At 66.1% G+C, this 54870-nt stretch carries 59 protein-coding genes (2 of these 59 only partly in view); 19 read left to right on the top strand and 40 right to left on the bottom strand.

Features of this window, described 5'->3' with window-relative positions; all coding sequences use genetic code 11:
• The 4 genes from ACODS4_RS15855 to ACODS4_RS15840 form a co-directional block, all read left to right on the top strand.
• Window positions 1–203: the end of an ABC transporter ATP-binding protein gene (locus ACODS4_RS15855; RefSeq protein WP_488865279.1), read on the top strand. Its footprint begins 592 nt before the window's first position; 203 of the gene's 795 nt are visible here — the last part of the coding sequence; its start codon lies beyond the left edge, outside the window; it ends in the stop codon at window positions 201–203.
• Window positions 200–970, top strand: coding sequence for an ABC transporter permease (locus ACODS4_RS15850; RefSeq protein ID WP_488865277.1), 771 nt, complete (start codon window positions 200–202; stop codon window positions 968–970). The genes ACODS4_RS15855 and ACODS4_RS15850 overlap by 4 nt, the downstream gene beginning before the upstream one ends.
• A gap of 23 nt (window positions 971–993) precedes the next feature.
• Complete coding sequence (locus ACODS4_RS15845) at window positions 994–1935, top strand: ABC transporter substrate-binding protein (RefSeq protein WP_488865275.1); 942 nt, start codon at window positions 994–996, stop codon at window positions 1933–1935.
• 191 nt (window positions 1936–2126) lie between these two features.
• Complete coding sequence (locus ACODS4_RS15840) at window positions 2127–2951, top strand: universal stress protein (protein WP_488865273.1); 825 nt, start codon at window positions 2127–2129, stop codon at window positions 2949–2951.
• A gap of 23 nt (window positions 2952–2974) precedes the next feature.
• On the opposite strand, the gene ACODS4_RS15835 is transcribed toward ACODS4_RS15840, so the two are convergent.
• Window positions 2975–3802, bottom strand: coding sequence for an inositol monophosphatase family protein (locus ACODS4_RS15835; protein ID WP_488865271.1), 828 nt, complete (start codon window positions 3800–3802; stop codon window positions 2975–2977).
• A gap of 182 nt (window positions 3803–3984) precedes the next feature.
• Here ACODS4_RS15835 and ACODS4_RS15830 point away from each other — a divergent pair, with 182 nt between their 5' ends.
• A complete protein-coding gene (locus tag ACODS4_RS15830; RefSeq protein WP_488865269.1) occupies window positions 3985–4632 on the top strand; it encodes an aspartyl/asparaginyl beta-hydroxylase domain-containing protein in 648 nt (215 codons plus the stop codon).
• A 13-nt stretch (window positions 4633–4645) separates the two neighbouring features.
• Here the strand turns inward: ACODS4_RS15830 and ACODS4_RS15825 are convergent, their stop codons facing one another.
• The 4 genes from ACODS4_RS15825 to ACODS4_RS15810 form a co-directional block, all read right to left on the bottom strand.
• Window positions 4646–5233, bottom strand: a complete 588-nt coding sequence (locus ACODS4_RS15825; protein ID WP_488865268.1) for a hypothetical protein — start codon at window positions 5231–5233, stop codon at window positions 4646–4648.
• Window positions 5234–5384: 151 nt separating this feature from the next.
• The gene (hflX, locus tag ACODS4_RS15820) at window positions 5385–6701 is read right to left on the bottom strand and encodes a GTPase HflX (protein WP_488865266.1); all 1317 of its coding nucleotides are present in this window, start codon (window positions 6699–6701) and stop codon (window positions 5385–5387) included.
• 4 nt (window positions 6702–6705) lie between these two features.
• Window positions 6706–6954, bottom strand: coding sequence for an RNA chaperone Hfq (gene hfq, locus ACODS4_RS15815; RefSeq protein ID WP_012974114.1), 249 nt, complete (start codon window positions 6952–6954; stop codon window positions 6706–6708).
• Window positions 6955–7050: 96 nt separating this feature from the next.
• Entirely contained in the window at window positions 7051–7725 is a 675-nt protein-coding gene (locus ACODS4_RS15810) for an HAD family hydrolase (protein ID WP_488865263.1), read from the bottom strand.
• 322 nt (window positions 7726–8047) lie between these two features.
• Between ACODS4_RS15810 and ACODS4_RS15805 the strand changes: the two genes are divergently transcribed.
• Window positions 8048–8671 carry a hypothetical protein gene (locus tag ACODS4_RS15805; RefSeq protein ID WP_488865261.1) on the top strand — a complete coding sequence of 208 codons (624 nt, stop codon included), beginning with the start codon at window positions 8048–8050 and terminating at the stop codon, window positions 8669–8671.
• 238 nt (window positions 8672–8909) lie between these two features.
• Here the strand turns inward: ACODS4_RS15805 and ntrX are convergent, their stop codons facing one another.
• The 6 genes from ntrX to ACODS4_RS15775 form a co-directional block, all read right to left on the bottom strand.
• A complete protein-coding gene (gene ntrX, locus ACODS4_RS15800; RefSeq protein WP_488865259.1) occupies window positions 8910–10307 on the bottom strand; it encodes a nitrogen assimilation response regulator NtrX in 1398 nt (465 codons plus the stop codon).
• Window positions 10297–12603 (bottom strand): sensor histidine kinase NtrY-like, encoded by a 2307-nt coding sequence (locus tag ACODS4_RS15795; RefSeq protein WP_488865257.1) that lies wholly within the window; start codon window positions 12601–12603, stop codon window positions 10297–10299. Before ACODS4_RS15795 ends, ntrX begins: the two co-directional genes overlap by 11 nt.
• Window positions 12604–12772: 169 nt before the next feature.
• A complete protein-coding gene (gene ntrC / locus ACODS4_RS15790; RefSeq protein ID WP_488865255.1) occupies window positions 12773–14218 on the bottom strand; it encodes a nitrogen regulation protein NR(I) in 1446 nt (481 codons plus the stop codon).
• A complete protein-coding gene (locus tag ACODS4_RS15785) occupies window positions 14218–15402 on the bottom strand; it encodes a two-component system sensor histidine kinase NtrB (protein ID WP_488865253.1) in 1185 nt (394 codons plus the stop codon). Before ACODS4_RS15785 ends, ntrC begins: the two co-directional genes overlap by 1 nt.
• Window positions 15402–16388, bottom strand: a complete 987-nt coding sequence (gene dusB, locus ACODS4_RS15780) for a tRNA dihydrouridine synthase DusB (protein WP_488865251.1) — start codon at window positions 16386–16388, stop codon at window positions 15402–15404. Before dusB ends, ACODS4_RS15785 begins: the two co-directional genes overlap by 1 nt.
• A 119-nt stretch (window positions 16389–16507) precedes the next feature.
• Window positions 16508–17338, bottom strand: a complete 831-nt coding sequence (locus tag ACODS4_RS15775) for a cytochrome C assembly family protein (protein ID WP_488865249.1) — start codon at window positions 17336–17338, stop codon at window positions 16508–16510.
• 154 nt (window positions 17339–17492) lie between these two features.
• Between ACODS4_RS15775 and ACODS4_RS15770 the strand changes: the two genes are divergently transcribed.
• Entirely contained in the window at window positions 17493–18668 is a 1176-nt protein-coding gene (locus ACODS4_RS15770) for a bifunctional 2-C-methyl-D-erythritol 4-phosphate cytidylyltransferase/2-C-methyl-D-erythritol 2,4-cyclodiphosphate synthase (protein WP_488865247.1), read from the top strand.
• 276 nt (window positions 18669–18944) lie between these two features.
• The gene (locus ACODS4_RS15765; RefSeq protein WP_488865245.1) at window positions 18945–19448 is read left to right on the top strand and encodes a CinA family protein; all 504 of its coding nucleotides are present in this window, start codon (window positions 18945–18947) and stop codon (window positions 19446–19448) included.
• Window positions 19449–19454: 6 nt separating this feature from the next.
• Here ACODS4_RS15765 and ACODS4_RS15760 read toward each other — a convergent pair whose 3' ends face one another.
• The 12 genes from ACODS4_RS15760 to modA all read right to left on the bottom strand — a co-directional run bounded on the left by ACODS4_RS15760 (window position 19455) and on the right by modA (window position 30405).
• Window positions 19455–19901, bottom strand: a complete 447-nt coding sequence (locus tag ACODS4_RS15760; protein WP_488865243.1) for a type II toxin-antitoxin system RatA family toxin — start codon at window positions 19899–19901, stop codon at window positions 19455–19457.
• Between the two features lie 21 nt (window positions 19902–19922).
• Window positions 19923–20879 carry a lipoyl synthase gene (gene lipA, locus ACODS4_RS15755; protein ID WP_488865241.1) on the bottom strand — a complete coding sequence of 319 codons (957 nt, stop codon included), beginning with the start codon at window positions 20877–20879 and terminating at the stop codon, window positions 19923–19925.
• Window positions 20880–20941: 62 nt separating this feature from the next.
• A complete protein-coding gene (locus ACODS4_RS15750; RefSeq protein ID WP_488865239.1) occupies window positions 20942–21427 on the bottom strand; it encodes a DUF29 domain-containing protein in 486 nt (161 codons plus the stop codon).
• A 44-nt stretch (window positions 21428–21471) separates the two neighbouring features.
• A complete protein-coding gene (gene lpdA / locus ACODS4_RS15745; RefSeq protein ID WP_488865237.1) occupies window positions 21472–22869 on the bottom strand; it encodes a dihydrolipoyl dehydrogenase in 1398 nt (465 codons plus the stop codon).
• A gap of 15 nt (window positions 22870–22884) precedes the next feature.
• Window positions 22885–23187 carry a chorismate mutase gene (locus ACODS4_RS15740; protein ID WP_119829502.1) on the bottom strand — a complete coding sequence of 101 codons (303 nt, stop codon included), beginning with the start codon at window positions 23185–23187 and terminating at the stop codon, window positions 22885–22887.
• Between the two features lie 21 nt (window positions 23188–23208).
• Window positions 23209–24525, bottom strand: coding sequence for a pyruvate dehydrogenase complex dihydrolipoamide acetyltransferase (locus ACODS4_RS15735; protein WP_488865235.1), 1317 nt, complete (start codon window positions 24523–24525; stop codon window positions 23209–23211).
• Between the two features lie 16 nt (window positions 24526–24541).
• Window positions 24542–25921, bottom strand: a complete 1380-nt coding sequence (locus ACODS4_RS15730; RefSeq protein WP_488865233.1) for a pyruvate dehydrogenase complex E1 component subunit beta — start codon at window positions 25919–25921, stop codon at window positions 24542–24544.
• 79 nt (window positions 25922–26000) lie between these two features.
• Entirely contained in the window at window positions 26001–27011 is a 1011-nt protein-coding gene (gene pdhA, locus ACODS4_RS15725; protein ID WP_488865231.1) for a pyruvate dehydrogenase (acetyl-transferring) E1 component subunit alpha, read from the bottom strand.
• A 174-nt stretch (window positions 27012–27185) separates the two neighbouring features.
• Entirely contained in the window at window positions 27186–27575 is a 390-nt protein-coding gene (locus ACODS4_RS15720) for an FtsB family cell division protein (protein ID WP_488865229.1), read from the bottom strand.
• A gap of 179 nt (window positions 27576–27754) precedes the next feature.
• Complete coding sequence (gene modC, locus ACODS4_RS15715; RefSeq protein ID WP_488865227.1) at window positions 27755–28867, bottom strand: molybdenum ABC transporter ATP-binding protein; 1113 nt, start codon at window positions 28865–28867, stop codon at window positions 27755–27757.
• Window positions 28868–28901: 34 nt separating this feature from the next.
• Window positions 28902–29597 (bottom strand): molybdate ABC transporter permease subunit, encoded by a 696-nt coding sequence (gene modB / locus ACODS4_RS15710; protein ID WP_488865225.1) that lies wholly within the window; start codon window positions 29595–29597, stop codon window positions 28902–28904.
• Window positions 29598–29607: 10 nt separating this feature from the next.
• The gene (modA, locus tag ACODS4_RS15705; protein ID WP_488865223.1) at window positions 29608–30405 is read right to left on the bottom strand and encodes a molybdate ABC transporter substrate-binding protein; all 798 of its coding nucleotides are present in this window, start codon (window positions 30403–30405) and stop codon (window positions 29608–29610) included.
• 179 nt (window positions 30406–30584) lie between these two features.
• On the opposite strand from modA, the gene rpe reads away from it, so the two are divergent.
• Window positions 30585–31238 carry a ribulose-phosphate 3-epimerase gene (rpe, locus tag ACODS4_RS15700; RefSeq protein WP_488865221.1) on the top strand — a complete coding sequence of 218 codons (654 nt, stop codon included), beginning with the start codon at window positions 30585–30587 and terminating at the stop codon, window positions 31236–31238.
• A 132-nt stretch (window positions 31239–31370) separates the two neighbouring features.
• On the opposite strand, the gene ACODS4_RS15695 is transcribed toward rpe, so the two are convergent.
• Both ACODS4_RS15695 and ACODS4_RS15690 read right to left on the bottom strand, forming a co-directional pair.
• Window positions 31371–31940 carry a thermonuclease family protein gene (locus ACODS4_RS15695; protein WP_488865219.1) on the bottom strand — a complete coding sequence of 190 codons (570 nt, stop codon included), beginning with the start codon at window positions 31938–31940 and terminating at the stop codon, window positions 31371–31373.
• Window positions 31918–32628 (bottom strand): SOS response-associated peptidase, encoded by a 711-nt coding sequence (locus ACODS4_RS15690; protein WP_488865217.1) that lies wholly within the window; start codon window positions 32626–32628, stop codon window positions 31918–31920. Before ACODS4_RS15690 ends, ACODS4_RS15695 begins: the two co-directional genes overlap by 23 nt.
• A 170-nt stretch (window positions 32629–32798) precedes the next feature.
• Between ACODS4_RS15690 and ACODS4_RS15685 the strand changes: the two genes are divergently transcribed.
• Both ACODS4_RS15685 and ACODS4_RS15680 read left to right on the top strand, forming a co-directional pair.
• The gene (locus tag ACODS4_RS15685) at window positions 32799–35120 is read left to right on the top strand and encodes a xanthine dehydrogenase family protein molybdopterin-binding subunit (RefSeq protein WP_488865216.1); all 2322 of its coding nucleotides are present in this window, start codon (window positions 32799–32801) and stop codon (window positions 35118–35120) included.
• A gap of 424 nt (window positions 35121–35544) precedes the next feature.
• Window positions 35545–36300, top strand: coding sequence for an EAL domain-containing protein (locus ACODS4_RS15680; RefSeq protein ID WP_488865214.1), 756 nt, complete (start codon window positions 35545–35547; stop codon window positions 36298–36300).
• Between the two features lie 22 nt (window positions 36301–36322).
• Here ACODS4_RS15680 and ACODS4_RS15675 read toward each other — a convergent pair whose 3' ends face one another.
• A complete protein-coding gene (locus ACODS4_RS15675; RefSeq protein WP_488865212.1) occupies window positions 36323–36829 on the bottom strand; it encodes a GNAT family N-acetyltransferase in 507 nt (168 codons plus the stop codon).
• Window positions 36830–36922: 93 nt separating this feature from the next.
• Here ACODS4_RS15675 and cysQ point away from each other — a divergent pair, with 93 nt between their 5' ends.
• From cysQ to rnhA, 4 genes are read left to right on the top strand one after another with little or no spacing between them, the layout of a single operon-like run.
• On the top strand, window positions 36923–37696 hold the full coding sequence (gene cysQ, locus ACODS4_RS15670; RefSeq protein ID WP_488865210.1) for a 3'(2'),5'-bisphosphate nucleotidase CysQ: 774 nt from the start codon (window positions 36923–36925) through the stop codon (window positions 37694–37696).
• Window positions 37690–38550: a ferritin-like domain-containing protein gene (locus ACODS4_RS15665; protein WP_488865208.1), complete on the top strand. Its 861-nt coding sequence runs from the start codon at window positions 37690–37692 to the stop codon at window positions 38548–38550. The genes cysQ and ACODS4_RS15665 overlap by 7 nt, the downstream gene beginning before the upstream one ends.
• Before the next feature lie 13 nt (window positions 38551–38563).
• The gene (locus tag ACODS4_RS15660; RefSeq protein ID WP_488865206.1) at window positions 38564–39559 is read left to right on the top strand and encodes a homoserine kinase; all 996 of its coding nucleotides are present in this window, start codon (window positions 38564–38566) and stop codon (window positions 39557–39559) included.
• Complete coding sequence (gene rnhA, locus ACODS4_RS15655) at window positions 39556–40023, top strand: ribonuclease HI (protein ID WP_488865204.1); 468 nt, start codon at window positions 39556–39558, stop codon at window positions 40021–40023. Before ACODS4_RS15660 ends, rnhA begins: the two co-directional genes overlap by 4 nt.
• Here rnhA and ACODS4_RS15650 read toward each other — a convergent pair whose 3' ends face one another.
• The 3 genes from ACODS4_RS15650 to ACODS4_RS15640 all read right to left on the bottom strand — a co-directional run bounded on the left by ACODS4_RS15650 (window position 40024) and on the right by ACODS4_RS15640 (window position 43376).
• Window positions 40024–40542 carry a hypothetical protein gene (locus ACODS4_RS15650; RefSeq protein ID WP_488865202.1) on the bottom strand — a complete coding sequence of 173 codons (519 nt, stop codon included), beginning with the start codon at window positions 40540–40542 and terminating at the stop codon, window positions 40024–40026. It lies immediately after the preceding gene.
• A 161-nt stretch (window positions 40543–40703) separates the two neighbouring features.
• A complete protein-coding gene (locus ACODS4_RS15645) occupies window positions 40704–41186 on the bottom strand; it encodes a peroxiredoxin (RefSeq protein ID WP_488865200.1) in 483 nt (160 codons plus the stop codon).
• Window positions 41187–41297: 111 nt separating this feature from the next.
• Entirely contained in the window at window positions 41298–43376 is a 2079-nt protein-coding gene (locus tag ACODS4_RS15640; protein ID WP_488865198.1) for a protein-disulfide reductase DsbD family protein, read from the bottom strand.
• A gap of 230 nt (window positions 43377–43606) precedes the next feature.
• Between ACODS4_RS15640 and ACODS4_RS15635 the strand changes: the two genes are divergently transcribed.
• Window positions 43607–44182: a YqgE/AlgH family protein gene (locus ACODS4_RS15635; RefSeq protein WP_488865196.1), complete on the top strand. Its 576-nt coding sequence runs from the start codon at window positions 43607–43609 to the stop codon at window positions 44180–44182.
• A gap of 12 nt (window positions 44183–44194) precedes the next feature.
• Here ACODS4_RS15635 and moaE read toward each other — a convergent pair whose 3' ends face one another.
• From moaE to ACODS4_RS15590, 9 genes are all read right to left on the bottom strand, one after another.
• Window positions 44195–44647 (bottom strand): molybdopterin synthase catalytic subunit MoaE, encoded by a 453-nt coding sequence (moaE, locus tag ACODS4_RS15630; RefSeq protein WP_488865194.1) that lies wholly within the window; start codon window positions 44645–44647, stop codon window positions 44195–44197.
• Between the two features lie 4 nt (window positions 44648–44651).
• The gene (gene moaD, locus ACODS4_RS15625) at window positions 44652–44903 is read right to left on the bottom strand and encodes a molybdopterin converting factor subunit 1 (protein WP_119830781.1); all 252 of its coding nucleotides are present in this window, start codon (window positions 44901–44903) and stop codon (window positions 44652–44654) included.
• 14 nt (window positions 44904–44917) lie between these two features.
• On the bottom strand, window positions 44918–46171 hold the full coding sequence (moeA, locus tag ACODS4_RS15620) for a molybdopterin molybdotransferase MoeA (RefSeq protein WP_488865192.1): 1254 nt from the start codon (window positions 46169–46171) through the stop codon (window positions 44918–44920).
• A 121-nt stretch (window positions 46172–46292) separates the two neighbouring features.
• Entirely contained in the window at window positions 46293–46622 is a 330-nt protein-coding gene (locus ACODS4_RS15615) for a hypothetical protein (RefSeq protein ID WP_488865190.1), read from the bottom strand.
• Window positions 46623–46629: 7 nt separating this feature from the next.
• A complete protein-coding gene (locus ACODS4_RS15610) occupies window positions 46630–46845 on the bottom strand; it encodes a hypothetical protein (protein ID WP_488865188.1) in 216 nt (71 codons plus the stop codon).
• Window positions 46846–46984: 139 nt separating this feature from the next.
• A complete protein-coding gene (mobB, locus tag ACODS4_RS15605; RefSeq protein WP_488865186.1) occupies window positions 46985–47488 on the bottom strand; it encodes a molybdopterin-guanine dinucleotide biosynthesis protein B in 504 nt (167 codons plus the stop codon).
• Window positions 47489–47498: 10 nt separating this feature from the next.
• Window positions 47499–48095 (bottom strand): CDP-diacylglycerol--glycerol-3-phosphate 3-phosphatidyltransferase, encoded by a 597-nt coding sequence (pgsA, locus tag ACODS4_RS15600; RefSeq protein WP_488865184.1) that lies wholly within the window; start codon window positions 48093–48095, stop codon window positions 47499–47501.
• A gap of 51 nt (window positions 48096–48146) precedes the next feature.
• On the bottom strand, window positions 48147–50120 hold the full coding sequence (uvrC, locus tag ACODS4_RS15595) for an excinuclease ABC subunit UvrC (RefSeq protein ID WP_488865182.1): 1974 nt from the start codon (window positions 50118–50120) through the stop codon (window positions 48147–48149).
• Between the two features lie 404 nt (window positions 50121–50524).
• Window positions 50525–51295: an SDR family oxidoreductase gene (locus ACODS4_RS15590; RefSeq protein WP_488865180.1), complete on the bottom strand. Its 771-nt coding sequence runs from the start codon at window positions 51293–51295 to the stop codon at window positions 50525–50527.
• 58 nt (window positions 51296–51353) lie between these two features.
• Between ACODS4_RS15590 and ACODS4_RS15585 the strand changes: the two genes are divergently transcribed.
• From ACODS4_RS15585 to ACODS4_RS15575, 3 genes are all read left to right on the top strand, one after another.
• Window positions 51354–52205, top strand: coding sequence for a hypothetical protein (locus ACODS4_RS15585; RefSeq protein WP_488865178.1), 852 nt, complete (start codon window positions 51354–51356; stop codon window positions 52203–52205).
• 142 nt (window positions 52206–52347) lie between these two features.
• Window positions 52348–52542 carry an RSP_7527 family protein gene (locus ACODS4_RS15580; protein ID WP_488865176.1) on the top strand — a complete coding sequence of 65 codons (195 nt, stop codon included), beginning with the start codon at window positions 52348–52350 and terminating at the stop codon, window positions 52540–52542.
• A 105-nt stretch (window positions 52543–52647) separates the two neighbouring features.
• Window positions 52648–52836, top strand: a complete 189-nt coding sequence (locus ACODS4_RS15575) for a hypothetical protein (RefSeq protein ID WP_298372431.1) — start codon at window positions 52648–52650, stop codon at window positions 52834–52836.
• Window positions 52837–52938: 102 nt separating this feature from the next.
• Here the strand turns inward: ACODS4_RS15575 and ACODS4_RS15570 are convergent, their stop codons facing one another.
• On the bottom strand, window positions 52939–53646 hold the full coding sequence (locus tag ACODS4_RS15570; RefSeq protein WP_488865174.1) for an SDR family NAD(P)-dependent oxidoreductase: 708 nt from the start codon (window positions 53644–53646) through the stop codon (window positions 52939–52941).
• Between the two features lie 72 nt (window positions 53647–53718).
• Window positions 53719–54870 carry the 3' portion of an amidophosphoribosyltransferase gene (gene purF / locus ACODS4_RS15565; RefSeq protein WP_488865172.1) on the bottom strand. Its footprint extends 297 nt past the window's final position, so only the last 1152 of its 1449 coding nucleotides appear in the window; its start codon lies beyond the right edge, outside the window — the gene reads right to left on this strand; its stop codon occupies window positions 53719–53721.

Below are 54870 nucleotides of genomic sequence, written 5' to 3'. Positions count from 1 at the left end.
AAACCCTGGTTGGCCGCACCGTGTTGATGGTGACGCACGACCCGTTGGAGGCGTTGCGCATCGGCGACCGGCTGCATGTGATGACCGGGCGCCCGGCCAGCGTCGGCCCGGCGCTGACCCCGCCCGGAATCGCGCCCCGGCGGGTCGATGACCCGGCGTTGCTGGCGCTCCAGGCTGAGCTGTTGCGGAGATTGGCCGGATGATGATCGCCCCGCTGGCGCGCCTCGCCGTCACGCTCGCGGTTCTTCTGGGCGGCTGGCAGACGTTGGTCTGGCTCACCGGCCTGCCGCGCTATCTGTTGCCCAGCCCGCTGGCGGTGGCCGAGGCGATGCAACGGCAGGCCCCCTTGCTGCTCCAGCATGGTTTGACCACGCTGACCGAAATCATTCTTGGCCTGCTGGGCGGTGTCGCTTTGGGCGGCCTCAGCGCCCTGACCTTGGCGCGTTTCCGCACGGCGCGGCGCTGGCTGATGCCGCTGCTGGTGGTCAGCCAAGCGATTCCGGTCTTCGCGCTGGCCCCCCTGCTGGTGCTGTGGCTGGGGTACGGCATGGCGTCCAAGATCGCCATGGCGGTTCTCGTCATCTATTTCCCGGTGACGACGGCCCTGTTCGACGGGCTGCGCCGGACGGAGCCGGGCTGGCTGGACCTCGCCCGCACCATGGGGGCGACGCCCGCCGCCACGTTGTGGGTGATCCGCCTGCCCGCCGCCCAGCCCGCCTTCTGGTCAGGGGTGCGGGTCGCCGCCGCCGTCGCGCCGATTGGCGCGGTGATCGGCGAGTGGGTCGGCTCCTCGTCGGGTCTTGGCTATCTGATGCTGCACGCCAACGCCCGGATGCAAATCGACCTGCTGTTCGCCGCCGTGCTGGTTCTGGGCCTGTTCGCCGTGGCGCTTTACGCCGCCGTGGACGCGCTGGCCCGCCGCGCCCTGCCCTGGCAGCCCGACACCCAACCCGCTGACGATTCAGCCTAACCCCGCCATAAGGATTGTTCAGGATGAAGCGCCTGTTCACCGTGACCACCATCCTCGCCGGTCTGCTGGCCGCCGCGCCCGCGACCGCGCAGGACAAGCTGTCGGTGATGCTCGACTGGTTCGTTAACCCCGACCACGCCCCGTTGATCGTCGCCCAGGAAAAGGGCTTTTTCAAAGACGTCGGGCTGGACGTGACGCTGACCGCCCCCGCCGACCCCAACGACCCGCCCAAGCTGGTGGCGGCGGGCGGGGCCGATCTGGCCATTTCCTACCAGCCGCAACAGATCATCCAGGTGGCGGAAGGGTTGCCGCTGGTCCGCGTCGGCACGCTGATCTCCACCCCGCTCAACGCCGTGGTCGCTCTGCGCGACGGCCCGATCAAGAGCCTGAAGGATCTGAAGGGCCGCAAGGTCGGCTTCTCCATCGCCGGGTTTGAAGACGCGCTGCTGGGCGCCATGCTGGAAAAGCAGGGCCTGAGCCTGAACGACGTCACGCTGGTGAATGTGAATTTCTCGCTGTCGCCGTCGCTGCTGTCGGGGCAGGTGGACGCGGTGATTGGGGCCTTCCGCAATTTTGAACTCAACCAGATGGACATTGAAAAGCATCCGGGCCGCGCCTTTTATCCCGAAGAGGAGGGCGTCCCCCCCTATGACGAGCTGATCGTCGTCGCCCACAAGGACAAGACCGGCGATCCCCGCGTCAAGCGCTTCCTCGACGCGGTGGAACGCGCGACGCTTTACATCCTGAACCACCCGGAAGAGGCGCAGGCCGCCTTCGTCAAGGGCCGCCCGGAACTGAACGACGAGTTGAACCGCCGCGCCTGGGCCGACACCTTGCCGCGCTTCTCGCACAGCCCGGCGGCGCTTGATTCCGCCCGTTACGCCCGCTTCGCCGAATTCCTGAAGGCGCGCGGCCTCATCAAGACGGTGGAGCCGGTGGAGCGTTACGCGGTGGTCGTCCAGTAAGGGCCATCAAGTTCAGCCAAGTTCAGCGACGTCCGGCGACGCGACTTAGCGGCGCAGGACAGCGACAGCCCATTGCCTTCCGATGGCGCGGGGCGTTACCTCTAACGGGCGACGCTCCTGCCGCCGGTCTGACGCTCAGGCCAACGGCAGGAGGCCGGCGGCGAGGCCGATCAGACCGGGGGATATTTGGGATGCCGATCAAGACCATTCTTCTGCACATGGCCAACGACGACGCCCACGCCACCCGTCTGGCCGTGGCCGCCATGCTGGCCAAGCGTTTTTCCGCCCATGTCCAGGCGCTTTACATCGCCACCCCGGTGTCGATGCCCGCCGGGGCCACCGGACGCGCCGCCTCTTACGGCTACATCGCCGAGGCGACCGCCATCGCCCATGAGAACGCCGAACGGATCGAGGCCGAGGTCAAATTGGCGCTGGCCGATTTGTCTTACTCCTGGAGCGTGGAAGAGGGCGACCATGTCGCCCTGCTGGCCGAACGGGCGCCCTACGCCGATCTGACCATCATCGCCCAATCCGCCGCCCAACGATCGGGAGAGCGGGTGGCTCTGCACGCGCCGGATCGGCTGCCGTTGGAAACCGTCGGCCCCACCTTGCTGTTGCCGCCAGTCCAACCGGCGAGCACCCCCATCGGACGCAACATTCTCATCGCCTGGAAGAACAGCCGCGAAGCGGCGCGCGCCGTCCGCAACGCCATGCCCTTTCTGGAGGAGGCGGAGCGCGTCACCGTGCTGACCATCGACTCGGCGGGCAAGGGCCATGAGGATGGCGTCGCTTTGGTCGCATGGCTGACCCGTCACGGCATCGCCGCGCACCATCACCCGTCGGTGGCGCTTGGCGGCGAGGTTGGCGACCTGATTCTCGCCTGCGCCGGGGACATCGGCGCGGATCTGCTGGTCATGGGGGCCTATGGCCATTCCCGCCTGCGGGAACTGGTGCTGGGCGGGGCCACCCGCAGCGTTCTGGCCAACACGCCGCTGCCCGTCCTGATGTCGCACTGAGCGGACGGGCTTCGGCCCGCCCTTCAGCCGAACAAGTGGTCGCGCAACGCCCGCCAGCTTTCGGCGTCGGGCGCGGCCAACAGGCTGCCGCTTCGCAAGGTGGGGCGATAGGGGGATCCATCGCTCAGCGCGGCGTATCCGCCCGCCTCGGCGTGCATCAACACCCCGGCGGCGTGGTCCCACGGCATCAGCCGGTGGTAGAGCGAATAATGCGCCCGTCCCTCCAGCAACCGCAAATACTCCTGCGCGGCGCTGGACAGGTTGGCCCGCTCGCCCAGCCCGCCCGCCCGCTCCTCAAGCTGGGCGGCCATCGCCGCGCCGCAAAAGCGGGTGGACAGGGCGCCGACCATCGCCGACAGGGGAACGGACTCGGCCACCCGCGCCCGCCGCCCGTCCAGCCACGCTCCTTGCCCCTTCACCGCCGTCGCCATGCGTCCATCCATCGGGTCATGAATCCAACCGGCGATGGTTTCGCCACGATGGACCAGGGCGACGATCACCGCGAACAGCGGGCGGCCCTGGGCGAAATTCATCGTGCCGTCCACCGGGTCGATGATCCACACCGGGGCGTCGCCGTCGAGATGATCGAACACGCGTTCATCCTCGGACGCCGCCTCTTCGCCCACCACGCGGCTGCCGGGCAGCAGGTCGGCCAGGGCGGGAGTCAAGGCGCGCTCCGCCGCCTCGTCGGCCAGCGTCACCAGATCCAGCGGCCCCGTCTTTTCCCGGATGGCGGCGGCGTTCAGATTGCGGAACCAGGGCAAAATCTCGGTCTTGGCCACCGCGCGGATCAAGGCCGACACCTGATCGACGTCGGGCAACGCCAGCGGGGGGTGGGAGGGGGTGTTCACGGGTGGTCGCTCGCCTTGTTCGCGTTGAACGTGGACCTTCACAATGACCTCAAGCTGGCCAAAACGACAGGGGGCATGGGCGCGCGCCTGCGTCACAAGCGCTCCCGAAACAACGCCCTCTGGCGGTTGGACGGCGGGCTTGTTATGCCAGACATTCGGTTGAAACGAGAAGGACCCCGGTGATGTTCGCGTGGCAAGAGGCAACCGTCGGCAGCGGATTGACGCTGCACGCTCCGCTGAATCTCCGCACGGACATCGCGGCGCTCCAGGCGGAATTCGACGCGCTGGACGCCTCGCTGCCGCCCGATCAGCGGGATTTCTTCAGCGGCGGCGGCGAATGGACGTCGATCACCCTGGTCAGTCAACCGTTGACGAAGGACGTCGGCCTCAAAGACGCCGCAACCCCCTTGCTGGATCGGATGCCGAGCGTTCGCGCGCTTTTGGAGCGATTCGCCGCGCCCGTGTTTCGTTGTTGCATCAGCCGTCAGCCGCCGCGCGGGCGTTTGGCCTGGCATTTCGACAACCAGGCCCTTCACCTGCCCGAATGCCGTCTTCTGGTTCCCATTCACGCCCCGCCGGGGGCAAAAACCCTGATTGGGTCGGAGACCGTCGCCTATCCCGAAGGAGTCGCCTGGACCGGCGATTTTTCGTTTCCGCATCAGGTGGAAAACGACGCCGACCGCCAACGCATCGTTCTTTTGATCGACGCGCCATCCACCGATTGGGTGCGCGGTCTGGCCCCGGCGGCGTTGGCGGAGAACGCGCCGCTTCGCCATCAGTTGGCCGAAACGGCGCGGAACGCGTTCCAGGCGTGGCGGTCCGCTCGCTGACAGCGACGGCGCGTCACCGTTTGGGCGGCGCCGCCGGTGGTTTGCTGTCCAGCTTCAGCGTTGGGCCGTCGCCGGTCGGGTTGGTCAGCAGAACCTTTCCGTCCAGGCCGCTGTCCTTCAGCGCCTTGGCCAAGGCGTCAAACGTCGCCTTGTCTTCGGCGGCGGCGGCGGCGTCCTTCGCGGGGTTGGGCGGCGGCGGCGGCACGGGACCGCCCTGCGCCGGTTCACGCGGCGCCTTGGGATCAGGCGGCGCCGGGGGTGTCGTGGTCGCCGTGTCCTTTTCCGGTTCTGGCTCCGGAGGCGGCGGCGGAGGCGGCTGCCACAAACGGAAACAGTCGGTGAAGGCCTGCTCCTTGCACGCCTTCAGCAAGGCGGCGGCGTCGGGCGCTTCGACCAGCGGTTCCGCTGGGGCGATCTGAAATTCACGGGGCGGCGGCGGCAACGGATCTTCCGGGGGGGTGTCCGGTTCCTCGACATAGCCGGGCGGCAAGGGCGGACGGACATGCCGCGTCGGCGGCTGCTGCGCAACCGCCGGACCGGACGTCAGAACAGGCCAGGCCAGCGCAAAGGCCAGCGGCAGAAGAACAGAACGAACGCGCACGAAGAACCCGGAAGCGATGGCCACCCGGCCATTATGACCTCGGGGCGGGGGCGCCGTCATCCGCCAAGTCGCGCGGACGGGCGAACGAAAAACGGAAGCGGGCGCGCCGTCGCCAACGCGCCCGCTTCCGTCATCCCTCGCGTGACGCCGATCAGAGATCGGGCTGTTGCAGGAAGCGCTTCTCAAACCGCGCCAGATCGGCGGGATCGATTGAGATCTGCAAATGCGCCCGCTCCTCGTCGTCGCGCCGTTCCAGCACCTCGCCCTTGGAGTAGAGCCACGCGAGCGCGGCGCCGTCGTCCAGAGCGACGTCGAGATCGACGACCCGACGATGGGCGTTCATCCGCTCGTCCAGCAGCCGGTCGAGCGCGTCGATTCCCTCCCCCGTCCGGGCGGAGACCGCCACGGCGCGCGGGTTGCGCGCCGTCTGGGTCAGAACCGCCGCGCGGCTGTCCTCGTCGAGCGAATCGATCTTGTTCAGAACCTCGATCACCCGCTCGTCGTTGTCGGCCTCCAGCCCCATGTCGCTCAACACCTCATAGACGTCGGCGCGCTGGGCGTCGGTGTCGATGTGGGCGACGTCGCGGACGTGCAGGATGATGTCGGCGGCGTCCACCTCCTCCAGCGTGGCGCGGAAGGCGGCGACCAGACCGTGCGGCAGATCGGAGATGAAGCCCACCGTGTCCGACAGGATCACCTTGCGGCCCGACGGCAGCGTGACCTGACGCATGGTCGGGTCCAGCGTGGCGAACAGCAGATCCTTGGCGAAGACGTCGGCGTTGGCCAGCCGGTTGAACAGGGTGGATTTCCCGGCGTTGGTGTAGCCGACCAGCGCCACCACCGGATAGGGCACCTTGGCCCGCGCCTTGCGGTGCAGACCACGGGTGCGCCGCACCTCGTCCAGCTCCTTCTTGATCTTGATGATGCGGTCGCCGATCAGACGGCGGTCCATCTCAAGCTGCGATTCGCCGGGACCGCCAAGGAAGCCGAAGCCGCCGCGCTGGCGTTCGAGGTGAGTCCAGGACCGCACCAAGCGGGATTTCTGATAGGTCAGCGACGCCAGTTCGACCTGGAGCATGCCTTCCCGCGTGCGGGCGCGGGCGCCGAAAATCTCCAGAATCAGGCCGGTGCGGTCGATGACCTTGGCCTTGAGCGCGCGTTCCAGATTGCGTTGCTGCACCGGGGACAGAGCGTGGTCGAGGATGACGAGGTCAGCCTCTTGTTCCTCCACCCGTTCGGCCAGATGCTCCACCGTGCCGGAGCCGAGCAGAGTCGCGGGCTGCGGGCGGTTCACCTTGACGCATTCGGCGTGGATGACATCCAGCTCGATCGCCTGGGCGAGGCCGACCGCCTCCTCCAAACAGGATTCGGGGGGGCGAGAAACCCCGTCCGCCTCGCTGCGGAGGACGGGGTGGACCACGATCACACGGCCAGCGCCCAACGGCGCCGCGCCTTCGTCATTGGTCATGGGATCAGACGCTCTCACCTTCCTTGGGCGGCTCGAAGAGTTGAATCGGATGCGCCGGCATGACCGTCGAAATCGCGTGCTTGTAGACCAGTTGCGAATGCGCGTCGCGCCGCAACAGAACCGAGAAATTGTCGAACCAAGTGATGATGCCCTGAAGTTTCACGCCATTCACAAGAAAGACGGTGACGGGAGTCTTGTTTTTACGAACGTGGTTGAGAAACACGTCCTGCACGTTCTGGCTTTTTTCAGACATTAAGATGCCCCCTTCTTGAATGTTCTTGGGACCAACCTTTGCGGGGTCGATCCACTTTCGTCCACGGCGCCGCTCCGCCCCAATCACGGGACCGGCTCAAACACCCGACTGAACGGATATGGTATCACCACCCGCGCCAACCAAGCCACACAAGGCTTCGCAATCGGCGTGACGGTGAGCGGGGGGAAAGCGATCAAAGCCGCTCCCCTCGCCCTGCCCTATTAACACCGGAACCAGACCGGCGCCATGGGCGCATTCCATATCGATGTCCGCGTCCCCCAAAAACCAGACATGCGGTCCCGGCTCCAGCCCCGACGGCTCCAGCGCCATCCGCACCGGGGCGGCGTGCGGCTTGTCGAACGGCGCGTCCTGCGCCCCGACCAGCCGCCCGAAATACTGGGTCCAGCCCAGCGCCTCGGCCTCCGCCCGCAGGAATTTTCCAGTCTTGTTCGACACCACCGCCTGATAAATCCTGCGTTCGGCGAAGGACCGCAGCAGCGATTCGGCCCCCGGCAACGGGCGCAAATGCTCCAAATGATGGGCGGCGAAATAGGCGTAGAACAGGTCGCGCGCCTCGGTCCAACGCTCGCCGAAGATGCGCGGGAAGCTGTCGCGCAGCGATTGCTTGATGCGGACGCGCGCCTCCTCCTCGTCCCAGGCGGGAAGATCGAACGAGACCAGCGCGTGATTCAAGGCGGCGCGCACGGTGCCCCAATTGTCGACCAGCGTGTTGTCCCAATCATAGAGGACGGCGCGCGGAATTTTAAACATTTTAGACAAATCACTTTCTCCGATTTATTCAAAAATATCTCACAACGAGCATTGGTATCATGAGGATAAGTGAATTTATTAATATTTTTCGCAATCACACGGTTGAAACGTCTTTATCCGACAGTGAAAATGAATTATTCTCCTTTCCGTTGATTTCCTTTCCGAATCCGCATAGATAAGGTGAGCGTTTCGGAACACGATCCCGTTTTATCAATTCACGAATCCTCGCAATCTCATAAAAATTGATACCGAGAAACAAATGCCAATAATTTTTCTCATTTTCATATTTTTTACCGTCCCATACCTTATGTTTTCAAGCGCGATGGAGCATGCCGCCAGCAGTCAAAAAATTAGAAAATCATTGAGGAAAGATATCATCGGATCGACCCTCCCCGTTATTTATGCGTTTGCTTCCGACAAATCCGTTTTGGTTCTTGGCGCTTGGGAAAGCATGGTCAAGAGCATATCCTTTTTTGGCGAAAGCGCTTTGTCTCTCATCGCCTTTCCGGCTATTTCTTTCTTCTCAGTTCAAGCCATCCGAATTGGGTTTTTCAATCAAAGTCCTCCATTCAGTGCAAGGCAATTTATTCTCTTTATAGTTCTATTCTACGCACTCCTTTTGTACTCGATGAGCAATGCTGATGTTATGATATTTTCATATCAATTTCCAATAATTTTAATGTTCGTTATTGGAGTTCTGTATTTTGTATTTCTAGGCGCGTGCCATACAATTTTTGCAAAACTCATCTCTCTGATAAATATATCAGGATTCGCAATCAGCATAATAAATGAAAATAGTTTATATTCTGAAAAATATTTTTTACTTCTTCAGGTTCTACCTAAATTTCCTGAAAAGGTAGGGTTTATTATAGTTGCAGTGTCAACTTTGGTATCCGCTTACAACTATTGCGTTGAGCGCGATTGGCTTCCCCCCTTTCCGATTTGACCCGTTCAAGCGGATGCTCGGTACGGAAAAGCGATTCACATCCGTCATCATTCTAGAGCACCGTGCCCAAAATGTGAAACAGCACGGCGCTCTAGGCTTTGATTTATCGAGCAGATTCACGCGTCAAATCGATCCCGATTTAACGCGATCTGCTCTAATCGATAAGATTGAAGAGCCACGTCCTGATCCCCATTCAAGCGTGTCGCTTCACACAGCGGCGAACACAACAAGCGGTTCGTCACTCGATGAACAGCTTGCCCTTTTCGCTGCCATGGACGCCCAGCGACTTCAGCTTGCGGTGCAGGGCTGAGCGCTCCATGCCGACGAAGGACGCGGTGCGCGAGATGTTGCCGCCAAAGCGCGTGACCTGGGCCAACAGATACTCGCGCTCGAACACCTCGCGGGCTTCGCGCAGCGGCAGACCCATGATTTCGCCGCCCTTGTCCCATTTCAGAACGGTCGGGGTGATGGCGCCGATTTCCGGCGGCAAGGTGTCGGCGCGAATCGGCTCCTTCAGATCGCCTTGCGCCATAATCAGCAGCCAATCAACGACGTTGCGCAATTGGCGGACGTTGCCCGGCCAGTCATAGGCCTGGAGCGCCGCCATCGCGTCTTCGCCAAACTCGCGCGCCGGCAGGCCCGCTCCTTCGGCGGAACGCTGCATGAAATGACGCGCCAGATGCGGGATGTCCTCGCGCCGTTCGGTCAGCGACGGCACGCGGATCGGAACCACCGACAGACGGTAGAACAGATCCTGGCGAAATCGCCCCTGGTCGATCTCCGCCTGAAGGTCGCGGTTGGAGGTGGCGATCACCCGGACGTCGACCTCGACCCGCTGGCCGCCGCCGACCCGCTCGAACACTTGCTCTTGCAAGGCGCGGACGATCTTGCCCTGGGTTTCCAACGGCATGTCGGCCACCTCGTCCAGCAGCAGCGTGCCGCCATGGGCCTGCTCGAAGGTGCCGATCTTGCCATGGCCGTCCACCCCGGCTTCGGTGCCGAACAGCTCCATCTCCAGCCGTTCCGGCCGCATGGTGGCGCAATTCAGCCCGACGAAGGGACCGTCGTTGCGGCGCGAGCGGGCGTGGATCAGCCGGGCCACCACCTCCTTGCCCGACCCGGCGGGGCCGGTGATGAGCACGCGGCTGCCCGTCGGCGCCACCTTTTCGATGCTCTGCCGCATCTGGTTGACGGCGGAGGAGCGGCCAATCAGCTCGACGTCGCCCCCGGCGCGCAGCTTCAACTCCTGGTTTTCCCGCTTCAGCCGCGACGCCTCGACCGCGCGTTCGACCATCAACAACAAGCGGTCGGCCTTGAAGGGCTTTTCGATGAAGTCGTAGGCGCCGATCTTGATCGCCTGGACAGCGGTTTCGATGTTGCCATGGCCGGAAATCATGATGACGGGCAGGTTCGCGTGATCGCGCATCAACTGCTCCAGAATTTGCAAACCGTCCAAACGGCTGCCCTGAAGCCAAATGTCGAGCACCACCAGACTGGGCCGCCGCGCCGACACTTGGGCGAAGGCCTGATCGGCGTCGGCGGCCTCCCGCGTCTTGATGCCTTCATCGTTCAGGATGCCGGCGATCAGCATCCGAATGTCGGCCTCGTCATCGACGATCAGAATGTCATGCGCCATGGGCTGCGTGCCTCATCTCTCCGCCGGTCTCCGCCGGCCTGTCGTCGCGTCCGGCGGTGTTCGCCACGGTCGCAACAGGGTGTGGAATCACCAAAGCCACGCGCGCGCCGGGACCGCCGTCACGGTCGCTCAGCGTCAACGCGCCGCCATGGTCTTCCATGATCTTCTTGACGATGGCCAAGCCAAGGCCGGTGCCTTTGGCCCGCGTCGTCACATAGGGTTCGGTCAGCCGGTCGCGCTGCTCGTCGGTCGGCAGACCTTTGCCATTGTCCTCGATGGTCAGCGTCACCTTTTCGTCGTCGCTCACCACCGTGATCGAGACCTCGCCGCCCGGCAGGGGGGAGCCGTCAGCCGATGGCGCGCGGCCTTCGATGGCGTCGGCGGCGTTCTGCAACAGGTTGGTCAACGCCTGGGAGATCTGACGGCTGTCGCACGCCACCGTCAGCGGCCCCGACGGCAAACGGGTGTCGAATCGAATGCTGCCGCTGTGGGCGCTGGATTGCAGGAACACCGCCTGACGAACCAAATCATTGATGTTGCAGGGCTTCATCACCGGTTGCGGCATCCGCGCGAAGGCGGAGAACTCATCCACCATGCGCCGGATGTCGTCCACCTGCCGGACGATGGTGTCCGTGCACATGGTGAACACCTCGGTGTCGCTGGTGATTTCCTTCAGATATTTGCGGCGCAGACGCTCGGCGGACAGTTGGATCGGCGTCAGCGGATTCTTGATCTCGTGCGCGATGCGCCGCGCCACGTCGGCCCAAGCCGCCTTGCGTTGGGCCGACACCAGTTCGGTGATGTCGTCGAAGGTCACGACATAGCCGCGCACCTCGCCGCCACGCCCTTCCGCCGCGATGCGGACCAACAGGGTGAGCGTGGCGGAACCGGGGCGGCGCAGTTGGATTTGATCCTGCACCACACGGCCCGGCCGTTTGGGCGCGTTTTCCAGCAAATCGGCCATGTCCGGCGACAGGTCGGCCAAGGCGACGCCGATCAATGTTTCGGGATCCTCCACCCCCAGCAGACGCGCCGCCGACAGGTTCGGCAGATTGATTCGGGCTGCGCCGTCCAGCCCAAGCACGCCGGCGGACACGCCCGCCAGCACGGTTTCGGTGAAGCGCCGCCGCTCGTCCAACAGGCGGTTGGTGGACAGCAATTCGCGCCGCTGCCCCTCGATCTCCGTGGTCATGCGGTTGAAGGCGCGGGACAGCAGAACAAACTCATCCTCGCCCGGCGGCTCCACAACCCGCACGGTCAAATCACCGGCGCGCACCCGTTCCGCCGCGCCAATCAGGGCGCTGATCGGGCGGGCCAGACGGGTGGCGAAGTTCAGCCCGGCCCACACCGCCGCCAGCAGCAGCAGCAGCGCCACCACCAGGAAAATCAGGGTGAAGGTGATTTGCAGGCTGCCGCGCTGGTTTTCCAGATCGGCGTATTCCTTCACCGCCCCTTGCGCGGCGGCCATGTGGGACAGCACGCGCGGTTCCACCATGCGCCCGACATAAAGGAAACTGTCGGACACCCGGTCCAACCCGACCAGCGCCCGCACCCGGTCGTCGTTCTCGCTGACGATCAACACCACCTCGCCCCGCCGGGCGATCTGGAGTTTCTCCTCAGGAATCGGGTCGAACTCCAGGGTGAAGGTGTAGCCCGACCGGGCGATGATCGCGCCGGTGGTGCCGTTGAAAACAATGGCCTCCGACAGGGCGCGCAACATGGATTGGGTGGCGACGATCTGCTCGAATCGGTGCGGATCGCTCGACAACCGAGCCTCCTGCGACAGATCGTTCGCCATCGCCAGCGCGTCGGCGCGGATGTTTTGCTGGTGTTCGTGCAAATAGGCGCTGGCGACGACCAGCGACTCGTTGACCGCCGTGCGCACCCGGTCGCTGAACCAGCTTTGCACCCCGACATAGAAAAAGATGGTGGAGAACACCGCCATGATGATGGCGGGGGCGACGGCCAACAGGCTGAACACCAACACCAGCCGGGTGTGCAGCCGCGAACCGGCCAAGCCGCGCCGCCGCCCCATCCAGATGCCGACGATCCGGCGCGAAATCAGCACGCCCAAGGTGAGCAGCAGGGCCAGATCCAGCGTCAGCAGCAAAGTGACGGTGCGCGGGTTGGATTGGCCGAAAGGCGCGCTTTCCGTCATCGCCGCGTAGGTCGCGAAACCCGCCGCCAAGGCGGCCAACGACAGGGCGAAAGCCAACCGCTTGGTCAGCCCCATGCGCGCCGACCAGTGGAGAAACCGTTGCCACAGAGGGGATGGATTTTCAGACGTCGTTGGCATGATCCGGCGCTAATCTGTTGCCGGAAAGATACACCTCTGTTGCCGCATTGCCAAGCGACAACCACAGGACATTTCACAAGACGCTTTGGCTCCGTCGCCCCCAATCGGGGGAGGTTGGAGCCAAAGCCTGTCGCAAAAAAGTCACAAGATGCGCGGTGGAAAAGCGTCCCTACTTGATGCCCCGCATCACCTGGATGTCGAGGTCGCGGATCTTCTTGCGCAGGGTGTTGCGGTTCAACCCCAGCATCTGCGCCGCCTTGATCTGGTTGCCGCGCGTCGCCGACAGGCTGAGCGAAATCAGGGGCCGCTCAATCTCGCGCAACACCCGGTCATAGAGACCGTTGGACGGGATGCCGTCCTTGTGCGCGGCGAAGTAATCCTTCAGATGGCGTTCGACCGCCGCCGAAAGCCCCTCGCTCTGGGTTTCCTCGACCGGCTGGGCGGCGGGGGCGGCGTCGGCCAACTCGGCCTCCACCACGTCCAGGCTGATGACCTCTTGCGAATAGAGCGCGGCCAGACGGCGGACCAGATTTTCCAACTCGCGGACGTTGCCGGGCCAGCGGTAGCGCTTCAGCCGGTCCATCGCCCCTTGGTCGATGCTCTTGGCGGGCAGACCCTGGCTGATGCCGATGTTGAGGAAATGGCGGACCAGCAACGGAATGTCCTCCGTCCGCTCGCGCAGCGGCGGCAGACGGATCGGCACGACGCACAGGCGGTAGAACAGATCCTCGCGGAACAGGCCCTGGCGGATCAGCGTGCGCAGATCACGGTGGGTCGCCGCGATGATGCGGACGTCGGTCTTGATCGGCGTGCGCCCGCCGACGGTGGTGTATTCGCCCTCCTGCAACACGCGCAGCAGGCGGGTTTGCGCCTCCAGCGGCATGTCGCCGATTTCGTCGAGGAACAGGGTGCCGCCCTGGGCCTGCTCGAAACGCCCGGTCGAGCGGTTGGTGGCCCCGGTGAAGGCCCCCTTCTCATGCCCGAACAGTTCGGATTCAATCAGCTCGCGCGGGATCGCCGCCATGTTGATGGCGACGAAGGCCCCGTTCCGCCGCTTGCCGTAATCATGGAGCGCGCGAGCCACCAGTTCCTTGCCGGTGCCGGACTCGCCGGTAATCATCACCGTCAGGTCGGTGCCCATCAGCCGGGCGAGCACCCGGTAAATTTCCTGCATGGCCGGGGAACGGCCAATCAACGGCAATTGTTCGTCGCCATCGTTCGGATCGTTCGCCATCGGCGCGGCGGGGGTGTTGGAATTCAACGCCCGCTCGACGACCGACACCAGTTCCTTCAGGTCGAAGGGCTTGGGCAGATACTCGAACGCCCCGCGCTCCGCCGCCTTCAGGGCGGTTATCAGCGTGTTCTGCGCGCTCATCACGATGACGCGCAGTTCGGGGCGCAGTTTTTTGATGCGCGGAATCAGATCCAGGCCGTTTTCATCCGGCATCACCACGTCGGTGATGACCAGATCGCCCTGCCCGTCCGCCACCCAGCGCCACAGCGTGGCGGCGTTGCCGGTCGTGCGCACCTCGTGCCCCAGACGGCCCAGGGCCTGCGTCAGAACGGTGCGAATGGCGCGATCGTCGTCCGCGATCAGGATGGTCGCCGCAGTCATCAACGACCCCCTCGACCGCCCCGGACCAGCGAGACATTCTGGGAAATCTGCGAATCATCATACATGGGCAGCGACACCTTGAAGACGGTACGGCGCGGCTGGCTGTCGAACTCGATGGTTCCGCCGTGATCGCCGATGAGTTTCGCCACCAATGCAAGACCAAGGCCAGTTCCGTTCACTTTGCTGGTCACGAACGGATCGAACAGGTTGGACCGCAAGTCTTCCGGAATGCCGTCGCCATTATCCTGGACGGACACCAGCAACGGCAGATGCAGCCGGGTGTCGCCGCCGGGAAGCGCCATGCGCACCCCCTGCTGATAGGATGTGCTGAGCGTGATCTCGCCGCCTGTTTCCGGGGCAGCCTCTGCCGCATTTTTAATCAGGTTTAGGAAAACCTGCACAAGTTGGTCGCGATTTCCGTAAACAGCGGGCAAAGATGGGTCATACCGCTCAACAAAGCGTATTTTTCGGGCAAAGCCGCTCTGGGCGACGTTGCGGACATGCTCCAGCACCGTGTGGATGTTGACGTCGGCGCGCTCCAACGGGCGCTCGTCGGAAAACACCTCCATCCGGTTGACCAGGGCGACGATGCGGTCGGCCTCGTCGCAGATCAACCGGGTCAGCACGCGGTCCTGCTCGTCCGCGTTTTCTTCCAGAAGCTGGGCCGCGCCCCGGATGCCCGACAGCGGGTTTTTCACCTCATGCGCCAGCATCGACGCCATCGCCGTGACGGAGCGGGCGGCGTGGCGGTGGGTCAGCGAGTTGTCGATTTTGCGGGCGATGGACCGCTCATGCACCGTCAGCAGCACATGGTCGGGCGGGTCGCCCATGCTGGCCACCTGGACCGTCACATGATGCGGGCCGATGCGCGGGGTGTCGATGATGACGCCCTCTTGCGAGACGCGGCGGCTGCCCCGCCGCACCTGCTCGATCAAGCCGACCACCGGGCTGTCGGGCGGCAACAGCTCGGCCAACGGCATGCCGTCCATCGAGCTGAAGGACAGGTCGAAAAACTCCTGCGCCTCCAGATTGACGAAACGGATCTCGTTGGCGGCGTCCACCACCAGAACCGGATCGGGCAGCGTGTTCAGAACCACGGAGGCGTCGATGCGGGGCGCGCGCGGGTTTCCGGCGCGAGTCCGGTTGCGGCTGCGCGTCGGTGCGCCAGTCGGCACAGGATCCATCAGGCGGCCATCCTTTCGATTGCCGGAACGAAGAAATCACGGATGCATTGGCGCACCGCGTCGGGATCGCCCAAGCGGTTGACCTCCTGGCGGAACTCGTTGGAGCCGCGCACGCCGGTGGAATACCAGGCCACATGCTTGCGGGCGACGCGGACGCCGCCCTCGATCCCGTAATGGCTGAGCATGGCGTCGAAATGCTCCAGCAGCGTCTCCATCCGCTCCAACAGGGATGGATCGGGCAGACGAACGCCGTCTTGCAGATGCCGCATCGCCTGCGCGGGAAACCAGGGACGGCCATAGGCGCCGCGCCCGATCATCACGCCGTCGGCCCCGGATTGGGCCAACGCTGCGTCCACATCCTCCAGCGTCCCAATGTCGCCGTTGACGATGACCGGAATCGACACCGCGTCTTTCACCTGACGGACGAACGTCCAGTCGGCGGAGCCGGTGTAGAACTGGTTGCGGGTGCGGCCATGGACCGTCACCATTTTGATTCCGGCGTTCTCGGCGATGCGGGCCAGCGACGGGGCGTTGCGGTTGCTCTCGTCCCAGCCGGTGCGCATCTTCAAGGTGACGGGGATGCTGACCGCCTTGACCGTCGCCTCCAGAATGCGGGCGGCGTGCCGCTCGTCGCGCATCAGGGACGACCCGGCGTTGCCGTTCACCACTTTTTTGACCGGGCAGCCGAAATTCAGGTCGATCAGCGCGGCGCCGCGATCCTGGTTCAGCTTGGCCGCTTCGGCCATCACCTCTGGTTCGCAGCCCGCGAGTTGGACCGCCATCGGAAATTCTTCCGGTTCGGTCTGCACCATGCGCAGCGTTTCGCGATTTTCGCGGATCATCGCCTGGCTGGCGACCATTTCCGAGACGACGAGGCCGCAGCCCGCGCGCTTGACCAGACGCCGGAACGGCAGATCCGTCACGCCCGACATGGGCGCCAGGATGACGGGTCCGGCGAGCGTGAGAGGGCCGATTTGAAGGGTCATTCGCACCTGCCCGCTTGCTGGGCAAAACAGAAATATGCCGATGAATTAGGCACGGTAGCACGCAAACGCGCCATTGTGCAAGTGCGAAGCCCGATTCGCGCCGGATATTGCCGCAAACGTCACGCCCAAGCCGGTTGGCCCAACAGGATGATGGAGACGAACTTCACCCCCGGATAGGCCAGCGTCAGCAGCAGATAGGCGATCAACACCAGCCGCGCCGCCGTCCGCCCGCGCATGCCGGTGCGGTACTGGGCGATCAGCAGAACCCCGACCACCACGAAGGTCGCCAACGACAGCAGCGTCTTGTGATCGACGCGCAGCGGCATCCCCTGCTCGAAATGCAGCACGGCCATGCCGCTGGCGAGTCCGACGCCCAACACGACCTCCGACGCCACCAGCAGGGCGACCTGCAAACGCTCGCTCTCGGCCACCGGCGGCAGGAAGCGGGTCAGCGGAGTCGGGCGCTTGCTCTTCAACGCCCGCTCTTGCAGGAAGGCGGCGAGCGAGGCGACGGCGCTCAAGGTCAGCAGGGCGTAGGTGAAGACCGACACGGCGATGTGCAGGTCGATCCACACACCCGGCGCGCCGCCGCGCAACACCGGGGCGGGCGCGTCCTCGGTCAGCGTCGCCAACGCTCCGACCACCAGCAGGTAGGGCAACAGCAGCGGGGCCAGCCGCCACGCCGCCCGGTGAAAGCGGCTGAGCGGCAGAAACAGCGCCATGCAGGCGGCGACCGTCACCCACAGCGCCGTGGAAAAGCCGGTCTGCCATTGCCCGGCGACCTGAAGAACCGCCCACATGCCCGGCCCGGCGGCGGCCAACAGCAAGGCCCCCCAAAAGGCCCAGCCGCGCCCATCCTCCCCCCGTCCGGCGACGCGGCGGTAGGGGTAGATCGACGCCGGCAACAGCGCCAGCAACGCCGTGAGGCTCAAAAGAAAATTCTGCGACATCAGGCCGACCGCGCTCCTGTTTCCCGCTGCCGCGATCCCGAACGCCGCCCCGATGGGGGCGCGCCGGTCGCGGGTCTTGGCGGAACCACGGCGACAGGCTAGGCTCCGCCGCGATCCCGTCAAGTGTCCTTGACGTCCTTTTACGGTTTGACCCATGCCCGCCAGCGCGCCCCTGCCCTGCATCGCCCTCATCGTCGCCGGTGGTTCCGGCCAGCGTTTCGGGGCGGAGCGGCCCAAACAATATCTCGACCTGCTCGGCAAACCGATCCTGCGCCGCACCTTGGACGCCTTCCTCAACCACCCCCGGATCACCGGCGTGCAGGTGGTGATCGACCCGGCATGGCGCGCGCAGTATGACCGCGCCGTCGCCGGTCTGACCCTGCCGGAGCCGGTGACGGGCGGCGCGACCCGCCAGGATTCGGTGCGCAACGGGCTGGAGGCGCTCGCCGCGCTGGTCGCTCCGCCCGCCCGCGTGCTGATCCACGACGCCGCCCGCCCGCTGACCGACGCGGCGACCATCGGCGCCGTCATCGACGCGCTGGACGAGACGCCCGGCGCCATCGCCGCCGTTCCGGTGGCCGACACGCTCAAGCGCGGGGCGCACGGGCTGGTCGGGGCTACGGTGGACCGCGACGGGCTGTGGCGGGCGCAAACCCCGCAGGGCTTCCGCTTCGCCGACATTTTGGACGCCCACCGCGCCGCCGCCGGGCTGGCCCTGACCGACGACGCGGCGGTCGCCGAACGGGCCGGGCTGCCGGTGCGCCTCATCCCCGCCACCGAGGACAATTTCAAAGTGACGACCCCCGACGACCTGACCCGCGCCGCCCGCGCCCTGATGGCTGGGCTGGGCGACATCCGCACCGGCACGGGCTTTGACGTTCACCGCTTCACCAAGGGGGATTTCGTCACGCTGTGCGGTCTGCGCGTGCCGCACGACCAGGGGCTGGACGGCCATTCCGACGCCGACGTCGGGTTGCACGCGCTGACCGACGCCATTCTGGGCGCGCTGGCCGCCGGGGACATCGGCAGCCATTTTCCGCCCAGCGATCCGCGTTGGCGCGGGGCCGACAGCGCCCGATTCCTGCGCCACGCCGCCGACCTTGTGGCCGAACGCGGCGGGATCATCGCCCACGCCGACGTCACCATCATTTGCGAACGCCCCAAAGTCGGCCCGCACCGCGCGGCGATGGCCGCCCGGATCGCCGACATTCTGGGAATCGCCGAGGACCGCGTCAGCGTCAAGGCGACGACCACCGAACGGCTGGGCTTCACCGGGCGCGGCGAGGGAATCGCCGCTCAGGCGGTCGCCACCATCCGCCTTCCGGGGTGAGGGTCAGCGGCGCGCCGGGGCAGTCGGGTCAAGGATTGTAGACCCGGAAATGGGATTGTGCGTCATCCCCTCGCAGGCGGGGATCCAGAGTTCGCCGAGCGAATGTTTTCAGTAAGCCTGGATCCCCGCCTTCGCGGGGATGACGGTTCTCCTGCATCGGGAACTCCAGGCATTGACCCGATTGCCCTGACCGCGCGCCGGGATGACTTCCAGGATCGCCGACAATCGGGTTAGACTGCCGTCGCGTTGAAAAAACGTTCCCGGAGAAGAGCTTCCATGTTCCCCGATCTCATCCGCGATCTCGCCGCCCAGACGCTCGCCGAATATGGAATGTCCGGCTACATGCTGGCGACGGCGGAATCCTGCACGGGCGGGTTGATCGCCGGGGCGCTGACCGACATCGCCGGATCGTCGAAGGTGGTGGATCGCGGTTTCGTCACCTACACCAACATCGCCAAGACGGAAATGCTGCGGGTGCCCGCCAGCCTGCTGCACGCCCATGGCGCCGTCAGCCCGGAGGTGGCGGTGGCGATGGCGGTGGGCGCGCTGGCCCGGTCGCGGGCCGACGTGACGGTGGCGGTGACGGGAATCGCCGGACCGGACGGCGGAACCTCGGAAAAGCCGGTTGGCCGCGTCTACATCGCCACCGCCGTGCGCGGCGGCGACGCGCGGGCCAAGGAATACACCTTCACCGGCGACCGCAGCGCGGTGCGTCTGGCGACGGTGCAGGCGGCGTTGGAGCGGCTGCGGCTGGCCCGACCGACCGGCAGCTTCCGATAAGGAATCTCAGCGCTCAGGCGGACGCCCGTAAAGCTGATCCGCCCGCGTCTCGAAGGCATGGACCATGCGGCGCACCGCCTCGTTGAACAGCAGGCCCATGATTTTTTGCAGCATTTTGGAGCGGAACTCGAAATCGACGTAGAAATCGACGCAGCAACCGCCCTCATGCTCCAGGAAAATCCAATGGTTGTTCAGATACTGGAACGGCCCGTCGGTGTACTGAACGTTGATGCGGCGCTCCGCCTCGTTCAATTCGACGCGTGAGGTGAAGCGTTCGCGGACCATCTTGAAACCGATGATGAGGTCCGCGAACATCACCGCGCCTTCGCGCTTGCGGATGCGGGACGCCAAGCACCAGGGCAGAAATTCGGGATATTTCTCCACATCGGCGACCAGCGCGTACATTTGCTGCGGCGTGTAGGGAAGTATCTTCTTTTCCGCGTGCGTCGGCATTCCAGTACCCTGTCCTGTCCCTTATCCCGCCGCGATCCCCAGCTTGCGCAGCCGGGCCTCCCGCAGCTTTTCAAAATCGGCGCCCGCGTGGTAGGACGAGCGCGTCAAGGGCGACGACGCCACCAGCAGGAAGCCCTTGCCACGGCCCACCGTCGAATAGCCGTCGAATTCCTCCGGCGTTACGAAACGGTCAACCGCCACATGCTTGGGCGTCGGCTGGAGATACTGCCCAATCGTCAAAAAGTCCACATCGGCGGCGCGCAGATCGTCCATCACCTGCCCGACCTCCTCCTTCGTCTCGCCCAGACCGGCCATCATGCCGGATTTGGTGAAGATCGTCGGATCCAACTCCTTCACCCGCGCCAGCAATTGCAGCGAGGTGAAATAGCGGGCGCCCGGACGGATCGTCGGGTACAGGCGCGGCACGGTTTCCAGATTGTGGTTGAACACGTCGGGCTTGGCGGCGACCACCACCTCCAACGCGCCCTTCTTCTTCTGGAAATCGGGCGTCAGAATCTCAATCGTCGTGCTGGGCGAGGCGGCGCGCACGGCGCGGATGGTGCGGGCGAAATGCTCCGCCCCGCCATCGTCCAGATCGTCGCGGTCCACCGAGGTGATGACGACATGGTGCAGCTTCAACTGGCCGACGGCTTCCGCAACCTTCTCCGGCTCATGCGGGTCCAGCTTGTCGGGGCGTCCGGTTTCGACGTTGCAGAAGGCGCAGCCGCGCGTGCAGATCGCGCCCAAGATCATGAAGGTGGCGTGCTTGTGCTTCCAGCATTCGCCGATGTTCGGGCAGGCCGCCTCTTCGCAGACGGTGTTCAGCTTGAGGCCGCGCATCAGGCTGCGGGTCTCGTTGTATTCCTGGCTCATCGGCGCCTTGACGCGAATCCAGGCGGGTTTGCGCTGGATCGGGTTGTCGGGCTTGTGGGCCTTTTCGGGGTGGCGCGGCTTTTCGGTCTGGTCGACGAGGGACATGGCTGAAAGACTCCCGACGGCCGACTACAGCGCGGCCCCGAAGAAAGGAACGGAAAAGGCGGTCAGATCCGCCCTTCGGGCGGAAACAACTCGGGCGGATAGGCCGGATCGAGCGCCTGGTCAAGCGTGAAAGGCGCCTCGTTGGGAAATTGCCCATCCGGCGCGTCGGCCTCGACGGCGACGCGCAGCCGGGCGTCGTCGTAGGCCTCGGCAAAGGCGTCTACGACATAGGCGCGCAGGCTGGGGCTGTCTTTGATTTCGCGGAGGATCTTCTTGCGCTGCTCGCGGATGGTCAGACGCCATCCGCGTTCGCAACGGTCGCGCAGATCGGGGCAACACAGCCATTTCAGAAGATGGACCAACAGCACGGACAATCGGCTGTCGATGTCTGATTTCTGGCTGCGCCCCATGCTTTCGATCTCCTCGGCGACGTTCGCCCAGTCGATCGGCCGGTTGTCCCGTTCGGCGTCGGCGCGACGAAGCTCCGCCGCCTGACTTTGCGTCCAGGCGTAGAAATCCTCGTCATACCCGACGCCAGCACGGTCCATCGACCCGATCCACGTTTGAGAAAACGTCGCCTCGGCAAGGCTAACTAAAAGTGGATCGCGCGGCCATAGGCATCAAGGACCGACTCATGCATCATTTCCGACAGGGTCGGGTGCGGGAACACCGTGTGCATCAGTTCGGCCTCGGTCGTCTCCATGGTCTTGGCGACGCCATAACCCTGGATCAGTTCCGTGACCTCGGCCCCGATCATGTGGGCGCCCAGCAATTCGCCGGTCTTGGCGTCGAAGATGGTCTTGACCAGACCCTCCGGTTCGCCAAGGGCGATGGCCTTGCCGTTGCCCATGAAGGGGAAGCGACCGACCCTCACCTCGTAACCCAGCTCCTTGGCCTTCTTCTCCGTCAGACCGACCGAAGCGACCTGGGGATGGGAATAGGTGCAGCCGGGGATGTTGCGGACGTTCAGCGGGTGCGGATGCTTGCCCGCGATGTGTTCCGCGACGATCACGCCCTCGTGGCTGGCCTTGTGGGCGAGCCAGGGCGCGCCGGTGACGTCGCCGATGGCGTAGACGCCCGGCTCGTCCGTTTCGCAATATTGGTTGGCTTGGATGTGGCCACGGTCGGTCTTGACCTTGGTGGTTTCCAGCCCGAGATTTTCGGTGTTCGGCGAGATGCCGACGGCGACGATCACGCGGTCCACCGTGATGTCTTCGACCTTGCCGCCATGCTCGACGGCGACCGTCACGCTGTCGGCGCCCTTGCGCAGGTTCCCGGCCTTGCCGCCGGTGATGACGCGCATCCCCTGCTTTTCAAACGCCTTGCGGGCGAGGCCGGAGATTTCCTCATCCTCGACCGGGAGGATGCGGTCCATCACCTCGACCACCGTGACGTTCGCGCCCAACGCGTTGTAGAAGCTGGCGAACTCGATGCCGATGGCGCCGGAGCCGATGACCAGCAGCGACTTCGGCATGACGTCGGGCGTCATCGCCTTGCGGTAGGTCCAGACCAGCTTGCCGTCGTCTTCCAGGCCGGGCAGCGTGCGGGCGCGGGCGCCCGTCGCGATGATGATGTGCTTGGCCCCGAAGGTGCCGACGGGCGCATTGCCCTTCGTCACCGCCACCAGGCCCTTGCCCGCCAGCTTGGCGGCGCCCTCGATGACCGTGACCTTGTTCTTCTTCAACAGATGCTTGACGCCGCCGTTGAGCTGGGCCGCGACCTTGCGCGAGCGCTGGACGACCTTGTCCAGGTCGAAGGTCGGGTTCTGCACGACCAGACCGTAATCGGCGGCGTGTTTGGCCAGATGCAGCACTTCGGCCGAGCGCAGCAGCGCCTTGGTCGGAATGCAGCCCCAGTTCAGGCAGATGCCGCCGAGGTTTTCACGCTCGATGACGGCGGTGTGCAGGCCAAGCTGCGCGGCGCGGATCGCCGCCACGTAACCGCCCGGCCCGCCGCCGATGACGATGACGTCGTAATTCATGTCGGCCAAGGGTGTTCTCCCCATTCAGGAGCGAGGCGCGTCCTGGGTTCCGGCGGCGAAGATGCCCTCTTCGACCCGGCACGCCTCGTCGATGATCGTCTGGTACAGGGTGGCCATGAAAGCCGGATCCAGGCCATGCGCCTTGCCGCGCTCCGCCGCCCGCGCCTTGACCGCTTCGACGCGGTCGGGCAGGACGGCGGGCAAACCTTCCGCCTGTTTCACCACGGCGACGCGGTGGACGACGGACAGGCGTTTTCCCAGCAACGCGACGATCTCGTCGTCGATGGCGTCGATCTCGGCGCGCAGCGGGGCAAGGCTGTTGGACAAAATCCGGCTCCCTCGGTCGGGTTACAGCAGCATCGACAACGGATCCTCGACCAGCTTCTTGAAAGCCGCAAGGAATTCCGCGCCGACCGCGCCGTCCACCACGCGGTGATCGACCGACAGGGTGCAGCTCATCACGGTGGCGACGGCCAACGCGCCGTTCTTCACCACCGGACGCTGTTCGCCCGCGCCCACCGCCAGGATGCAGCCCTGCGGCGGGTTGATGATCGCCGCGAACTCCTTGACCCCGAACATGCCGAGGTTGGAGATCGAGAAGGTGCCGCCCTGGAACTCTTCCGGCTTCAGCTTGCCGTCGCGGGCGCGCTTGGCCAGATCCTTCATCTCGGACGAGATTTGGGCCAGACCCTTGCCCTCGGCCTTCTTGATGATCGGGGTGATGAGGCCGGTCGGGGTGGCGACCGCCACCGACACGTCGGCGTGGTCGTATTGCAGAATCGCCTCGTCGGTCCAGGCGGCGTTGGCCGCCGGAACCTTCTTCAGCGCCAGCGCGACCGCGCGGATGACGAAGTCGTTGACCGACAGCTTGTAGGCGTCCGACCGGCTGTTCAGCTCCGTCCGCGTCTTCAGCAGCGCGTCGAGTTCGATGTCGACGGTCAGGTAGAAGTGCGGAACGGTCTGCTTGGCCTCGCCCAGACGACGGGCGATGACCTTGCGCATGCCGCTGTTCGGGATGGCCGTGTAGGTCATGCCGAGCTTGTCGGACAGATCCTTCGCGTCCACGCCAGCGGCCTTCGGGGCCGGAGCGGCGGCGACCGGGGTCGGAGCCGCGACCGGAGCGGCGGCGGCGACCGGAGCCGGAGCGGCCTTCGCCGGACCGGCGGCCTTGGCGGCCTCCACGTCGGCCTTGACGATCCGGCCGTTCGGGCCGGTGCCCTTAACCGACTTCAAGTCAACGCCCGCCTGTTCGGCGATGCGGCGGGCCAGCGGGCTGGCGAACACGCGCGCGCCCGTCGCCGGAGCGGCGGCGGGAAGCGTCGCCGCGACCGGAGCCGCTCCGGCGGCGACCGGGGCGGGAGCGGCGACTGGAGCGGCGGCGGGGGCCGGAGCGGCGCTCTTGCTCAGCGCGCTGTCGTCCTCGCCTTCTTCCAGCAGGATGGCGATGGGGGTGTTCACCGCCACGCCCTGGGTTCCGGCGGCGATCAGGATCTTGCCCAAACGGCCTTCATCGACCGCTTCGACTTCCATCGTCGCCTTGTCGGTTTCGATCTCGGCGAGGATGTCGCCGGATTTCACCGTGTCGCCTTCCTTCTTCAGCCACTTGGCGAGGTTGCCCTCGGTCATCGTGGGGGAGAGGGCGGGCATCAGAATCTGAACGGTCATCGTGTCAGCCCTCCTCTCAACGGTAGCAGGCGCGCTTGGCGGCCTTGACGATGTCGTCCACCTGCGGCAGCGCCAATTTTTCCAGATTGGCGGCGTAGGGCATCGGCACGTCCAGACCGGCCACGCGGATCACCGGCGCGTCGAGATAGTCAAACGCCTGCTCCATCATCAGCGCGGCCATTTCAGAGCCGATGCCGGCGAAGGGCCAGCCTTCTTCGACCGAGACCAGACGGTTGGTCTTCTTGACGCTGTTGACGATGGTGGCGGTGTCGAGCGGACGGATCGTGCGCAGGTTGATGACCTCCGCGTCGATGCCTTCCTTGGCCAGGATCTCGGCGGCGGCCAGCGCGTGACCGACCATGATCGAGAAGGCGGTGATGGTCACGTCCTTGCCGGGACGCTCGATCTTGGCCTTGCCGATGGGCAGCACGAACTCTTCGTCGTCGGGAACCTCGAAGCTCTGGCCGTAGAGGATCTCGTTTTCCAGAAAGACGACCGGGTTCGGATCGCGGATCGCCGCCTTCAACAGGCCCTTGGCGTCCGCCGCCGACCAGGGGGCGATGACCTTCAGACCCGGGCAATGGGCGTACCAGGAGGCGTAGCACTGCGAATGCTGCGCGCCGACGCGGGCCGCCGCGCCGTTCGGGCCACGGAACACGATGGGGCTGCCCATCTGGCCGCCCGACATGTAAAGCGTCTTGGCGGCGGAGTTGATGATGTGGTCAATCGCCTGCATGGCGAAGTTGAACGTCATGAACTCGACGATCGGACGCAGGCCCTTGAAGGACGCGCCGACGCCCAAACCGGCGAAGCCGATTTCGGTGATCGGCGTGTCGATGACGCGGCTGTCGCCGAATTCCTGCAACAGGCCCTGCGTGACCTTGTAGGCGCCCTGATACTGGGCGACCTCTTCACCCATGACGAACACCTTGTCGTCACGGCGCATTTCTTCGGCCATCGCGTCGCGCAGCGCTTCGCGCACCGTGCGCTTGGTGGTCTTGGCGAAGAACTTGTCTTCGTCCGACTCCGGCGCGGCGACAGGGGCCGCCGGAACCGTCGGCGCGGCGGCGACCGGAGCGGCTTCCGCCACGACCGGGGCCGGAGCGGCGGCGGGGGCCGGAGCGGCGCCCTTGCTCAGCGCGCTGTCGTCCTCGCCCTCTTCCAACAGGATGGCGATGGGGGTGTTCACCGCCACATTGTCGGTGCCCTCGGCGATCAGAATCTTGCCGACGCGGCCTTCATCGACCGCCTCGACCTCCATCGTCGCCTTGTCGGTTTCGATCTCGGCGAGGACGTCGCCGGACTTCACCGAGTCACCTTCTTTTTTCAACCATTTCGCCAGCTTCCCCTCGGTCATGGTGGGGGACAGGGCCGGCATGAGCACTTCAATCGGCATTCCTCAACCTCCGGCGGCGCGGGGATTCCGGTTTCCCGTCCCTCTGGCGCCGCACCCGCTGTTCGTTGATCGTCTAGGATTAGAGGAGGATGTCGGTCCACAGCTCCGACGGATCCGGCTCGGGGCTTTGCTGGGCGAATTCCGCCGATTCGATCACGATGGCTTTCACCTCGCGGTCGATTTCCTTCAGCTTCTCTTCGTCGGCGTGGCCGCCCGCCAGCAATTTGGCCTTGAGCTGGTCGATGGGGTCGGATTCCGACCGCATCTTCTCGACCTCTTCCTTCGTCCGGTATTTGGCCGGATCGGACATCGAGTGACCACGGTAGCGGTAGGTCTTCATTTCCAGAATGACCGGGCCGTTGCCTTCGCGGATGTAGTTCACCCACTGGTCGGCGGCGGCCTTGACCTCGAGAACGTCCATGCCGTTCACTTGGTGGCCCGGAATGCCGTAGGAGGCGCCGCGCTGGTGCAGTTCGCCCGCCGAGGCGCGCTCCTGCGAGGTGCCCATGGCGTATTTGTTGTTTTCAATGACGAAGAGCACCGGCAGCTTCCACAGCGCCGCCATGTTGAAGCTCTCGTAAACCTGACCCTGGTTGATCGCGCCGTCGCCGCAATAGACCGCCGAGACGCCGCCATCCTTCAGGTATTTGTGCGCGAAGGCCAAGCCGGTCCCCAGCGGAACCTGACCGCCGACGATGCCGTGGCCGCCGTAGAAATTCTTTTCGCGGCTGAACATGTGCATCGAGCCGCCCTTGCCGTGGGAGTAGCCCCCACGACGCCCGGTCAACTCGGCCATCACGCCCTTGGCGTCCATGCCGCAGGCCAGCATGTGGCCGTGGTCACGGTAGCTGGTGATGACGCTGTCGCCGTCGTTCAGCGCGGACTGGATGCCGACGACGACGGCCTCCTGGCCGATGTAGAGATGGCAGAAGCCGCCGATCAGGCCCATGCCATAGAGCTGGCCCGCCTTCTCTTCAAAGCGGCGGATGAGCAGCATCTCGCGGTAATAATGAAGCAGCTCTTCAGACGAGACGGCTTGAGCGGGCGCAGACTCGGTTTGCGCCTTGGGACGGCGTCGGGACGCGGCCATGTTTCCTCCCCAGGGTTCACGCGGCGACGGTCTTGAGACAACCGTCGTCGCCGTAACGTTGCGGGCGACAGAAAGCCCGCACCGGAAGCGGCTATGGCGCGCACACTACACGAGCTTTTCATCTCGCGCAAACATCTGTTTTTTAAGGCGGATTTCTGATTAACCGGAATTCAGTTAATTGCCTGATTTGGGCTGCTTCTCTGCGCCCGCCTCGTTGCCGTCGTACCGTTTGGGCAGCGTCACAACCACGTCGCGAGCGCTGGACAGGTTCAACATCGACCGCGCCCGCTCGTCCAGCATGTCGCGATCCAGATTGTCGCCGCGCAGCAATTGGGCGCGCCGCTCCATCCGTTCCCGCTCGGTCTTGAGCTGTTGCAGAACCCCTTCGGCCTGGGCGATCTCGCCCTTGATCTGCTTCATGGCGACCAAACCGCGATCACCATGGATCGCGTAGTAGGCGAAATAGGTCACGACGCACGCGCACACCCCCGGCAAAATGGCCTGACGGAGCGCGCTCTTGGTGGCGCGGGCGAGCGAATCGGTGAGATTGGTCATCATCGTCATGGTGACTCAATGGAGCCACAGAGGCTTTCCGCCGGTCAAACAAAAAGACGGGAAATCAGCGCTCTCCGCCGGTCTTGATCGTCGCGCCCCCAGTAATGGTGCCTTGTGGAGAAAGACCCACAAGACGCCCCCTCAAATCGACCCGTGCGCCGCAACAAAATCCAAACATTTCAGCCGGATCAAACATCCACAACCCGACGCGGGCCGGGGGCCGTCGCATCCGGCTCGAACGCCACCCCCTTGACCATGGCCACCACCTCGCGCCCCGGCGCCAGTTCCAGGTCACGCACCGCCGCCCGGGTGATGCGGGCGATCAGAAAGGAACCGCCGACGGCGATCTGCACATCCGCCGACGACGGCCCCGACTCGGCGACCGCCGCCACCCGCCCCGGCAAGGCGTTGCGCACGCTGACTCCGCTGGGGGGCGACAGCGCCACGATGACGTCGCGGGCGTGGATGTGCAGGCGCACGGCGCCGCCAACCGGGCGCGCGACTCGCGGAACGGTCAGCCGCCCACCGTCAAACGTCAGCACGCTCAACCCATCCTCATCGACATGGCGCTCCACCATAAGGTCCAGCACCGCGCCCGCGTCCTGAATCCCCGACAAGGCGGACAGGTCCAGCCGCCCCATGACCGCGCCGACCGACCCGGCGGCGACCACCCGGCCGTCGGCGATCAGCACCATGGTGGCGGCCAACCGCACCACCTCATCCACCGCGTGGCTGACCAGCACGATGGGGATGTTCATCTCGTCGCGCAGCCGTTCGATGTAGGGCAGGATCTCCGCCTTGCGGGCGGCGTCCAGGGCGGCCATCGGCTCGTCCATCAACAGCAGGCGCGGTTGCGCCAGCAGGGCGCGGCCCAGGGCCACCCGCTGCGTCTCGCCGCCCGACAACCCGCGCGGGCGACGGTCGAGCAAACCGCCCAAGCCCAACAGCTCCACCACCGGCCCCAACGCGATGCGCCGTTCCGCCGCCGCCACCCGGCGCAGGCCGTATTCCAGATTGCTGCGCACGGTCATGTGCGGGAACAGGCGGGATTCCTGAAAGACGTAACCGACCCGGCGCTTTTCCACCGCCACGTCAATGCGGCGGGCGCTGTCGAAAAACACGGCGTCGCCAACGCGGATGTGGCCCTCGTCGGGCCGCGACAATCCGGCGATGGCGTTGATGACGGAGGTCTTGCCCGATCCCGACCGGCCAAACAACGCGGTGACGCCGCGCTCCTCCGCCTGAAAGGCGATGTCGAGGGTGAAGCCGCCCAGCTTGCGGCGAATGGAAACATCCAGCATCGCGCTTTCCCTGCCCCTGCCCCTGCCCCTGCCTCTACCCCTGCCCGATCAAACGGCGCAGACGGCGGGCCAGAAATTCCGACGCCATCAGCGCGACCAGCGCCACCGAAAAGGAAATCACCGCCAGCCGCGCCGCCACGGCGTCGCCGTCCGGTTGCTGGGTGGCGGCGTAGATGGCCAGCGGCAGGGTCTGCGTCCGCCCTGGAATGTTGGAGACGAAGGTGATGACCGCGCCAAACTCCCCCATCGCGGCGGCGAAGGCGACGATGGCCCCCGACAACAACCCCGGCGCCATCAGCGGCAACAGAATGGTGAAAAAGCGGTCCACCGGCCCGGCCCCCAGCGTGCGGGCCGCCGCCTCCAGACCACCGTCAATCGCCTCGACCGACAAACGGATCGCCCGCACCATCAGGGGAAAGGAGGTCACGGCGACGGCCAGCGACGCCCCTTCCGGGGTGAAAATCAGCTTTACGCCAAAGGTCTGCAACAGCCAGCCGCCAATCACCCCCTTGGTCCCCATGGTGACGAGCAGGATGTAGCCGACCACCACCGGCGGCAGCACCAGCGGCAGATGCACCAACCCATCGACCAGCGTCTTGCCCGGAAAGGAATAACGCCCAAGCACCCAGGCGGCCAGAACGGCCAAAGGCAGGCTGCCGACGATGGCCCAGCCCGCGACCCGCAGGCTGAGCAGCAACGCGGTCATTTCCATCGGCGACAGCAGATCCATGCCCATCAGCTTACGGCAGCTTGGGGGCCGGAACGAAGCCGAATTCCTGGAACACCGCCAAACCCTCCGGCGACTTCAGGAAATCGAGGAATTTGACCGCGTTCGCGTTGGTCGTCGTCGCCGTCAGCGCCACCGGAAAGACGATGGCGGGGTGCGAGCCGGGCGGGAAAACGCCGACCACGGTCACGCCCGGATCCACCGCCGCGTCGGTGCGGTAGACGATGCCCAACGGCGCCTCGCCCCGGCTGACCAACGCCAGCGCGGCGCGTACGTTGTCGGTGCGCGCCAGTTTCGGTTCGATCTGCGCCCATTGGCCGAAGGATTCCAGGGCGGCTTGCGCGTATTTGCCGACCGGAACGTTGGAGGGATCGCCGGTCGCCAACCGCCCATCGCCGATCAGGGCGGGCAGATCGCCGCCGGGCTTCAAGTCGGGCTTCAGCGTCGATCCCTTGGGCGCGATCACCACCAGCTCGTTGCCCAGCAGGCTGACGCGGCTGTCGGTTTTGATGAGGTTGCGCTTTTGCAGATAGTCCATCCAATCCAGATCGGCGGAGATGAACAGGTCGGCGGGCGCCCCATTTTCGATCTGCTTGGCCAAGGCCGAGGACGCGGCGAAGGAGCTGGTGATCCCCACCCCGGTCTTCGCCTTGAACTGGCTGGCGATCTTCTCCACCGCGTTCTTGGTCGAGGCGGCGGCCAGCACCAGAACATCCTGCGCCATCGCCGCCGGGGCGGCGGTCAACAGGCCAAGACCAACCACCGCCGCCGTCATCAGACGCCTTGCGGTCCCCTTACGCGCGCCGACCATGCCACCCTCCGTTCGTGTCGCAATTTCTATATCTCAACGGATACAGCGCATCGCGGTTGCGGTAAAGCGCAAATGGTCAGCCATCTTGCCGCAGTTTGGGAAGCGGGCATGGCCCCCGGCGGGACGTCATGCTATGGAAGCCCGTCTTTCACCTTTGGTCTTTTCAGGGAAGCCACGTCATGCGCGCCGTCAAAATCTCCCCGTCCATTCTCTCCGCCGATTTCGCCCGGCTGGGCGAGGAGGTGCGCGCCGTTGACGCGGCTGGCGCCGACTACATCCACATCGACGTGATGGATGGGCATTTCGTCCCCAACATCACCATCGGCCCCGCCGTGGTGAAGGCCCTGCGCCCGCACAGCGCCAAGGTTTTCGACGTGCATCTGATGATTTCGCCGGTGGACGCCTATGTCGCCGATTTCGCCAAGGCGGGCGCCGACATCATCACCGTCCACCCGGAGGCCGGGCCGCACCTGCACCGCACCATCCAGCTCATCAAGTCGCTGGGCAAAAAGGCGGGCGTGGCGTTGAACCCGGCCACCCCGGTGGACGCCATCCAGCATGTGCTGGAGGACATCGATCTGGTGCTGGTGATGACCGTCAACCCCGGTTTCGGCGGCCAGAGCTTCATCACGAGCCAATTGCCGAAGATCCGCGACCTGCGCGCGCGCATCGACGCGCTGGGCAAGGCGATCGATCTTGAGATCGACGGCGGCATCAACACCGAAACCGCCCGGTTGGCCGTCGAGGCCGGGGCCGACGTGCTGGTCGCCGGAACCGCGACCTTCACCGGCGGGCCGGACCATTACGCCGCCAACATCCGCGCCCTGCGCTGAAACTGAACGGCGCGGCGGTTGGCGGTCCCAAGGGTTGGGGCCGTCAACCGTGGCGCATCGTCACGCGTAGTGCGCGACGCGCTGGCCGCGCTGTCGGCGGCCAAAAGCGCGGCGCGCGGCTGACGGGGCCCCTCAGCGCCCCTTTTCCCGCAGCATGCGGGACCGCCATTGCCAGGGCTTTTCCACCTGCCCGGCCCACAGGCCGAGTTTCTTGCTTTGCGCGTAGGCTTCGGCCTTTTGGTAGATCGCCGACAGGCTGGCGTAATGGAACGCCCAACCCAGCGACACCATCGTCATTCCCAGATCGACGCCCCGCACCCGACACTCGCCCTTGTTCTCGCCGGTTCGGTCCTTTTCCGCGATGGTGCAGGTGACTTCTTGATCTTTCACCATGTTGGCGAGCACGGCGGTGGAGACCTTGAAACAATCCAACTCATGGCCGTAGCGGTTTTTGCACATCTCTCCCGGATCGGGCGCGTCGATGCCCATCAGGCGAATGGGCGTGGCGTTGATGGTCAAGAGATCGCCTTCCACGGCGGTGGCCCGGCCCGTGATCGACGCGTTCGGCGTTCCGGCCACCTTGCCGCCCGGCTTGGCCTTGGCGGCGTTCTGCGCCAGCGCCCCGCCCATCCCGCCAAGCAGGAGCGCGAGGCCAAGCAGCGCGGCCAGCGCCGCCCGCTCAAAACAGGCTGAGTTGGTCATCGGCGGGTTTCCGAACGGGTTCCGGCGTCGGCGGATCGAGACAGCCGGAATCGTCGTTGCGCACGCTGTTCACGCGCGGACCGACCGGCGTCAGGTCCAACAGATCGTCGGGCGCGGGACGCAACAGCGTGGCGAGGTCCGGCAGCGGCGTTTCCGGATCCAGCCACGCCGCCCAATCCCGCTCGTCCAGGATGACCGGCATCCGGTCATGCAGCACGGACAGGGCGGCGTTGGCGCTGGTGGTCAGCACCGTGGCGGTTTCCAACGGCGGCTCGCCCGCCGGCCCCCCCTTCGGCCCGCGCCAGGATTCCCACAGACCGGCCAGCGCGAACAGCGCGCGGTCGCGACGGCGGATGATTCGGCCCTGCTTGCGCCCGTCCACCTCCGTCCATTCGTAAAAGCCGTCCACCGGAACGAGGCAGCGGCGCAGACGAAACGCCTCGCGGAAGGCCGGTTTCTCCGCTACCGATTCGGCGCGCGCGTTTATCATCCGCGCGCCGATGGCGGGATCGTCGGCCCAACTGGGAACCAGCCCCCAGCGCGGCAAGGCCAGACGACGCCGGTCCTTGTCTTTGCGAATGACCGGAATCTCCTGGGTGGGCGCGATGTTCCAGCGCGGCTTCAGGTTCGGACGCTCCGGCACGCCGAAGATCCGTTGAATCGCGCTGACCGGGCTGGTGAGCATCATGCGTCCGCACATGACGCTGACTTCCGCACAGGACGACGCCGCTGGCAAGCCCGCAACGCGCGCGCCAGCGGATGGCGCCCATTCGCAGCCACGGGGTTTCCCTTTGCGGGATGGCGTCCTATCTTCGCGGGGGCAACCAACAGATCAACGCGGACAGCGGGAGTTCGACCATGAAGTTCGGCATCGGCCAAGCGGTTCCGCGCACCGAAGACGCGCGCCTTCTGACCGGGGGCGGCCGCTACACCGACGACGTGTCGCTGCCCGGCCAGACCTACGCCTCCTTCGTGCGCTCCCCCCACGCGTTCGCCGCCATCGGCGCCATCGACGCCGCCGACGCGCTGGCGGTTCCCGGCGTGCTGGCGGTCTACACGGTCGCCGATCTCGACGCCGACGGGCTTGGCCCGCTGCCCTGCCTGTCCGGGCTGACGCAGCGCGACGGTTCGCCTTACGTCGGCACGCCGCACCCGGCCTTGTGCAAGGGCTTCGTCCGCCATGTCGGCGATCCGGTCGCCATGGTGGTCGCCGAGACGCCGGAGGCGGCGCGCGACGGGGCCGAGTTGGTGATGGTCGATTACAGCGACCGCGAGTCGGTGACGGGCACCGCCGAAGCGCTGGAGCCGGGCCGCCCGCTGGTCTGGGACGCGGCGCCGAACAATCTGTGCTTTGACTGGGACACCGGCGACGAGGCCGCCGTGGAGGCCGCCTTCGCCAAGGCCGCCCGCGTCGTCGATCTGGAGATCGTCAACAACCGCGTCGTCGCCACCCCGATGGAGGGCCGCGCCTGTGTGGCCGGGGTCGAGGCGGAAACCGGGCGGCTGCAAATCCACGTCACCAGCCAGGGCGTGCATTCGCTGCGCAAGCAGTTCGCCAAGATCTTCAATCTGCCGGAAAGCCAGTTCCATGTGCTGACCACCGACGTCGGCGGCGGGTTCGGCATGAAGCTGTTCAACTATCCCGAATATGTCGCCTGCCTGTTCGCCGCCCGCCGTCTCAATCGTCCGGTGAAATGGACCTCGGAACGGACCGAAGCCTTCCTCACCGACGATCATGGCCGCGACCATGTCAGCAAGGCGCGGCTGGCGCTGGACGCCGACGGTCATTTCCTGGGCCTGCGGGTGGACACCATCGCCAATCTGGGCGCCTATCTGTCCAACTACGGCCCCTTCATCCCGACCGACGCCGGGTCGTCCATGCTGGTCGGATCCTACAAGACCCCCGCCGTCTATGTCCGGGTCAAGGGCGTCTTCACCAACACCCAGCCGGTGGACGCCTATCGCGGGGCCGGCCGACCGGAGGCCGCCTATCTGCTGGAACGGTTGATCGACCATGCCGGGCGCGTCACCGGGTTGGGCGCGGCGGAAATCCGCCGCCGCAACTTCATCCCCAGCGCCGCCATGCCCTACGCCACCCCGATGGGGCAGGTCTATGACACCGGCGATTTCATCCAAAATCTGGAAGACGGCCTGATTCTGGCCAACGTCGCCGGTCTGCCCGCCCGCAAGGCGGCGGCCAAGGCGCGCGGCAAGCGGCGCGGCCTGGGCCTGTCCACCTACATCGAGGCGTGCTCGGGCGGCGGGCCGGAGCAGGCGACGGTTCAGGTCAACGGCGACGGGCGCGTCGTGCTGTTGATCGGCACCCAGACCAACGGTCAGGGCCACGAAACCGCCTACAAGCAGATCCTGGCCGACCGTCTGGGCGTCGCGCCGGAGGATGTCGAGGTGGTGCAGGGCGACAGCGACCGCGTGACCTGGGGATCGGGCACCGGCGGATCGCGCTCCGTCCCCGTCGGCGGCTCGGCGCTGGCCGAGGGCGCGGCCAAGGTGGTGAAGACGGCGACGCCCATCGCCGCCGATCTGCTGGAAACCGCCGCCATCGACGTGGAGTTCGCCGAAGGCCGCTTCACCGTCGTCGGCACCGACCGCAGCGTGTCGTTGAAGGAGGTCGCCGCCAAGGCCGCCGCTGACGGCGGCGGAATCGCCTTCTCCGAAATGGCGCGCTGGACGCCGCCCGCCAGCACCTTCCCCAACGGCTGCCACGTCGCCGAGTTGGAGGTCGATCCCGACACCGGCGTGGTCGAGGTTGTGCGTTACAGCGTCGTCGATGATTTCGGCACGGTCATCAACCCGATGCTGGTGATGGGGCAGGTCCATGGCGGCGTCGCCCAGGGCTTGGGGCAGGCGTTGCAAGAGCGCGTGGTGTTCGATCCCGACAGCGGCCAGCTTCTGACCGGCTCGCTGATGGATTACCAACTGCCGCGCGCCGCCGACATGCCGCCGATCACGGTGAAGCTGAACTGCGTTCCCAGCACCACCAACATGCTGGGCATGAAGGGCGCGGGCGAGGCCGGGGCCATCGGCGCGCCGCCCGCCATCATCAACGCGCTGGTGGACGCCCTGTCGGAGTATGGCGTCACCCACATCGACATGCCCGCCACCCCGCACGCGGTGTGGAGCGCGATCCAGGCGGCGAAGACCCAAATGGCGGCGGAGTGACGCGGTAAATGCGTCAGGACAAATCGCTCGAACGCTTCCACATCTATGAAAGCCCTTCCCCCTTGCGGGAGAGGGGCTACGGCATTCACACATCTTTTCTTGCTGCAACCAATTGAAATAAAACGGATTTTTCGTCATCCCCGTGCAGGCGGGGATCCAGAGTTTGCCAGACGAACCCTATGGGTAAGTCTGGATTCCCGCCTTCGCGGGAATGACGGAGAAAAGTTCTTTTTCTTCCAATGAGTTGCCTAAACCGAAGATGTGTGCATCTAGTAGCCCGCGAGGGGAGAGGGGCTTTTTCGGCACTTAATGGTTCCAAGCGATTGCCCTGGCAAAACCGTCGTAAAATCACCGCGAACGTGCGAATCTCCCTGGATTGCTCGCCGCGTGACGGTCAGGCGGTCCTAAGGAGAGGGAAAGAGCGATGACGACGGACGCGCCTTGCGGCGGTCGCTGCGCGGAAAAGCTGGATCTGGATTTCACCATGGCGTTTCAGCCCATCGTGGATGTGAACGCTGGTGAAATCTGGGCGCATGAAGCCCTGGTGCGCGGGGTCGAAGGGCAAGGGGCCGGTTGGGTTCTGGGGCAGGTGAACGACGGCAACCGTTACGCCTTCGACCAGTCCTGTCGGGTGAAAGCCATTGAGTTGGCCGCCGGGCTGCCCTTCAACGGGGCGCGGTTGTCGATCAATTTCCTGCCCAACGCGGTCTACAAGCCCGAAGCCTGCATCCGCGCCACGCTGGCCGCCGCCGCCCGCACCGGCTTCCCCACCGACCGCATCATCTTCGAGGTGACGGAGGGGGAGCGGGTCATCAACCAGGATCACCTGACCAGCATCTTCGTCGAATACCGCCGCCAAGGCTTCATGACCGCCATCGACGATTTCGGCGCGGGCTATTCCGGTCTCAATCTGCTGGCGCAGTTCCAGCCCGACATCATCAAGCTGGACATGGAGTTGACCCGCAACATCGACCAGGACCCGGTTCGGCGCGGCATCGTCAAGGGCGTCCTGTCGATCTGCGCCGATCTGGGAATCATCCCGCTGGCCGAAGGGGTGGAAACGATTGGCGAGGCGCGGGCGCTGCGCGATTTGGGAATCGCGCTGATGCAGGGCTATCTCTTCGCCAAGCCCGCCTTTCAGACCGTCGCCAACAGCCCGGCGGAACTGCCGCTGGGTTGACGTCGAATCAGCCGCGCGTGCTTCAGCCGCGCACCGACATGGTCATGTAAGCCATGCCGTCGCCGTAGCTCGCCAGCTTCGCCGCCAGCGCCGGGCCGCCGCCGTCATAGGGCGTGAAGCCCGCGCGGTCCCAATAGCTGCGCGCGCCCGGCGTCGAGGTCAGCGCCAGCCACGCGAAGCCGCCGCGCGCCGCCAGTTCGTGGGCGTAATCCAGCACAGCCGCGCCCAGCCCAAGCCCGCGCGTGTCCGGCAACAGGGCGATGTCGTGCAGATAGAGGCAATCCGCCGCAGCGGGCAGTTCGCCCAGAGGGGCGTCGAGCGGCGGCGGAACGCCAAGCCGCCCCGGATGCATGACGCCATAGCCCAGCGCCATCCCATCCCGTTCGGCCAGACGGCACCCGGCGGGAAACAGCGCCAGACGTTCGGCGAACACCGCCCGGTCTTCCGGGTAATCCGGGTGGACGAGGTCCGCCACGCCCAGAACCGCGTCGAGATCCGCTTCCACCATCGCCCGCCACCGCACAACCATCGCTCTCTCTCCACATCGCCGCTCGTTCAGGCACTTCCGGTTCACCCACTCCCCGCGCTATGGTGAATCCCCAAAGCTTAAGGAGAGATCACCATGCCCGACACCGCTGCGGCGACCTTGCTGCCGTTCGTCCGCACCATCGCCCATGAAGCGGGTCAGGTCATCTTGCGTTTCTACAACGGCGGCATCGAAGTCGCGACCAAGGCCGACGGCAGCCCCGTGACCCTGGCCGACGACGCGGCGGAGGCGGTGATTCTGCCCGCCCTGCACCATCTGACCCCCACCATCCCCGTGGTGTCGGAGGAGGCCGCCGCCGCCGGTCATCGCCCGGACATTTCCGGCGGGCGGTTCTGGCTGGTCGATCCGTTGGACGGCACCAAGGAATTCATTTCCCGCAACGGGGAGTTCACCGTCAACATCGCGTTGATCGAGCGGGGCGTTCCGGTTCTCGGCGTCGTCTACGCGCCCGCCACCGGCGATCTCTACGCCGCCGCTGGGCCGGGAACGGCGATCCATTGCGCGGAGGGGCGGCACGACCACCCGATTTCCGTCCGCCCCCGCCCCGCCGACGGCTTGACCGTGGTGGCCAGCCGGTCGCACGGCAACGGCTCCACCCTGGACGACTTCCTCGCGGCTTACACGGTCAAGGACCGGGTGTCCTGCGGCAGCTCGCTGAAATTCTGCACGGTGGCGAGCGGCAAGGCCGATCTCTACCCGCGCTTTGGCCCGACCAGCGAATGGGACACCGCCGCCGGTCACGCCGTGCTGATCGGCGCCGGGGGCCGGGTGGAGCAGCCCGACGGGTCGCCGCTGGTCTATGGCAAGGCCGACATCCTCAACCCGCATTTCGTCGCCTACGGATGGTGACGAGTCTCGGCGACGCGGCGCGCGCGGTTCTGACCGCCGCCGCGCCGTTGGAAAAGGCGCGCCTGACGCGCCTGCACGCCGCCGCCTGGGCGGAGGGGCGGCTCAGCCCCGCCGTGCCGACCCCGCCGCCCGACCGCCCAGCCCGGCCCGAGCGGCCCGAGTTGAAGCTGCCGCGCGACATGCCCAAGCGCGGGCGCGGCGGCAACCTGCAAAACCGCGTCGCCCTGCTGCACGCGCTGGCCCACATTGAACTCAACGCCATCGATCTGGCTTGGGATCTGGTCAGCCGCTTCGCCGATGCCGGGATGCCCAAGGGCTTCACCGACGATTGGGTGCGGGTGGCCGACGACGAGGCGCGCCACTTCCGAATGCTGGAAGACCGGCTGAACGCGCTGGGCGCGTCCTACGGCGATTTGCCCGCCCATGACGGGCTGTGGCAATCGGCGACGGAGACGGCGCACGACCTCGCCGCCCGGCTGGCGGTGGTGCCGATGGTGCTGGAGGCGCGCGGCCTGGACGTCACCCCCGACACCGTGCGCCGCCTGCGCGCCTTTGGCGACGCGGAAAGCGCCGATTTGCTCCAGACCATCCATGACGAGGAAATCGACCATGTCGCCGCCGGGCGGCGCTGGTTCGGCCATCTCTGCGCCCAGCGCGGGGCGGAGCCGGTGGCGTTGTGGCAAGAGCTGGTCGGGCGCCATTTCCGGGGCGGGCTGAAGCGGCCCTTCAACACGGCCAGCCGCCTGCGCGCCGGTTTCGGCCCGGAATTTTACGAACCCATCACGCCCGAGGCGCCGCCGCCGTCGCCCCGTTCCGCCCGCCCGCCGGTTGACCGGCAGCCCGAAACCCGTTAAGGCCCTCGCCATCATGGCCGTATACACCGAAGTCTCCGACGAGGATCTCAGCGCTTTCGCCGCCCAGTATGATTTGGGCGCGGTGCTGTCGTGCAAGGGCATCGCGGAAGGGGTGGAGAATTCCAACTTCCTGCTGGTGACGGAACGCGGCCCCTACATCCTGACCCTGTATGAAAAGCGGACCAAGCGCGAGGATCTGCCCTTCTTCCTGGGCCTGATGGAGCATCTGGCCGAGAAGGGCGTCGCCTCCCCCCTGCCCGTTCCGGGGCGCGACGGGGTGGCGCTGCGCGAATTGTGCGGGCGTCCGGCGGTGATCGTCACCTTCCTGTCGGGCATGTGGCCGCGCCGCGTCCACCCGCAGCATTGCGCCCAGTTGGGCGAGGCGCTGGCCCGCCTGCATCTGGCGGTCGCCGATTTCACCATGACCCGGCCCAACGCGCTGGGGTTGGCCGACTGGCGCGATCTGTTCGCCAAATCCGCCGACCGGGCGGACGAGGTGGCCGTCGGCCTGCGCGACACGCTGAGCGCCGAGTTGGACGCGCTGGAGGCCCATTGGCCGACCGACCTGCCGACCGGGGTGATCCACGCCGACCTTTTCCCCGACAATGTGTTTTTCCGGGGCGAGAGCCTGTCCGGCCTGATCGATTTCTATTTCGCCTGCAACGATTTTCTGGCCTACGACGTCGCCATCTGCGTCAACGCCTGGTGCTTTGAGATCGACGGCTCGTTCAACGCCACCAAGGCCCGCCTGCTGCTGACCAACTACCGGAAGGTCCGCCCGCTGTCGCGCGCCGAGCTGGACGCCCTGCCCTGGCTGTGCCGGGGCAGCGCCACCCGCTTTCTGTTGACCCGTCTCTATGACTGGCTGAACCGCGCGCCCGGCGCCTATGTCCAGCCCAAGGATCCGCTGGAGTATCTGCGCAAGCTGCGCTTCCACCAGACGGTGCGCGGCTTGGGCGATTATTTTCTCGACGACGACGAACCGGCCAACCCGGGCGCCGCGTCATGAGCGAGGAGCAAGAATCCGCCCGCAAGACGGTGGACATCTTCACCGACGGCGCGTGCAGCGGCAACCCCGGCCCCGGCGGCTGGGGCGCCATCCTGCGCTATGGCGCGGTGGAGAAGGAACTCTATGGCGGGGAGCCGGACACCACCAACAACCGGATGGAGCTGATGGCGGCGATCCAGGCGCTGGAATCGCTCAAGCGCCCGGTGGCGGTGCGGCTCTACACCGACAGCGAATATGTGAAGAACGGCATCACCAAATGGATCCATGGCTGGAAGGCCAAGGGGTGGAAAACCGCCGACAAGAAGCCGGTGAAGAACATGGATCTGTGGCAACGGCTGGAGACCGCCAAGCAGCCGCACGCCGTGGAATTCCACTGGGTGCGCGGCCATGACGGCCACCCGGAAAACGAACGGGCCGACGAATTGGCCCGGCGCGGCGTCAGCGACGTCCGCGCGCGCGGTTGATTATTGCGGCTTCTCCGGCGCGGGAGCCTCAGCCGTCGGCGTGGCGGGTTTCTTTTTGCGGTCTTCCGACGTTGATTTCTCGCTGTTCAGGATTTTCCCCTCGATCGTTTCGATCGCCCCCATCAAGGTCATGGTGTTGACGAAATCGTCCATCATCAACGAGGGGTTTTTCTTGAACTGGTCGTACATCACCAAGGTCTGGCGCAGTTCGGTGTGCGCCGACTTGTAGGTCGTCGCCTTGTCCATCGGCGTCAGAAAGGCGTAAATCGACACGCTGGCGGCGGATAGGCCGGTGATGGCGCGGCGGACGTTCCGGTTTTCAACATCGCTGAGGATGGTCGACAGAATCGGCATCAGCACGCCGGCGGCGCCCAGCAGATAATGCAGATAGTAGTAAACGGTGTAGTTGAAGTCCCAACTGGCCAGCAGGCAATTCGCCAGACCGACCACATCCGCCTGATTGGTGTTGCCGCACAGCATCCCGCGTTCCCCCTCGCCGCCTGACCATGGTCGGGGCATGCCCCCACACCGCGTGCAGGCATTATTCAGGAACGCGCGCGACAATCAACCAACGCGCCGCCATTGTCGCAAATTGAGAGAAATCGTCAGAATGCGCTCTCCTTTTCGACCGGCGGCGAAGAAGGGGCGCGGAACGATCCGCTTCGCGCCCCCCGAAACGCTTACAGGCTCGCCAGAACCGCTTCCGCCGACGACACCTCGAACTGGCCCGGCGCTTCCACGGCGACGTGGGTGGCCACGCCGTCCTTGGCGACCAGGGCGAAGCGCTGGCCACGGGTGCCCAGGCCATAGCCCGAACCGTCCATCGTCAGGCCCAGCGCGGTGGAGAAGGTGGCGTTGCCGTCGGGCAGCAGGAACACGGCGTCGCCCGCCCCGGCCTTTTCGCCCCAGGCGCGCATGACGAACGGGTCGTTGACCGCGACGCAAACAATGCTGTCCACGCCCTTGGCCTTCAGCGCCTCGGCGTTCTGGATGAAGCCCGGCAGATGCTTGGCCGAGCAGGTCGGGGTGAAGGCGCCGGGGACGGAGAACAGGACGACGGTCTTGCCCGCGAACAGATCGTCGGTCGTGACCTCCTGCATGCCGGCGTCGGTCAGGTGCTTCAGCGTGACCGACGGGATGCGGTCGCCAACTTGGATGCTCATGTCTCTAACCCTTCCAGGTTTTTTCGGTTGCGGCGTTCCAATCGTAAAGACCTAGCGCTCCGCCATGACAATCGCAAGCGCGCCCCGCGCCCGACCAAGAAAATCAGCGCGTTATGACCGCTTGGACGCCCGATTCAACGCCTCGATCACCGCCGCTTCGCCCAGCAGTTCCGGCAGGGCGATTCCCTGCGGCGCACCGGGGCCATAGACGATGTTGAAGGGGATGCCGTAGCGGCCATGATCGGCCAGAAAACGGGCGATGGCCTCGTCGGGCCGCGTCCAATCCGCCCGCATGGCGATCAAAGCCGGGTCGGCGAAGCGCTCGGCCACGGTTCCGCGATTGAGGACCAGCTTCTTGTTGGCCTGACAGGTGATGCACCAGTCGGCGGTGACGTCGACGAACACCACCCGCCCCGCCGCGACATGCTCGCGAATGGCGGATTCGGCAAAGGGCGTCCAGCGATTCGCCGTTTCGCTGGTCGAAGCCGCCGCGCCCGCCGACGGCCCGACCGCCAGCGGCAGGGCGAAGGCGGTCAGCGCCAAGCCCCCGGCCAGCGCCGGACCCGCCCAGCCGGAGCGTCGCGGCAAACGCCGCCCCAGCCACAGCGCCGCCACCAGCCCGATCATCAGCGCGGCGACTCCGCCCGCCGCCGCCTCGCCGATCTGCGCGACCAGGACCGACAGCAGCCACAACGCGGTGGCCGCCAGGGCGACGCCCATCGCCGCCCGCAGCCGCGCCATCCAACGGCCCGGACGCGGCAGCCACGCCGCCACGCGCGGCCACGCCGCGACCAGCAGATAGGGCAAGGCCAGACCGACGCCCAGGGCGGCGAAGATGGCGTAAATTTCAACCGGCCCCTTGGCCAGCGCGAAGCCCACCGCCGTTCCCAGGAAAGGGGCCGAACAGGGGGTCGCCAGCAAGGTGGCGAAGGCCCCGGTGGCGAAGGGACCGGCCAGCCCGTCGCCCTCCAGCCGGTCGGCCAGCGCGCGCGGCAAGGGCACCTCGAACAGCCCCCACAGATTGGCGGAGAACAGCGTCACCAGCACCACCATGAAGACCAGGAACAGCGGTTGCTGGAACTGGATGCCCCAGCCGACCGCCCCGCCCGCCGCCTTCACCGCGACCAGCGCCGACGCCATCAGCAGGAAGGAGGTCAGGATCCCGGCGGCGCTGGCCAGGAACCCGGCGCGCACCGCGCCCGTCGCCCGCCCGCCATGCTTGATGACCGACAGCAATTTCAGCGACAGCACCGGCAGCACGCAAGGCATCAGGTTGAGGATCAAACCGCCGAGCAGCGCCACCCCCAGCATGGCGAACAGCCCACGCCCCGCAGTTCCCCCCGCCAGCAGGGCGACCGACGTCGGAGTCTCGACCGCGCGCGCGCCGTCCACCAGGGTCACGGTGACGGCCCGCCCGGCCAAATCCAGATCCTTGGGCGGATCGGACGCCCGCAGGGTCAGGCGCACCCGCTTGTCGTTGTCGGAAAACACCGCCTTCGGCGCGGTGAAGCTCAGCGGCGGGTCGGTTTCGACAAAGACGTCGGGAGAGACGAAGCCGTCGGTCGCCGTCGCCTCGATCTCCAGCGCGTCGCCAGCGCCGCGCACTGAGGCGACGCTGACCAGCCCCGCCCCGCCCAGCGCGCCGACGCGCGGCACCAGCGATTGGGCGCGGGCGACGTCGTTCGCCGAGTCCCCCGGCTGCGCCGGTCCCGCCGGAAGGGCCAGGGACAGCTTGACCGTTTGCGGCACGCAAATGTCCGAACAGACCAGCAGATCGGCGGACAACGCCAGATCCAACGGCTTGCCCGGCGTTTGCACGACGGCGCGCAGCGGCAACAGCGTCTCGACGTCGTACCCGGCGCTCTCGAACCCCAGAACGGAGAAGCGATGCGGCGCCGGATAGGACAGCGTCGCGTCCTTCAGATTGGTCGAACCGCTCCAATCCAGGCGCGGCGGGTATCCGGCGTCGCCGGGGGAGCGCCAATAGGTCTTCCACCCCGGTTCCAAGCGCAATTCCAGCCCCAGCGGCAGCGCGTCCAGATCGCCGACGGCGCGCGCCGAGGACACCAGCCGCGCCTCCACCGGCCCGGCCTTGGTCCAGGCGCCTTGCCCCGAATCCTGCGCCAACGCGGCGAACGGGGCCGCCGTCAGCAACGCGACCGCCAACGCCCGACCGGCAAAGCTGTTCATCGTCCGCATCCTCGTCCCCATCGTCGAGCGCCCGTCAATTTGGCCGGTGCATCCAGGGCGCCGCCCTATTGCGCCACCCCTATATAGGAACCCATATATAGGTGACAAAGATCATGTCGTGCTGTCACACTCTGGTGAATGCGTCGCGAGAACGCCCACCACAACCGAACGTTCGGACAGGCATGGCCGCCCGCCGCCCATCCTGGATCGACGATCAAGGATGAACGCCCATGCCGCGACGGACCAAGTCCTCGGAATCGCTGACCGGCCAGTTGCTGATCGCCATGCCTGGAATGGAGGATCCCCGTTTCCAACGCACGGTCATCTACATGTGCGCGCACAACGAGGATGGGGCGATGGGGCTGGTGGTCAACCGCCTGTTCGGATCCATCACGTTCGAGGATCTGCTCGAACAGCTCGACATGAACATCAGCCAGCCCGCCAACAACCCGCCCGTCCATTACGGCGGCCCGGTCGAATCGGGGCGCGGCTTCGTCCTGCACTCCACCGACTATGTGCGCGACGGCACGCTGGTGGTGAACGACGACGTCGCCCTGACCGCGACCATCGACATCCTGCGCGCCATTTCCGAAGATCGCGGCCCGCGCCGCAACCTGCTGCTGCTGGGCTACGCCGGCTGGGGACCGGGCCAGTTGGACGCCGAGTTCCAGGCGAATGGCTGGCTGAACGTTCCGTGCGACGAAAAGCTGCTGTTCGACACCGATCTGGACGCCAAATGGGAACGCGCCATCGGCAAGCTGGGCGTCAGCGTCTCCATGCTGTCGGGCGAGGCCGGGCACGCCTGAGGTCTTGCCGCATCAGGGATTCCAACGGGCGGCGGCGCTGTCGTCGCTGTCCTTGGCTTCGACCCAGCGTTCGCCGTCGGGGATGGCCTCCAGCTTCCAAAAGGGCGCTTTGGTTTTCAGCCAGTCGATCAGGAAGCGGCAGGAATCGAACGCCGCGTCGCGGTGGGCCGACGCGGTGGCGACCAGCACGATTTGGTCGCCCGGCTCCAACCGTCCATAGCGGTGGATGATGAGCACGTCGTCGAGCGGCCAGCGCCGCCGCGCCGCCGCCTCGATCGCCTCCAACTGCTTTTCGGTCATGCCGGGGTAATGCTCCAGCGTCATGGCGCTGACCGCCGCGCCGCCCGCCATGTCGCGCACCAGCCCGGAAAACAGCGTCACCCCACCGACGGAGGTCCGCCCGCGCGTCAGCGCGACGTATTCGGCGCCGACGTCGAAATCCTCCGCCTGGACCCGGATCGCCACCGCCTCAGCCCCCCGTGACCGGCGGGAACAAGGCCACCTCGTCCCCCGGTTCGATGGGGTGATCGTAGGGGACATGCTCCTGATTCACCGCGACCTTGACCACTTTGCTGTTGGCCAGCGCCTCGGCGTGTTTGGGGCTGCGGGTCTTCAGCCAATCGACCAGCGCGCCGACGGTCTTGACCTCGGCGGGGAGATCGACGGTTTCCGACGGCACGCCGATTTTGGTCCGCAGCCAGGCGAAATAGAAAATCTTCATCATCGGACCTCACATCACCGAACGTCGTTGAAGGGCAGAAAATCCACCAGCATGCCCGGTTCGACCCGCGCCACATCCTCGGCCAACTCAATCAGCCCGTCGGATTCGACCAGGGACGACAAGACCCCGGCCCCGTCGCGCGGGTGCTTCGTCGCGCGCAACTGGCCATCGGCGTCGCGGCTGAGCGACGCGCGGAGATACTCCCGCCGACCGGGTTTTTTCTTGTACGCGAAGGCGGCGCGCACCGGATAGAGCGTCGGCGTTTCGTCCGCCGCCCCCATCAGCCGCAGCAGAATCGGGCGGGCGACGCGCAGAAAGGTGACGACGACGGCGACCGGGTTGCCGGGCAGCCCGACGAAGACCGCCTCCCCCACCCGGCCCAGCGCCACCGGACGGCCCGGCTTGATCGCCAGCCGCCAGAAATCGAGCCGCCCCGTGGCCTCCACCGCCGCCTTGACGTGATCCTCCTCCCCGGTGGACATGCCGCCCGAGGTGATGAGCGCGTCGTGGCTTCGCGCCGCCTCGGCCAGCCGGTCGCGGATCGTCTCGAAACGGTCGGGCAGAATGCCCAGGTCGGTCACGGCGCAGCCCAACCGGGCCAGCAGCGCCATCAGGGAATAGCGGTTGGCGTCATAGACCGACCCGGCGTCGAGCGCCGCGCCCGGATCCCGCACCTCGTCGCCGGTGGAAAAGACGGCGACGCGCAGCCGCGCCCGCACCTCCACCCGGCGGCAGCCCAGCGAGGCGAGCAGGCCGACGTCCTCGGGCCGCAAACGCCGCCCGGCGGTCAGCACCACGGATCCCCGCGTCACGTCCTCCCCCGCCAAGCGGCGGTTCGCGCCGCGCCGGACGCCCGGCGGCAGGGTGACAAAGCCGTCTTCCGCCCGGCAATCCTCCTGCATGAACACGGTGTCCAGCCCGGCGGGCATCGGCGCGCCGGTGAAGATGCGCGCCGCCTCCCCCCGGTTGGCCGGTCGCGGCGATGCCTGCCCCGCCGCCACCCGCGCGGTGACGGGCAGCCGGGTCGGGCCGTTCGGGTCGAGGTCGTCGAAGAACACCGCGTAGCCATCGACCGCCGCGTTGTCGTGCGGCGGCACGCTGAAGGGGGCGACGTGGTCGGCGGCCAGCGCCCGGCCCAGCGCGTCGGTCAGGGCGACGCCCTCCAGCCCCGTCACCGGGCAAACCCGTTCGGCCAGCCGCGCCAGCGCCCGGTCCACCGTCATCATCTCGCCGCCGAAGGCGAAGCAATCGTTGCTGAGTTGAACCATGATGCGGGCAGTCTAGTCCGCCAGCCCCTTGGCTGCGAAGGGGGAAATGGTCACAAGAGGGCGTCGGCGATCCGCTCCGCCCGCTCGAACCGGAAATCGGGACGCCGGGCGGTCCCCCGGATCATTCAAAGTCAAACACATCGCGACCGTTCAAACGGCTGCACCGTCCGCAATGCCAGAATTTCAGGCGATAGGGCGTCGGCGGCTCGTTTGAGAAAAGCTGATAGAGCGCATAAACGCCCCGGTTCTTGTGGGCGCGCATCACCCCCACGGGGGTGTTGATAAACTCCTGATCGGCGGGCCGGTTCGGCTGTTTCGTGAGCGCTTCAACGATTTGATCCAACCGCGCGCGCTCGGCGTCGGAAAGCTTGCTTCGCTCCTCCAAGAAATCGCCGCCAAAATCAACCTCGGCCCGCGCCTTGGGGCGCGTCTGTGGAACGACCGGACCCACAACCAAATCAACCCTTCAGGCTTTTTTTCCAGTAGGCCGGACCCTCAGCGTCCGCTTTGGCCTTCAAGGTCGTCACCAGGGCGTTGAGCTTCTGCTTTTGCGACTGCTGCGCCTCCACCATCTCGACAGTCCGTTCGGCTTTGGACCGGGCGGGCTTGCGGGATGGAGTTACGGAGGCGCGCGGCTTGTCTGCTGGTTCCATAACCAACTCCACCATAGCCATGCGTCCCTCCAATGTTCGCTTGTTGTCGGGTTTCGTCAACCGCGACCAACCCTGATTTGGCGAACGTTACCCTCTTATGGCGTGAAAGCAAAGACCATACTCGCCAAAAAGGATAGGACCTCTGGCGTTTCTCTTCTTTTTATCCCGCCAACCCGCAACGCTCCACCACAAAGGCCGCCACCGCTTCGGCGTCGTTCAAATCCAGCACGGGAACCGGGCAATCGGGAACCGGGCCGTCGCTGGCCACCGCGACGATGCTGGAATCGTCCGCCGCGATCAGCGGCTTGTCCACCGCCGCCCGCCAAACCTCGATCTTCGCGTGCGGTTCGCGTTTGAAGCCTTCGATCAGCAGCAGATCGACCGGCGACAGCTTGGCGACCAGTTCGGACAGGGTCAGTTCCGGTTCGTCGTCGCGCAGCTCGTGCATCAAGGCCCAGCGGCGGGGCGAGCTGACCAGCACCTCCGTGGCGCCGGCCGCGCGGTGGTTGTGGCTGTCCTTGCCCGGATGGTCGATGTCGAAGCCCTTGTGGGCGTGCTTGACCGTCGAGACGCGCAGGCCCCGCGCAGTCAGCGCCGGAATCAGCCGGACCATCAGCGCCGTCTTGCCGCTGCCGCTCCAGCCGGTAAGGCCAAAAATTTTCATCGGATCGCCCTCAACCGACGCGGCGGGCGGATTGGGGCGGGACCGGCTTTTGTTCGGCCATCATGTGGATCAGCCCGGCCCGCATGTAATCCCAGCCGGTGTAGAAGGTCAGCGCCGCCGCGATCCACAGGCCGACGGTGCCGACGAAGGTGACGGGGAACTCCGCCGGGCCGTAATCGCCGACGATCAGAAAGCCCAGCGCGACCATCTGGATGGCCGTCTTCCATTTGGCCAGCCACGTCACCGGCACGCCGACATGCAGGCCCGCCAGATACTCGCGCAGGCCCGACACCAGCACCTCGCGCAGCAGGATGACCACGGCGGGCAGAATCGACAGGCCGTTCAGCCGGTCGAAGCCGACCAGCATAATCAGCGTCGCCGCCACCAGCAGCTTGTCGGCGATGGGGTCCAGGAACTTGCCGATCACGCTTTCCTGCGCCCAGGCGCGCGCCAGATAGCCGTCGAACCAGTCGGTGACGCAGGCCGCCCCATAGAGCGCGCAGGCCGTGTAGGCCGCCCACGCCTCCGTCACATAGAACAGGCCGACGACCGGCGGGATGACCGCGATACGCGACAGGGTCAGCAGGTTGGGCAGGCTGGTCAACATGGTCAGAGGCTCGAACCGCTGGAGGGGGCGAAAGAGGCGGGCGCGCGCATTCTAACCGTCGGGATGGAAGTGATCGTATATCTTTTTTGCAACCGTCCGGCTGACGCCCTCCACCGCCTCCAAATCGGCCAGCCCGGCCCGCGCCACCGCCGCCCCGCTGCCGAAATGATGAAGCAGCGCCTTCTTGCGGGCGGGGCCGATGCCGGGCACCTCGTCGATGGGGGATTTGCCGATGGCCTTGGTGCGTTTGGCCCGGTGGGTGCCGATGGCGAAGCGGTGCGCCTCGTCGCGCAGCCGTTGCAGGAAATAGAGAACGGGGTCGCGCGGCTCCATCTGGAAGGGCGCGCGGCCTTCGATCAGGAAATGCTCGCGCCCGGCGTCGCGGTCCGGCCCCTTGGCGATGCCGACCAGCGTCACGTCGTCGATTCCAAGCTCGGCGAGGACGTCGCGCGCCACGTTCAACTGGCCGATGCCGCCGTCGATCAACACCAGATCGGGCCAGCTTCCCAGCGTGCGTTCGGGGTCTTCCTTGATGGCGCGCCCGAATCGGCGGGTCAGCACCTCGCGCATCATGGCGAAATCGTCGCCCGCCGCGCCTTCGGTGCGGATGTTGAATTTGCGGTAGGCGTTCTTGATGAAGCCCTCCGGTCCCGCCACGATCATGGCGCCGATGGCGTGCGCGCCCTGGATGTGGGAGTTGTCGTAGACCTCCACCCGCTCCGGCGGCGAATCCAACCCGAAGACGGTCGCCACCCCCTCCAACAGCCGCGCTTGCGAGGAGCTTTCGGCCAGCCGCCGCCCGTGCGCCTCGCGCGCGTTGGTCAAGGCGTGATCGACGATGCGCCGCTTCTCCCCGCGCTTGGGTTCGATCAGCTCGACCTTGTGGTCGGCGCGCAGGCTCAACGCCTCCGTCAACAGATCGAGTTCGGGCAGGGCGTGGCTGACCAGCACCAGCGGCGGGGCGGCCTTGTTCTCGTAGAATTGGGCGATGAAGGCGGCCAGCACCTCCTCGATCTCGGCGGCCTTGTCGTGGCTGGGGAAATAGGCGCGGTTGCCGTAGTTGCGACCGCCCCGGAAAAAGAAGATCTGGATGCAGGTGACGCCGCCCTCGCTGTGGGCCGCCACCACGTCGGCGTCCTCCACCACCCCTTCGACGTTGATGTCCTGATGGGCCTGGATGGCGGTCAGGGCGCGGATGCGGTCGCGGTAGCGCGCCGCCGTCTCGAAATCCATCGCGTCGGACGCCGCCATCATCTGGGCGACGAACTCCGTCTGGATGTCGCGGCTCTTGCCCGCCAGAAAGGCGCGGGCCTGCCCGACCTGGGCCTGATACTCCTCCGGCGTCACGCGGGCGACGCAGGGCGCGGTGCAGCGCTTGATCTGGTGTTGCAGACAGGGCCGGGTGCGCGAGGAAAACACCGTGTCGGCGCAGTTGCGCAGCAGAAAGGCGCGCTGCAAGGCGGTGATCGTCCGGTTGACCGCGCCCGCCGACGCGAAGGGGCCGAAATAATCGGCGTCCCGCCCGCGCGCCCCACGATGCTTGGTGAGCTGCGGGTAGTCGTGGTCCTTGGTTATCATGATGTGCGGGAAGGTTTTGTCATCCCGCAGCAGCACGTTGTAACGCGGCGCCAGCCGCTTGATGAGGTTCGATTCCAGCAGCAGCGCCTCGACCTCGGTGTGGGTCGTGACGAACTCCATGCTTTCGGTTTCCGACACCATGCGCTGAAGGCGGACCGGCAGCTTGACGACCTGGGTGTAGTTCGTCACCCGGCGTTTCAGATTGCGCGCCTTGCCGACATAGAGCACCGCCCCGTCGCCCGCCAGCATCCGGTAGACGCCCGGCGTCTGCGGCAGGGTTTTCAGATGCTCGCGAATGATCTCGACGCCGCGCGCCAGGTCGGCGGGACGGCGGCGCGCGCGGACGGGCGCGCCGTTCACCGGGTCGGGCGCGTCGGGCGCGGAGGCCGCCCCGGAGCCGGGCGGGGTGTCGGAGGAATGCGTGTCGGAGGAATGCGTGTCGGACATGGCCCGACTGTCGTCGAGCCGACGCGCGCGGTCAACCACCCGCCGCGTCATGGGCGCCGCGCGGCGACTCACCCTTGCCCGCAGGTCGCCGCAGACTATCCACCGATCCTGTGGATAAGTTTGTCGATAACAAAGGGGGGAAGGGGTCGGAAGCCAAGCGCCGCAAGGACTCTCAGACGTATGCTCAAAAATTAGGCATTTTCGTTAAGTCTTTGATTTCTTTACGTCAGCTCCGAGTCAAGCGCGTCAAATGACGCTGCGGCACAAAAATGTCATTGACTGCAAACGCCCTCTTGCGCCGGTCTGGACACCTGTGTAAAACGCGCGGTCCTTTCCGGCGCCGTCCTGGCCGCCGGGCGACAAATTCCCACGCGCGGAGTCGGTGAACGGAGCGGGAGCGGCGGCTACTCGACCGGCACGAAGCCATGCGCGGGCTGCGCCCATCCCAGATGTTCCCCCCCGTCCAGGGCGATCATTTGGCCGGTCATGGCCGGGGCGGCGAGCAGGAAACGAATGGCGGCGCAAATCTCGTCCGGGGTTGCGCCACGCCCCAACGGGGTCGCCTCCCACTGGGCGGTGAACTCGGCTTCGGTCTGTCGGTCGTTGCGCAGGGTCGGGCCGGGGCCGATGCCGTTGACGCGGATGCGCGGAGCCAGCGCCTGGGCCAAGGTTCGGGTCAGCGCCCACAGCCCCATCTTGGACAGGGTGTAAGAGAGAAAATGCGGCGTCGGGTTCCACACCCGTTGATCCAGCAGATTGACGATCAGGCCGCGCTCCTCCGGCGGCAGATGGGCGGCGAAGGCCTGCGACAGGACGAAGGGAGCGCGGAGGTTGGCCTCCATATGCGTGTCCCAGCTTTCGCGGGTCGCGTCCTCCACCCCGTCGCGCTCGAAGCGCGAGGCGTTGTTGACCAGAAGAGTCAGCGGGCCAAGCCGTTCGACGGCGGCGGGCAGCAACGCCTGCACCTCCGCCTCACGCCCCAGATCGGCGGACAGGGCGACGGCCCGCCCGCCCGCTTGGACGATCTGCGCCACAACCTCCGCCGACGCGCGGACCGAACGGTGATAATGCACGGCGACGGCCCAACCCTGGGCCGCCAGATCGAGCGCGATGGCCCGCCCGATGCGTCTGCCGGCCCCGGTGACGAGAGCCGCTTTCCTCTTGATCTCAACCATGCCGTCATAGGTACCTTGCCACCGCTGCGGGTCAAGGGGGGACGGAGGAGAGCCAAGGATGTTGCGCGAAGCTTTTGAGTATCTGACAACCCCATGCGACCCGCTGGCCCGCCGGTTGGGCTATCTGTCCGAAGCGGTGGCGCTGGGATCCCGTCACCGTCGCCAGCGTCAAAGCTGGGCGCCCCACGTCGCCGCCTGCCGCCGCTTCATCACGCAGGCGGCGGAACAGGCCCCCAAAGGCGGACAGGCTGTGGTCCTTGGATCGGGGCTGTTGATCGAAATTCCCCTGGAGGAGCTGGTCGCCCGGTTCGACGAGGTTCTGTTGGTCGACATCGTTCACACCCGGTCCGTTCGCAGACGAGTCGCTCGGACGCCAAAGGTTCGGTTGGTCGCCTTGGACGTGACGGGCGCGCTCGCCCCGTTGGAGCGGGCGTTGGAGCAGGGGCGGGAGCCGCCAAGCGAGTTCGCTCCGCCCGCCCTTCCCGACAGCGCCGCGCCCTGCGCCTTCGCCGTCTCCTGCAATCTGCTCTCGCAATTGCCGCTGATGCCGCTGGACGCCATCGAGCGCCGCGCCCCGACCGTCCCCGACGCCGCGCGGCTGGCCTTCGCCCAGCGGCTCGCCGCCGATCATCTGCGCTGGTTGGCCGGGCTGGCGGAACGCGCCGCCCTGTTCAGCGACGTCGAAAGCCTGTGGCTGAGCGGCGGCGCGGTGGTGGAGCGCGAGGATTCGTCCTGGGGCCTGCCCCTGCCCGCCCCCGACATGTCCTGGCTGTGGGACATCGCCCCGGCGCCGGAGCAGGATCGCCAGCGTGATTTGCGGCACAGCGTGGGCGGCTGGTTCGACGTCGGCGCCATCGTCACGGATCTGGCCGCAAAGGGGCGGGCCACGGATTGCCCGCCCGCCCATTGATTGGCCCAGCGGATGCCCGAAGCGAGGGACGGCGATGCGCGATGCGCGTTTCTTGAGGCAGCCTTGTTGTCCTATCCTCACAACCAGAATCAAGAAAGTCCAGGGAGGGGACGTCTCTCGTCAACGAGGAGATTCCCCAGCCATGTCCATGAACGCCCCCCTTTACGAGCGCGATCCCCGCACCCACGACGAGATCATGCTCGCCGCCCGGCAGATGCGCGCCGACTACATGCGCGACCTGTTCGGCAAGCTGCGCGCGGCCCTGTTCGGCGGTGAGGCCGCCTCCAACCATGGCCCGGTGGGCCATGGCCCCGCTCTGACGCCCCACGCCCATTGATCGACAGACGGCGGCGGCGATTTCTGCTAAAGCTGTACGGATCGTGACCGGCGCCGTCATCGGCGGCGCTGTCCGATTCGTCTTATCCTTGCAAGGAACATCGCGTTGTCTCTGCTGCACACGGGCCGAACCTATGAACTCCGCGACACCCCGGAACGCCTGCTGAGCGTCTGGCCGATCGTTCGGGACGCCGATTCCAACGCCGTCATCGTCACGGCGGCGGGCGACAACATTGGCGTGATCGGCACCAACAGCCAAGAAGCGATGACGCTGGGCAAACGCGCCCTCGGCTGACGCTTCTGCGCAAACGCCAAGGGGCGGAGACGGTCGGCTGGCGCCGCTGTCTCCGCCCCTTGGCGTTTGTTCGTTGCGATTGGTTTTATTGTGGCGTCTCGTTTATTGCGCCGACACAATTTCGCCGTGCAGCGTGCAGGCCGCCTCCGCCAGATCGACGAAACGGTCGGTGATCTCATCGGGCTGGGTGATGGTTTTCGCATCCTCGCCCGGGAAGGCTTGCGTCCGCAGCTTGGACGCCACCACGCCGGGGTCGATCAGGTTGACCCGCAGCGGCGACGCGGCGATTTCCATCGCGTAGGTCTTCACGATCATTTCCAGCGCCGCCTTGCTGGCCCCATAGGGACTCCAATAGGGATAGGGCGCCTTGGCCGCCGCCGAGGTCACAAACAGCGCGCGCCCGGACTCCGACGTGCGCAGCAGGCGGTCCAGCGAGCGGATCAGCCGGTAATTCGCCGTGACGTTCAGATCCATCACCCGCGACCACAGCTTGGGATCATACTGGGCGATGGGGCCAAGCGCCTCCAGGGCGCCCGCGTTGCTGACCAGAATGTCGAGCTTGCCGAAACGCTCGTAGATCGAAAAGCCCAACTGGTCGATTTTGTCGTAATCGCGCAAATCGAACGGAACCAGGGTGGCGTTGCGCCCGGTGGCCTTCAGGATGGCGTCGTCCACCTCCTCAAGCCCGCCGACGGTGCGGGCGGTCAGGATGACGTGCGCGCCTTCGGCGGCGAATCGCTTGGCGACGGCGGCGCCAATGCCGCGCGACGCGCCGGTGACAAGAGCGATGCGACCGGACAAACGGGACATGGGATCAAGCTCGATTGGTTGAAACGGGTCTTATAGCCCTCCCCCAGAATGGGAGAGGGCGTCTTCAATCGCTTACGCCCGCGCCGGAACGCCCGGCTCGCTCGTCGGGCTGTCCAGCGCGTCGGTCAGCGCGATCGGGTATTCTCCGGTGAAGCAGGCGTCGCAATAGCTCAGATTGGCCGGGTCGCGCTTCTCCTCGCCCATCGCGCGGTACAGACCGTCGAGCGAGATGAAGGCCAAGCTGTCGGCCTGGATGAAATCGCGCATCTCTTCAACCGACAGGCGATGCGCCAACAGCTTGCTCTGTTCGGGCGTGTCGATGCCGTAAAAGCAGGGGTGCGAGGTCGGCGGGCTGGAGATGCGCATGTGCACCTCGGCGGCCCCGGCGGCGCGCACCATCTCGACGATCTTCTTGGAGGTCGTGCCGCGCACGATGGAATCATCCACCAGAACGACGCGCTTGCCCTCGATCATCGCCCGGTTGGCGTTGTGCTTCAGCTTGACGCCCAGATGGCGGATCTGGTCGGTCGGCTCAATGAAGGTGCGACCGACATAATGGTTGCGGATGATGCCGAGGTCGAACGGCACGCCCGCTTCCTGGGCATAGCCGAGAGCCGCCGGAACGCCGCTGTCGGGCACCGGCACGATGACGTCGGCGGGAACGCCCGCTTCGCGCGCCAACTCGCGCCCGATGCGCTGGCGGGCCTGATAGACGGAGGTTCCCTCCATCACGCTGTCGGGCCGGGCGAAATAGATGTACTCAAAAATGCAGAAGCGGCGGCCCTGCGGCTGGAACGGGCGCAGGCTGTGGACGCCGTCGGCGTCGATGACGATCATCTCGCCCGGTTCGACGTCGCGCACCAGCTCGGCCCCGACGATGTCGAGCGCGCAGGTCTCGCTGGTCAGCATGTGGACGTCGCCCAGCTTGCCCAGCACCAGCGGACGCACGCCCAGCGGGTCGCGCACGCCGATCACCTTGTTGGCGGTCAACGCCACCAGCGAGAAGGCGCCCTCGACCTGACGCACCGCCTCGATCAGCCGGTCCACCGGCGAACCGCCGCGCGCCGTCGCCATCAGATGGACGATGACCTCGGTGTCGGTGGAGGATTGGAACAGGCAACCCCGGCGGACCAGTTGGCGGCGCAGGGTCTGCGCGTTGGTCAGATTGCCGTTGTGGGCCAACGCGAAGCCGCCGAACTCAAAATCGGCGTAAAGCGGCTGAAC

The organism is Azospirillum sp. FG154, from assembly GCF_057809575.1.
The sequence above is the reverse complement of the archived record's forward strand: the minus strand, read 5'-3'. Positions and strand labels throughout refer to the sequence as shown.

Excerpts from the sequence above, each read along its gene's own strand:
- ACODS4_RS15675 (WP_488865212.1), bottom strand. The coding sequence starts at position 36,829 with ATGGTTGTGCGGTGGCGGGCGATGGTGGAAGCGGATCTCGACGCGGTT.
- ACODS4_RS15590 (WP_488865180.1), bottom strand. The coding sequence starts at position 51,295 with ATGGTTGAGATCAAGAGGAAAGCGGCTCTCGTCACCGGGGCCGGCAGA.
- ACODS4_RS15760 (WP_488865243.1), bottom strand. The coding sequence starts at position 19,901 with ATGCCGACGCACGCGGAAAAGAAGATACTTCCCTACACGCCGCAGCAA.
- moaD (WP_119830781.1), bottom strand. The coding sequence starts at position 44,903 with ATGAAGATTTTCTATTTCGCCTGGCTGCGGACCAAAATCGGCGTGCCG.
- ACODS4_RS15640 (WP_488865198.1), bottom strand. The coding sequence starts at position 43,376 with ATGAACAGCTTTGCCGGTCGGGCGTTGGCGGTCGCGTTGCTGACGGCG.
- ACODS4_RS15690 (WP_488865217.1), bottom strand. The coding sequence starts at position 32,628 with ATGATGCTCACCAGCCCGGTCAGCGCGATTCAACGGATCTTCGGCGTG.
- modB (WP_488865225.1), bottom strand. The coding sequence starts at position 29,597 with ATGGATCTGCTGTCGCCGATGGAAATGACCGCGTTGCTGCTCAGCCTG.
- ACODS4_RS15850 (WP_488865277.1), top strand. The coding sequence starts at position 200 with ATGATGATCGCCCCGCTGGCGCGCCTCGCCGTCACGCTCGCGGTTCTT.
- ACODS4_RS15840 (WP_488865273.1), top strand. The coding sequence starts at position 2,127 with ATGCCGATCAAGACCATTCTTCTGCACATGGCCAACGACGACGCCCAC.
- mobB (WP_488865186.1), bottom strand. The coding sequence starts at position 47,488 with ATGAAAATTTTTGGCCTTACCGGCTGGAGCGGCAGCGGCAAGACGGCG.
- modC (WP_488865227.1), bottom strand. The coding sequence starts at position 28,867 with ATGCTGGATGTTTCCATTCGCCGCAAGCTGGGCGGCTTCACCCTCGAC.
- ACODS4_RS15580 (WP_488865176.1), top strand. The coding sequence starts at position 52,348 with ATGTCCATGAACGCCCCCCTTTACGAGCGCGATCCCCGCACCCACGAC.
- ACODS4_RS15805 (WP_488865261.1), top strand. The coding sequence starts at position 8,048 with ATGGAGCATGCCGCCAGCAGTCAAAAAATTAGAAAATCATTGAGGAAA.
- ACODS4_RS15570 (WP_488865174.1), bottom strand. The coding sequence starts at position 53,646 with ATGTCCCGTTTGTCCGGTCGCATCGCTCTTGTCACCGGCGCGTCGCGC.
- modA (WP_488865223.1), bottom strand. The coding sequence starts at position 30,405 with ATGGTCGGCGCGCGTAAGGGGACCGCAAGGCGTCTGATGACGGCGGCG.
- ACODS4_RS15680 (WP_488865214.1), top strand. The coding sequence starts at position 35,545 with ATGACGACGGACGCGCCTTGCGGCGGTCGCTGCGCGGAAAAGCTGGAT.
- rnhA (WP_488865204.1), top strand. The coding sequence starts at position 39,556 with ATGAGCGAGGAGCAAGAATCCGCCCGCAAGACGGTGGACATCTTCACC.
- ACODS4_RS15795 (WP_488865257.1), bottom strand. The coding sequence starts at position 12,603 with ATGCCAACGACGTCTGAAAATCCATCCCCTCTGTGGCAACGGTTTCTC.
- ACODS4_RS15765 (WP_488865245.1), top strand. The coding sequence starts at position 18,945 with ATGTTCCCCGATCTCATCCGCGATCTCGCCGCCCAGACGCTCGCCGAA.
- ACODS4_RS15685 (WP_488865216.1), top strand. The coding sequence starts at position 32,799 with ATGAAGTTCGGCATCGGCCAAGCGGTTCCGCGCACCGAAGACGCGCGC.
- ACODS4_RS15645 (WP_488865200.1), bottom strand. The coding sequence starts at position 41,186 with ATGAGCATCCAAGTTGGCGACCGCATCCCGTCGGTCACGCTGAAGCAC.
- dusB (WP_488865251.1), bottom strand. The coding sequence starts at position 16,388 with ATGACCCTTCAAATCGGCCCTCTCACGCTCGCCGGACCCGTCATCCTG.
- ACODS4_RS15635 (WP_488865196.1), top strand. The coding sequence starts at position 43,607 with ATGCCGCGACGGACCAAGTCCTCGGAATCGCTGACCGGCCAGTTGCTG.
- ACODS4_RS15695 (WP_488865219.1), bottom strand. The coding sequence starts at position 31,940 with ATGACCAACTCAGCCTGTTTTGAGCGGGCGGCGCTGGCCGCGCTGCTT.
- ntrC (WP_488865255.1), bottom strand. The coding sequence starts at position 14,218 with ATGACTGCGGCGACCATCCTGATCGCGGACGACGATCGCGCCATTCGC.
- pdhA (WP_488865231.1), bottom strand. The coding sequence starts at position 27,011 with ATGGCCGCGTCCCGACGCCGTCCCAAGGCGCAAACCGAGTCTGCGCCC.
- ACODS4_RS15585 (WP_488865178.1), top strand. The coding sequence starts at position 51,354 with ATGTTGCGCGAAGCTTTTGAGTATCTGACAACCCCATGCGACCCGCTG.
- ACODS4_RS15845 (WP_488865275.1), top strand. The coding sequence starts at position 994 with ATGAAGCGCCTGTTCACCGTGACCACCATCCTCGCCGGTCTGCTGGCC.
- ACODS4_RS15785 (WP_488865253.1), bottom strand. The coding sequence starts at position 15,402 with ATGGATCCTGTGCCGACTGGCGCACCGACGCGCAGCCGCAACCGGACT.
- hfq (WP_012974114.1), bottom strand. The coding sequence starts at position 6,954 with ATGTCTGAAAAAAGCCAGAACGTGCAGGACGTGTTTCTCAACCACGTT.
- ntrX (WP_488865259.1), bottom strand. The coding sequence starts at position 10,307 with ATGGCGCATGACATTCTGATCGTCGATGACGAGGCCGACATTCGGATG.
- ACODS4_RS15610 (WP_488865188.1), bottom strand. The coding sequence starts at position 46,845 with ATGGCTATGGTGGAGTTGGTTATGGAACCAGCAGACAAGCCGCGCGCC.
- uvrC (WP_488865182.1), bottom strand. The coding sequence starts at position 50,120 with ATGTCCGACACGCATTCCTCCGACACGCATTCCTCCGACACCCCGCCC.
- ACODS4_RS15730 (WP_488865233.1), bottom strand. The coding sequence starts at position 25,921 with ATGCCGATTGAAGTGCTCATGCCGGCCCTGTCCCCCACCATGACCGAG.
- ACODS4_RS15665 (WP_488865208.1), top strand. The coding sequence starts at position 37,690 with ATGGTGACGAGTCTCGGCGACGCGGCGCGCGCGGTTCTGACCGCCGCC.
- ACODS4_RS15750 (WP_488865239.1), bottom strand. The coding sequence starts at position 21,427 with ATGGACCGTGCTGGCGTCGGGTATGACGAGGATTTCTACGCCTGGACG.
- ACODS4_RS15810 (WP_488865263.1), bottom strand. The coding sequence starts at position 7,725 with ATGTTTAAAATTCCGCGCGCCGTCCTCTATGATTGGGACAACACGCTG.
- hflX (WP_488865266.1), bottom strand. The coding sequence starts at position 6,701 with ATGACCAATGACGAAGGCGCGGCGCCGTTGGGCGCTGGCCGTGTGATC.
- pgsA (WP_488865184.1), bottom strand. The coding sequence starts at position 48,095 with ATGTTGACCAGCCTGCCCAACCTGCTGACCCTGTCGCGTATCGCGGTC.
- ACODS4_RS15770 (WP_488865247.1), top strand. The coding sequence starts at position 17,493 with ATGCCCGCCAGCGCGCCCCTGCCCTGCATCGCCCTCATCGTCGCCGGT.
- lipA (WP_488865241.1), bottom strand. The coding sequence starts at position 20,879 with ATGTCCCTCGTCGACCAGACCGAAAAGCCGCGCCACCCCGAAAAGGCC.
- ACODS4_RS15650 (WP_488865202.1), bottom strand. The coding sequence starts at position 40,542 with ATGCCCCGACCATGGTCAGGCGGCGAGGGGGAACGCGGGATGCTGTGC.
- moeA (WP_488865192.1), bottom strand. The coding sequence starts at position 46,171 with ATGGTTCAACTCAGCAACGATTGCTTCGCCTTCGGCGGCGAGATGATG.
- cysQ (WP_488865210.1), top strand. The coding sequence starts at position 36,923 with ATGCCCGACACCGCTGCGGCGACCTTGCTGCCGTTCGTCCGCACCATC.
- ACODS4_RS15660 (WP_488865206.1), top strand. The coding sequence starts at position 38,564 with ATGGCCGTATACACCGAAGTCTCCGACGAGGATCTCAGCGCTTTCGCC.
- ACODS4_RS15775 (WP_488865249.1), bottom strand. The coding sequence starts at position 17,338 with ATGTCGCAGAATTTTCTTTTGAGCCTCACGGCGTTGCTGGCGCTGTTG.
- ACODS4_RS15720 (WP_488865229.1), bottom strand. The coding sequence starts at position 27,575 with ATGACGATGATGACCAATCTCACCGATTCGCTCGCCCGCGCCACCAAG.
- ACODS4_RS15735 (WP_488865235.1), bottom strand. The coding sequence starts at position 24,525 with ATGACCGTTCAGATTCTGATGCCCGCCCTCTCCCCCACGATGACCGAG.
- ACODS4_RS15830 (WP_488865269.1), top strand. The coding sequence starts at position 3,985 with ATGTTCGCGTGGCAAGAGGCAACCGTCGGCAGCGGATTGACGCTGCAC.
- rpe (WP_488865221.1), top strand. The coding sequence starts at position 30,585 with ATGCGCGCCGTCAAAATCTCCCCGTCCATTCTCTCCGCCGATTTCGCC.